The sequence below is a fragment of the Vibrio sp. V09_P4A23P171 genome (assembly GCF_963875615.1).
Taxonomy (GTDB): Bacteria; Pseudomonadota; Gammaproteobacteria; order Enterobacterales; family Vibrionaceae; genus Vibrio; species Vibrio anguillarum.
Genome location: NZ_CAWNMR010000011.1, coordinates 57,672 through 115,219, shown reverse-complemented (window position 1 = coordinate 115,219; position 57,548 = coordinate 57,672). Strand labels below are relative to the sequence as shown.

The following is a 57,548-nucleotide window of genomic DNA, read 5'->3' as shown; positions in this document are numbered from 1 at the left end:
AGCGCGCATTGTTGAAAAGTTAATTCAGAAACATAAGGTGTAACGTTAATGACTCCTTTTCCTGCCTCCCCCTTTGGTCGTGAGATTAGCGCTGATGACATTGTGGCGACCATGCAAAATTTTACTGGCTGGGAAGATCGCTATCGACAAGTGATCCAGTGGGGGAAGTTATTGCCCGCGATGCCTGATGCTTTGAAATCGCAGCAAGTCAGTGTTGCAGGCTGCGAGAGTCAAGTATGGTTAGTGGGGCAGGAGCACCAAGGAATATGGTTTTTCTGTGCCGATTCGGATGCGCGGATTGTGCGTGGTTTAATTGCTTTAGTCCTTGCTGCGTACAACGGCAAGACCTACGCACAAATTCAAGCGTTTGATGTGGATGCTTATTTTGAAAAAATAGGCTTGATTGCCCATTTAAGTCCTTCACGTGGTAATGGCCTTAAAGCAATTGTCGATAAGATAAAAAATATCGATCCAAGCTGAGCATCTCCCCCTTTTTATGAAAGGGGGAATTATTACAGCATATCAACCGCTTTAGTGATGGCGGCGATCAACTGTTCAACCTCTTGTTCGGTATTGTAAATACCAAACGAGATTCTCACGGTGCCAGTTAATCCGAGCGCATCCATTAATGGGTGAGCGCAGTGATGGCCAGAGCGAACCGCGATGCCTTGCTGATCGAGTAGGGTGGCTATGTCTTGATGATGAACGCCATCCATCACAAAACTGAGAATACTGGCATTCGGTTGATAGCCGATCACGCGAATATCATCGAGCTGTTGCAGGGCTTGATAAGTACGTGCTTGTAATCTATGCAGGTGAGTTTCTACGGCCGTCCGATTGCAGTTTTGTAACCATTCGATTGCTTTGGCAAGGGCTATCGCCCCTGCGACATTCGGTGTGCCTGCTTCAAATTTCCCCGGCAGTTCGGCAAATGTTGTGCCTTCAAACGAGACTTTTTCTACCATCTTGCCGCCGCCATGCCATGGAGGCATTGTTTCAAGCAGCGCTAATTTTCCGTACAGAACGCCAATGCCAGCGGGAGCGTAAAGCTTGTGCCCAGAAAAGAGATAAAAGTCGGCGTCGAGTTCGCGCACGTTGACAGTTTCATGCACAATTCCTTGCGCGCCATCAATCACGACCACAGCGCCGACTTGGTGCGCTAGTTTAATTACAGTTTCAATCGGTTGGCGCGTGCCCGTCACGTTGGTGGTATGGGCTAGGGCGACAATTTTGGTTTTATTCGATAGCCGTGCTTGAAAAGCCTCAAGATCAAAGTGGCACTCTGGCGTGATGGGGACTTTGACGACGCTTGCTCCGGTTTGAGCCGCGACGATTTGCCAAGGCACTATATTGGCGTGGTGTTCCATTTCACTGACTAGAATCTCATCACCGGCTTGCAATGTATTACGTGCGTAAGTCTGCGCGATCAGGTTGATCGCTTCGGTCGCTCCGCGAGTCCAAATAATCTCTTTACGAGATGATGCGCCAATAAATTGAGCCATAGTGTCACGCGCCGCTTCAAAATCGCTGGTCGCTTTGGCCGTTAAGCGATGGCTACCACGATGTACATTGGCATTTTGTGTACTGTAGTAATGACTAATGGCATCTATCACCACTTGTGGCTTTTGCGTGGTAGCGGCGCTGTCTAGATAAATCAGAGTTTCGCCATCCACGGCTTGATTGAGTGCGGGGAATTGATCGCGAATGGTCTGCACGTCAAACATTATTGCTCACCTAACTTGTGATAATTCAATGCTGCCAGTGTCACCATTGGCTGTGCAACTGACCATGCGTGTGCTTTACCTGAGAGTGATATGATGATCTCCATCGCGAACTCAAGTGCTGTTCCCGGCCCTTGGCTGGTGATTAATTGATGGTTTGTATCGATGGTTACGCGTTGATCTCGCCATAAATCAGTGGGGATATGATCGCGAAAAGCCGGGTGCCCTGTCATGATCGCTTGCGGGAAAAGCTGATGATGTTGCAAAACTAAGGCTGGCGTGGCACAAATAGCCGCCAACCATCGACCATGGTTATGCTGTTGCTTGAGCATTTCGATTAGCACTGGATTGTCACGAAAGATCTCAGCGCCTCCAACGCCACCGGGCAGCGCAATCACGTCAAACTCTTCATCGATCACATCCTGCAGTTTACAGTCTGCGGTTAATGTCACTCCGCGTGAGGCTTTCATCATCAATTGCCCGTCGAGATTAGCACTGGCAACCACGACTTGATAGCCAGCTCTGACCATCATATCAATCACGGTGATCGCTTCCATCTCTTCACAGCCCGTTGCTATCGGGACTAAAATTCGTTTACTCATTGGCTTTTCCAGCTGTGTTCTATCTGTTGAATGGCGTGATATAACTTACTATTTTCTGGTGTTGCGAGCTGATGTTGCTCTGCTTTCTTCAGTAAATAGCCCGTAATAAAGTCTATCTCAGTCTTACGTTGATAGAAAATATCTTGATGCATTGACGAATAATTCTCTGCTGTGGCTTGAATCACCTGCTTAACCTTAGCAAGCAGTGATGATTGAGTGATCGCAAAGCCTTCAGCGCTCATGACATCGGCGACTTCTGCAACAATATTTGCCAACGGCCGTTGGAAGCGTTCATCGGCTAAATCACCATTGCGGCATTGCTCTAACGCGGTGAGCGGGTTAATCGCGCAGTTAATTGCAAGCTTATGCCATAGTGCTTCTTCAATCGTGTTATTCCACATTACGTTTGGCAATGCATGCTGAAGTACATCCACTAGAAACTGACACTGCTTGCCTTGGGCGTTGTAAGCCCCTAATTGAGTTACGCCTTTGCCAGTATGCAATACTTGATTCATTGACGGCTTGAGTGCACCGTGCGTAGTGGTTGAAAGCACAATAGGAAAGTCATTCAGTTGATCCTGCATCGAATCAAGCGCGCCCATGCCGTTGTGCATAAATAGCAAAATGGTGTCACGATTGAGTGTCTTCAGCTGTGGAGTGAGCGCTTGCTCGACTTGCCAAGCCTTAACAGTAATCAGTAAGAGATCGGCATGGCAGAGCGCGCTGTGATCATTGTAGGGCAGGGTAATAGACGCCTGTTTATCTAAAGCAATGGAAAGTGAAGATTGAGGTTGTCTGCCCCATAATGAAACGCGGTGTCCAGCAGCATGCAGCTTTGTCGCCCAAAGCAACCCAACCGCGCCCGGCCCAAGCACGACGATATTCATAACACCTCTCCATTGTTGACTTTGCACCAAGGATAATGAGGTAGAAATGGAAAGCAATAAAAATGGCGCTCGAGAGCGCCATTTGCCAAAACTTAGGTTCGATTAGAACTTGTAAGTCACAGCTAGGTAGTGACCAAAGCCAGTTGACTTGAAGCCATCAGTATCTTTGATACCGTAGATATCTTTGTAACCTTTTAGACCGTAACCCACAGCAAAGCGGTCTGAGTGCCAGTAGATACCGTTAAACATAGCACCGCCATCGCTAGATGTTGCGTATCCTTTACCTGTTTCCATACCAAATTGGTAATCGATGTAACCTTGGTAAGAGATAAATGAGCCGTTTTCAAAGAAGTAGAAAGGCTTGAACCAGTTGGTTGAGATTTGGAAACCATTCCAATCTTTCTTATTTGAATCGTAAGTACCGTACAGGTTTAAACCTACTTTACCTAGCCAAGGCACATTCACATCAGAGCCAAGGCCCACTTTTTGAGTGTTAACGCCAGAGTTACCACCCCATTCCATTAGCGTAGAGACATACAACTCTTGCACTGGCCCGAAAGACAAATCTTTACCTGTAAGTGCATCTAGTGACATACGAGGTGCAAATTTCATAAAGATTTTTTCTTTACCTTCTTTGTCACTGCTTGGGTTGCTTAGCAGGTTAAAGATATCAACGTAACCGTACAGATCAAAAATCCCTGAGCGGCCGCCAAATTCCATCTCTAGGTAATCATGCGATGACTCACCTGGTAATTCATCGATTGCAGCCATTAGGTTAAATTGCATCCATTTGTAATCGTTTTTATGGATGTCGCCATCTGAATAGTCAGCGGCCATAACTGGAGCAGAAGTTGCAGCCATTAGGCCTAGAGCTAGAAGTGATTTACGCATAAGGGGGACTCTCTATGTTTTGTCATAATTCAGCACACGTATATTTCTGATGTGCGTTCAATTGGCCCGAATAATAACGATAAAAATCTCAATTAAAAGTGATTGCGAATGCAAAAGTGAACAAACTTAGTGACTACGGTCACGTTAATGAATATTTGCTCGGAACTAAATTAATATTTCGTTCGCTTGCATCTTTAATGTGATTTTAATCACTTAAACGTTTGCTTTAGTATTGTTTTATGCAAATCGATAAACCAACATTTTTAGTTAGTGATCGTTTTGTAATCTTCAACGTATTTATTGACGGGCATGATGAAGAGTGATGAATGATGAAGAAATTGATGCTGTTTCCTTTAGCTTCAATCGTTTTACCAGAAGGGAAAATGAAGCTACGGATCTTTGAATCAAGGTATAAGAGGATGGTCACTCAATCCAGCCAGTCTGACTCTACATTTGGGATTTGTTTGATTGATAATAAAAAAGGCAATAAAGCAAATCAGTTATCTAAATTTGGGATGTTGGTTAAGATTGTTGATTTTGAAGCGCTCGACAATGGGATGTTAGGATTAACCGTGATGGGAATGGAGCGCTTTAAAATAGAGTCAGTAGTGAGCGAATTTGATGGCCTGCGAGTTGCTCAGGTCACGTCATTGCCCAGTTGGCCAGTAAGAGATTTAGAACCTCACGAATGGTATTTAAGCCACCAGCTACAAGCGGTTTATCAGCAATTCCCTCAGCTTGGCGAGCTCTATTCGCACTGTTTTTTTGATGATGCCAGTTGGGTGGCGCAGCGATGGCTAGAGCTGCTCCCTATCTCGATTCAACAATTTGATGATTTAATGAGGCAGGATGACGCGCACAGTGCGGTTGACTTTTTATTGCAGGTAATCGAAGTCTCACACTAACTTTGAAAGCGTGCAGTAAACTTAAACGAGAAGTCGCTCTGTAGTAGTGGCTCTGCATAAAAAAGAATACGACGAGTGATCGATGTATGCATTACTCACGTATAAAGGTTTATGGCTACTGTATGCCAATAACAACGGTTACTCCTAAAGGAAGAGCGCAGCATGAGCAGTGATTCTCAGCATAGTGTGTCGCTAAGCCCAAGCTACACCAAGCAAGACTGGGCTGAATGCATGGAACGTGTCAAGCAACGTGATAAGCAGGCGTTTGCCTTAGTGTTTCGTTATTTCTCTCCTCGCTTACAACAGTTTGCGTTTAAGCATGTAGGCAGTGAGCAAGTGGCGTTAGAAATGGTGCAAGAAACCATGACCACGGTGTGGCAGAAATCTCACCTATTCGATAACCGAAAAAGTTCGCTTTCGACGTGGGTTTACACGATTGCACGCAATTTGTGTTTTGATCTCCTGCGTAAGCAGCGCGGACGAGAGTTACATGTTTATGCCGATGATATTTGGCCAGCTGACTACTGCCCACCTGATTTGGTTGAACATTATTGTCCTGAACATGACATGTTAAAAGAGCAAATATTAAAGTTTGTGGCGTTGTTGCCTGAAGCTCAGCAAGCCATCGTGAAGGCGGTGTATCTTGAAGAACTGCCCCAGCAGCAGGTTGCGGAGATGTTCAATATTCCTCTCGGTACTGTCAAATCGCGTTTACGACTAGCCGTTGAAAAACTTAGACATTCTATTCAAGCGGAGCAATTATGAGCCACCATCCAAGCAACGAAGTACTGCAGCAGTATGCCAATGGTTCAATTGATGCGGCGCATGGCATTATGATTGCCACTCACCTTGAACTCTGTACTCAGTGTCGTCAACAGGTTCAATACTTCGAAACTCGGGCCGCCGAAGCATTGCTGAGCCAATCGTTGCCGCAACAAAGAATGGCCGTTTCTAATGATGATCATTTAAACCAGATGTTTGAAACGATCACGGCGCTGGATACTCTACACCCATCGACCTTGCGTAAGCCTGAGCCGATAGAAATTAAAGTCAATGATCGCGTTGTGATGCTGCCTAGTACACTGAGCCAACTGATTCGTTTTAAAGGCGAGTGGCGCAGCTATGGTGGTAAAGTTTTTAGTGCCCATCTAGATATTGCTGAAGACTCTCGCATGAACCTGATGTACATCAATCACAACGTGCAGATCCCTCAGCATACACACAAAGGGGTTGAGTCGACCTTGGTGCTCCATGGTGGCTTCAGTGATGAAGATGGGCATTATAAAGTGGGTGATTTCATTCAAAGAGATGCGAGTATTAAACACAGCCCTTTTACCAAAGTGGATGAAGATTGTTTATGCTTAACGGTGCTAACTGAGCCGATGCTGTTTACGCAAGGTGTTGCGAGAGTGTTTAACTTATTTGGTAAAGGTCTCTATCCGTAGTCCATAGCAGGCACATCAAATTAAAAAAGGTCGTATTGTACGACCTTTTTTTCATCTAACGCTTATCAATGCCTTGCTTGGCAATATCATCGATGTCTCTCTGCCGAGCTTTTTGCAGTAAATCAGCAAAATAATGGCGCAGTGAGTAGAGCATGATAAGGCTTGGTACTACCATCAGTGCGGTAATAATAAAGAATAGTGACCAATTATTGAGATAGTCGACCAACTCCCCGCTAAAGGAAGCCAGCGTGGTGCGGCCAAAGTTTCCTAGAGAGGCCAATAGCGCATATTGCGTTGCTGAAAATGCCTGCCCTGTTAATACAGTAAGAAACGAAACAAAGGCCACGGTGGAAAACGCAGTGGTAAAGTTATCGACAATTATGGTCGCCAAGAACAGATGCTCATTAGGGCCAACTTGAGCGATCCACGAAAACATCAAATTACTGGCAGACATCGCGATGCCACCAATCATCAAGCCGCGAACAATACCAAATCGCACGTTAAACATACTGCCAATCAAAGTGAAGAATAGGGTTGCTCCCCAACCAATTAACTTCGAGTAGTGGCCAATTTGTTCGTTGCTAAAGCCAATTTCTTTGTAAAATGGAATCGACATTCGGCCAAGAAAAGCTTCGCCAATCTTGAATAAAAAGACAAACAACAGCAGGGTTAGTGCTACTTGCGCGCCATTGCGTTTGAAGAAATCGAGAAATGGTTCGATTACGGTAACGGTGAACCACGCGACGACTTTCGAACCAACTACTTGATTGTGTCGCAGCTCCGCTTGATGCTGTAGTGCTTCGCGATGTGTTTTTGGTTCGCCCACCAAGAGCGTGAAAAGCATTAACAGCCCGACACAGAGTGCCATGCCATAATAAACGGCATTCCAACCGATACTATCGGCGTTTACAAAAGCGAGATAGCCCGGCAGAGAATATCCAGTCCACCACCCCATGATGGCCATGGCGGAGGCTTGTGGCAGCTTATTGGCTTGTGATTTGGGGAAAGTATCGATACGAAAAGCATCAATCGCGATATCTTGAGTGGCAGAAGCGATCGCAATGCCCAAGGCAAGCATTGAGGTAAACATCAAATTTTGGGCTGGATTGACACCCGCAATCAGCAACGTACAGATCAAAATGATCGATTGGCACAAAAATACCCAACTGCGGCGTTGACCTAATAATGGCGTCAGAATGGGTAATTTGACGCGATCCACCAATGGGGCCCATAGAAAATTAATCGCGTAAACTGCGAAGACACTGCCAAAATAACCAATAGCAGCGGTGGTTAAGCCTGCATCTTTTAGCCATCCTGACATATTTGAACCAATCAAAACCCACGGAAAACCGCTCGAACACCCCATCATAAATACCCACAATAGGCGTTTATCAAGATAGCTACGGATAGTTTCCATCCAAGTGAGAGAGGAGGAGGTTGATGGCATACAGTGAATCCTTGTCAGTAAAGCAGCTTAGGTCGAAAGGCGACCCAATAAAATCAAACGCCGATAAATCGGCGTTGGTATGGTTATTGTTCTAGTGTGACATTCGTAATAACGATTGGTTCGATGGGAACGTCTTGCATTCGCCCTTTCGTGCTGGTCGGCTGTTGAGCCATTTTTTGCACAACATCAAACCCTTGCGTGACTTTACCAAAGACTGCATAACCCGGTGGGCGAGCGTTGTAGTTGAGAAAATCATTATCGACCAAGTTAATAAAGAATTGGCGAGTAGCCGAGTTAGGATCATTGGTACGGGCCATTGCGATCGTCGCGGTGTCATTAGTCAACCCATTGCTCGCTTCATTTTTGATGGGAGCGTAAGTGGTGAGTTGTTTTAAATCCGCATCAAATCCGCCGCCTTGTGCCATAAACCCTGGGATAACGCGGTGGAACTGGCTGCCAACATAACTGCCATCTTCAACATATTTTACGAAGTTTGCGACAGTCGTTGGCGCTTTCTCTGTATTAAGTTCAACAGTAAATGACCCTAAGTTCGTCTCAATTAGGACGTTGGGCGCCGAAAACGCAGTACAACTGACGAGCGCTAATGTCGTAACGAGAGAACGTAACATTAAAATCGCTCCTGTAAATAACCATTAAGTTCGCTGTCATTGGCAATTTCTTTAAGTACCAAGTTCATGACATCGTTGAGTACCATTTCAATCTCATCATTTGAAGCGCTGAGTGTACCGGAACGTTTTGCCGTTCCGTTGAACGTTTTCACCAATTTGCCTTTTGGTGTTTCCGCGGTGATTTCAAGCGTGACACTGCCATCCATTTCATTCGACATGACGCTGTGTTTTACCGTCACTAGTGCTTCTGCAATTTCAACGGTGACATTGTTTTCGCTGTTCACTGTTAAGCGATAGCCTTGAGAGCTAAATTGCTCTGCCAACGCATTCTCAACCGCAATGCGAACATTTTGTTTGGCATGAATTGGCTCAATATTAGAGCGGCCACTATCCACTAAAGCCACATATTGCGCCGATCGAACATCTTTGCTAACCAGAGTAAAGGCTTTATTGTTGACGACCGTATTTTTGCTGGTCGTTGCAGTAGGCATAAAGTTGATTTGCTGTTGCTGAGGTGCGGCACAAGCGGTGAGTAATGCGATTGAGGCTGCGAGAACCAGTTTTTTCATGGTCATTTCCTTTCTTATCCTTGCCTATTTAGTTGCTTGTAAGATAACAAATTTATGGTTGGTCGCGACAGTTTTTACCTGCCCTTGGCCAAATAATCTTGCTAGTTTTACATCGTAGCCGAGGTGGCGATTGCCGATCACTAATAATCGTCCCCCTTTTTTAAGAACATGCTTTGCATCACAGAACATCTGCCAAGCAATGTGATCCGTGATAGCTTGTTGTTGATGGAATGGTGGGTTACACAATACTAAACAGCTACTCTCTTGTTGAAAACCATCTAAGCAGTTATTCGCAATGCATTGAATATTGCGATCTTCTCCTAAATTCTCCAGCAAATTTAGCTTTGCAGACTCGACGGCCATCAAGCTTTCATCAACGCAGGTCATGCGTACTTGAGGATTGAGTTGGCCCATCTTGATTGATAACACCCCGTTGCCGCATCCAAGGTCGATGATGTGCTGTAACTTAGGATCTTGTGGAAGATGCTGTAGAAAAAAGCGTGCGCCGAGATCCAATCCCTCACCTGAGTAGACATTCGGCAGATTTTTTAGACGGATGGATTCGCTTTCTACGGCCCATTCAGTTATGGGTTCCACCGTTTCAATCGGTGATACGTTCGGTGCTGAAAAAACGAGGCGGTGTTTTTTCCATGCAAGAGAAGTGCTTGTTGAACCTAAATACTTTTCAAATAAGTTTAAGGTTGATGTGTGGATCTCTTTCGCTTTGTTGACCGCTATCACAGGGCAATCTTGGGCAAGGGACTGACGGAGTTGGCTTAATTGCCAAACCAAGTGGCGATTGCTCTTGGGCAATTGAAAAAGCACCAGATCGACCGATTCAGGGATGGCATCCATTGTTGAGAGCAATTGCACGTTGCGGCACTGATTGCGCTGAAGATTGTTTAACGTACCTTGTTGCGAAATAAAAGAGTCGCTCATCATGGTGACGTGATGCTTATCTGCAAACCAACACGATAGAGCGCCAAAGTGATCGTTTAAAATAAGGATGCGTTTGCCTATTGCTAAATTCAACGCTTCAATATGATTAATCATATATTCATCGCCCGCATCCCAAGCTTGTAATGTTTCGTTTGAACGATGTGGGAAACGGTGCAAGCTCAACGTTCGATCATGCAGTGCCAACTCTGTTTTCATAATTTTTTATAGGTCGTAGTGAGAATTACGGATGCATTGTCTCAAATGGCGTAGAAACAAGGAACCAAAACCTTTCGCTATTCTATAAGGCTAGTTAAACTTAAATCTCTTTACACTCGTATATGTTCTCATGCTCTTATTTGAGGAAGAAAGGCAACGGTATGATCCAACCCATAATCGAACAAAAATTGCATCAAGCATTTCACCCTGATTATTTGAAAGTCGAAAATGAAAGCTACATGCACAATGTGCCTTCAGGATCGGAAAGCCATTTTAAAGTCATTGTGGTGAGTGACAGTTTTGAAGGAATGCGTTTGATTGGCCGTCACCGACAGGTTAACCAAGTGTTGGCAGAAGAGTTAGCGAACCACATTCATGCACTCTCGATTCATACCTACACACCACAAGAGTGGCAGGCGCAAATTAGTGGTGTACCTGATAGTCCTATGTGTATGGGCGGTGGAAAATAACTCGTTCAGAACCGTCTGAACATGCCGTTCTCTTGTTCTGTTTTTGAGCGGAATGTTAACAGTATTTAAACAAATTGACGAGATGAACAAGTTGAGAGAAATTGTTTTAGGTAGTGAATAAAAATAAATACTCATAAGGGGTAAGGAATAGGTTATTTGTGCGATGCTTCAAAGTTATGACTATTCGCTAGCCTTTATGATTCAAATCCTTCCAAATAAAACGACTTATCAGAGGATTGGTCATGGCATCAGGTTCCGAAAAAATGCTAGACTATTGCACCTAATGGATCTCATACCATACTTGTGATGAGGTTATTAAAAGGATGTTGCGGTTCTGGCGTTTAAAACAAGCCAAAATCGGACACAGAAATGTCGTGTCTAAGGCTGGTTTAACTTTCATTTGGCCTCTTATCAAGAACGACCATGAAAGATAAACAAGCCTTGAACTTACGCAATTAAAAGAATCTTTTTCCCGATAAAATAGTGCAAGTGCGTATGATTACAATAAAAAGGGGTTTGGACCTTCCTATTGCAGGAACTCCTTCCCAGGTGATTAATGATGGTAAGACCATCACTAAAGTCGCCTTGCTTGGCGAAGAGTACGTTGGCATGCGTCCTACCATGCATGTTCGCGTAGGCGATGAAGTAAAGAAAGCTCAAATTCTTTTTGAAGATAAAAAGAATCCGGGCGTTAAATTTACTTCACCAGCAAGCGGTAAGGTTATCGAAGTCAATCGTGGCGCCAAACGTGTCCTACAATCCGTTGTGATTGAAGTGGCAGGTGATGAGCAAATCACGTTCGATAGCTTTGAAGCTAGCCAACTAGCAAGTATTGACCGTCAAACGGTTAAAACTCAGTTAGTTGAGTCTGGTCTTTGGACTGCGTTGCGTACTCGTCCGTTTAGCAAGGTTCCAGCAATTGAGTCTTCAACTCAGGCTATTTTTGTGACAGCAATGGATACCAATCCATTAGCGGCAAAACCTGAGACGATCATTAATGAGCAATCTGAAGCATTCGTCGCTGGTCTCGATATCCTTTCAACTCTGACTGAGGGCAAGGTTTACGTCTGTAAATCTGGTACTAGCTTGCCACGCTCTTCACAGCCAAACGTTGAAGAACATGTGTTTGATGGCCCACACCCTGCAGGTCTTGTAGGGACTCACATGCATTTCCTCTATCCAGTAAATGCAGTCAATGTGGCGTGGAGCATCAATTACCAAGACGTGATTGCGTTTGGTCAATTGTTCTTAACCGGTGAGCTATACACACAACGAGTGGTGTCGCTTGCAGGACCCGTAGTCAACAAACCTCGTCTTGTCCGTACTCAGATTGGTGCTAGCCTCGAAGAGTTAACGGATAACGAATTGATGCCGGGCGAAGTTCGTGTCATCTCTGGTTCTGTACTTTCTGGTGTGAAAGCGGCGGGGCCTGTAGCTTATCTTGGTCGTTACCACCTCCAAGTATCGGTTCTGCGTGAAGGTCGTGACAAAGATTTTCTTGGTTGGGCAATGCCTGGCAAGAACAAATTTTCAGTCACTCGCTCTTTCCTTGGTCATCTATTCACAGGTCAGTTGTTCAACATGACAACCACAACCAATGGTAGTGATCGTGCGATGGTACCTATTGGTAACTATGAAAAAGTGTTGCCACTAGATATGGAACCAACGCTCCTACTTCGTGACCTATGTGCAGGTGACATCGATAGCGCTCAACGTCTCGGTGCCCTTGAACTGGACGAAGAAGATCTCGCATTGTGTACCTTTGTATGTCCTGGTAAATACGAATATGGTCAGCTACTTCGTGAGTGCCTAGACAAGATTGAGAAGGAAGGGTAATTTTCATGGGCCTTAAAAAGTTTCTTGAAGACATCGAGCATCATTTTGAACCTGGCGGCAAACATGAAAAATGGTTTGCCTTGTATGAAGCAGCAGCAACGCTTTTTTATACGCCTGGTTTAGTTACAAAACGAAGCTCACACGTTCGTGATAGCGTTGACCTCAAACGCATCATGATCATGGTTTGGCTAGCGGTATTCCCAGCGATGTTCTGGGGTATGTATAACGTTGGTCACCAATCGATTACTGCACTTAACCATCTGTATTCTGGCGCTGAATTGGCGACAGTCATCAGTGGTAACTGGCACTATTGGCTAACTGAAATGCTTGGCGGTACATTAAGTACGCAAGCCGGTTGGGCAAGTATGATGCTGCTCGGTGCGACTTACTTCCTACCTATCTACGCCACGGTGTTCTTGGTCGGTGGTTTTTGGGAAGTGCTGTTTTGTATGGTGCGTAAGCATGAAGTTAACGAAGGTTTCTTTGTAACTTCAATTTTGTTTGCTCTGATTGTTCCACCCACACTGCCTTTATGGCAAGCCGCTTTAGGGATTACCTTTGGCGTGGTTGTTGCCAAAGAAATCTTTGGTGGTACCGGGCGTAACTTCCTAAACCCAGCATTAGCCGGTCGTGCTTTTCTATTCTTCGCCTACCCAGCACAGATCTCTGGTGACGTTGTTTGGACAGCTGCAGATGGTTTTTCTGGTGCAACGGCGCTAAGCCAATGGGCTCAAGGTGGTAACGGTGCTCTGATCAATAAGGTCACTGGCGAAGCCATTACTTGGATGGATGCGTTTGTTGGTAACATTCCTGGCTCTATCGGTGAAGTGTCGACGTTAGCACTGGCGATTGGCGCGGCATTTATTGTCTACATGGGCATTGCTTCATGGCGCATTATTGCGGGTGTTATGGTAGGTATGATTGCCATATCAACGCTGTTCAATGTTGTTGGTTCAGACACAAATGCAATGTTTAATATGCCTTGGCATTGGCACCTAGTACTTGGTGGCTTTGCGTTTGGTATGTTCTTCATGGCAACCGACCCAGTATCGGCTTCATTTACTAACAAAGGTAAATGGGCATACGGTATTTTGATTGGTGCAATGTGTGTGATGATTCGTGTGGTTAACCCAGCTTACCCAGAAGGTATGATGCTGGCGATCTTATTTGCGAACCTATTTGCACCTTTGTTTGACCATATTGTGATTGAGAAGAACATCAAGCGGAGACTAGCACGCTATGGCAAGTAATAACGATAGCATTAAAAAAACGCTGTTTGTTGTTATCGCATTGAGCTTAGTGTGCTCAATCATCGTATCGACAGCAGCGGTTGGCCTGCGTGACAAGCAAAAAGTTAACGCAGTACTTGATAAGCAAAGCAAGATTGTTGAAGTTGCAGGCATTAACGAGTCTGGTAGCGTGCCAGAGCTTTTTGCTAAATACATTGAACCTCGTTTGATTGATTTTAAAACCGGGAACTTTGTTGATGGCGATGCAACAGCCTATGATCAACGCAAAGCTTCTAAAGACCCAGCTCAATCTATCAAGCTAACAGCGGAACAAGATAAAGCGAAGATTATTCGTCGTGCCAATACTGGGGTTGTTTACCTAGTGAAAAGTGGCGACGAGATTTCTAAAGTGATTGTTCCCGTTCACGGTAATGGTTTGTGGTCAATGATGTACGCATTTGTGGCTGTAGAAACCGATGGTAATACCGTTTCCGGCATTACTTACTACGAACAAGGTGAAACTCCGGGATTGGGTGGTGAAGTTGAAAACCCATCATGGCGAGCTCAATTTGTTGGCAAGAAATTGTTTGATGACAACCACCAACCTGCAATTAAAGTTGTGAAAGGTGGCGCTCCTGCCGGATCTGAGCATGGCGTTGATGGACTTTCTGGCGCAACACTAACCAGTAACGGTGTTCAACACACTTTCGACTTCTGGTTAGGTGATATGGGCTTTGGTCCATTCCTAGCAAAAGTTCGTGACGGAGGTTTGAACTAATGTCTAGCGCAAAAGAGATTAAAAAGAGCATTCTAGCGCCAGTGTTGGATAACAACCCAATCGCACTTCAAGTGCTTGGTGTCTGTTCTGCCCTTGCGGTAACCACTAAGTTGGAAACGGCGTTTGTTATGACGCTAGCCGTTATGTTTGTAACGGCTTTCTCTAACTTATTCGTTTCGTTAATTCGTCACCACATACCTAACAGTGTGCGTATCATCGTTCAGATGGCGATCATTGCTTCATTGGTTATTGTTGTTGACCAGATCCTACGTGCTTACTTATACGATATCTCGAAACAGCTATCGGTGTTCGTAGGGTTGATCATTACTAACTGTATCGTAATGGGCCGTGCTGAAGCATTTGCAATGAAGTCGGCACCGATTCCTTCCTTTATCGATGGTATCGGTAATGGTCTGGGTTATGGTTTTGTATTGATCACTGTTGGTTTCTTCCGCGAACTTCTTGGTTCAGGCAAGCTATTTGGAATGGAAGTTCTACCTCTTGTGAAAGATGGTGGCTGGTATCAACCTAACGGTTTGATGTTGCTAGCACCTTCGGCATTCTTCCTAATTGGCTTCATGATTTGGGCGATTCGCACGTTCAAACCTGAACAACTAGAAGCGAAGGAGTAAGGGCGTTATGGAACATTATATCAGTTTGCTTGTTCGATCGATTTTTATCGAAAACATGGCACTCTCTTTCTTCTTGGGTATGTGTACATTTCTTGCTGTATCTAAGAAAGTAAAGACATCGTTTGGTTTAGGGATTGCGGTTACGGTTGTTCTGACCATTTCAGTACCAGTGAATAACTTGGTTTATAACTTGTTACTTAAACCAGGTGCATTGGGTGAAAATATTGATCTTACATTTCTAAATTTCATTACCTTTATCGGTGTTATTGCCGCATTGGTACAGATCTTAGAGATGATATTGGATCGTTTTTTCCCACCTTTGTATAACGCGCTGGGCATTTTCTTACCTTTAATCACAGTGAACTGCGCCATTTTTGGTGGTGTATCTTTCATGGTTCAGCGTGATTATAACTTTGCTGAATCCGTCGTTTACGGTTTCGGTTCGGGTGTGGGTTGGATGTTAGCGATTGTCGCTCTTGCCGGTATCCGTGAGAAAATGAAATATTCAGATGTACCTCCGGGTTTACGTGGTTTAGGGATTACCTTCATCACGGCGGGTCTAATGGCGTTAGGCTTTATGTCTTTCTCTGGTGTTCAACTGTAAGTCGGGTAAACCGCAACAATTAAGGAATAGTCAATGGACATTATTCTTGGTGTAGTGATGTTTACCCTGATTGTTCTAGCACTCGTTTTGGTAATTCTATTTGCTAAATCTAAGCTAGTTCCAACAGGCGACATTACAATTTCAATTAACGGTGATGCAGATAAGTCTATTGTGACTAATCCAGGTGGTAAGCTACTGAGCGTACTTGCAGGTTCTGGTGTCTTTGTATCATCGGCGTGTGGTGGTGGCGGCTCTTGTGGTCAATGCCGTGTAAAAGTGAAATCTGGTGGTGGTGATATTCTTCCTACTGAACTTGATCACATTACTAAAGGTGAAGCTCGTGAGGGTGAACGTTTAGCGTGTCAAGTGGCTGTGAAAACAGACATGGATATTGAACTTCCTGAAGAAATTTTTGGTGTTAAAAAGTGGGAATGTACCGTTATCTCTAACGACAACAAAGCCACCTTCATTAAAGAGCTTAAACTTCAGATCCCTGATGGCGAGTCAGTGCCTTTCCGTGCTGGTGGTTACATTCAGATCGAAGCGCCAGCACACCACATCAAATATTCAGATTTTGACGTGCCAGAAGAGTATCGTGGCGATTGGGATAAATTTAACCTGTTCCGCTACGAGTCAAAAGTTGATGAAGACATTATTCGTGCTTACTCAATGGCGAATTACCCTGAAGAGTTCGGTATTATTATGCTAAACGTGCGTATTGCTACGCCGCCGCCTAATAATCCCAATGTGCCACCGGGTCAGATGTCTTCTTACATTTGGTCACTGAAAGAAGGTGATAAATGTACTATTTCTGGTCCATTTGGTGAGTTCTTTGCCAAAGATACGGATGCAGAAATGGTCTTTATCGGTGGTGGTGCGGGCATGGCTCCAATGCGCTCACACATCTTCGATCAGCTTAAGCGTTTAAAATCTACCCGTAAGATGTCTTATTGGTATGGTGCGCGCTCTAAGCGTGAGATGTTCTACGTTGAAGATTTTGACGGCCTTGCAGCTGAAAACTCGAATTTCGTATGGCACTGTGCGCTTTCTGATCCAATGCCTGAAGATAACTGGGATGGATACACAGGTTTCATCCACAATGTATTGTATGAAAACTATCTGAAAGACCATGAAGCGCCTGAAGATTGTGAATACTACATGTGTGGTCCACCGATGATGAATGCGGCTGTGATTGGCATGCTGAAGAACCTTGGTGTAGAAGATGAGAACATCCTTCTTGATGACTTCGGTGGTTAATTCACTGAAGTAAGTAAAACCCATGGCTGGCTCTGATGAGTCAGCCATTGTTTTTTTCAAGTTTTAGTTTTGCCTTGTGGTTTTGAATTCCAACTCAGTTAACATAGAAAATAGGTGTAGGAATTTCTTTTCTATAACCACTTCTTTTCTATATTCACTTTCATTTTTAGGAGTAAACAAGTGAAAAAATGGCTTGTTGCGTTAGCTTCTCTATTCATCTTGGCGGGTTGTGAAAAATCGGTTGAGCAAGTTCATCTCAGTGGCCCTACTATGGGCACGACTTACAATATTAAGTACCTGAAAGCTGAAGGTATCCCTAGCTCGGAGGCTCTCCAAAAGGAAGTTGATCGGTTATTGGAAGAAGTGAACGATCAAATGTCGACCTATCGTAAAGATTCTGAGCTCAGCCGTTTTAATCAATATCAAGGAACGGAACCTTTTACGGTTTCTTCTCAAACCGCAACCGTGGTGAAAGAAGCGCTGCGTCTTAACGGTCTTACTTTAGGTGCATTGGATGTCACTGTTGGTCCTTTGGTTAACCTATGGGGTTTTGGCCCTGAAGCTCGTCCTGATGTGGTGCCAAGCGATGCAGAATTGGCTGAGCGTAAAACCAATATAGGCATTGAGCATCTTAGCGCAACCGACACTACGTTAAGTAAAGATCTTCCTAATCTCTATGTGGACCTTTCAACTATTGCGAAAGGATGGGGAGTCGACGTGGTTGCTGACTACATTCAATCACAAGGCATTGCCAATTACATGGTTGAAGTCGGTGGTGAGATGCGCTTAAAAGGCGTAAATCGAGAAGGCGTAGCTTGGCGAATCGCCATAGAAAAACCGACAGTTGATGAACGTACCGCTCAAGAGATCATTGAACCTGGTGATCTGGCAATTGCCACTTCAGGTGATTACCGCAATTATTTTGAGCAAGATGGTGTGCGTTATTCTCACATTATCAATCCAATCACTGGCAAACCCATCCATAATAAAGTGGTATCAGTTACCGTTTTGGACGCATCTTCAATGACGGCAGATGGCCTAGCGACTGGATTAATGGTACTAGGAGAGACGAAAGGTATTGAGGTTGCAGAGCAATACAATATTCCTGTGTTCATGATTGTGAAAACAGAACAAGGTTTTGAAGAGATTGCCTCCAGCGCATTTAAGCCATTTCTAAATAAAAAGTGAGTTAAGTTATGAATACTTTTTTCATTACATTCAGTGTATTTCTGTGTGTCATTGCCGCGATGGCGGTTGGCTATGTCTTTCAAAAGAAAGTAGTCAAAGGCAGTTGTGGTGGATTAGGTGCTGTTGGCATTGAAAAAGTGTGCAATTGCCCAGAGCCTTGTGATGCACGTAAAAAACGCGAAGCTAAGGCCGCAGCAAGAGCTGAAAAGTTAGCGCATTGGGAAAAAGATCGTATCGCCTGAGCTACGATTAAAGAGCCTGTTTTGTGCAGGCTCTTTAATTTTTAAAAGCAATTCATTTCAATCCATAGAAACCAAGAATATACTGTTTATGTATACAGTCTTTTGATGGTTTTGAATTGGAAAATAAAATCAAAAAAATTATCCATATTGATATGGATTGTTTCTACGCTGCGGTAGAAATGCGTGATAACCCCGAATATAGGCATCGCCCTCTAGCCGTTGGTGGTCATGAAAAGCAGCGTGGTGTGTTAAGTACTTGCAATTATGAAGCGAGGAAATTTGGCGTTCGTTCCGCAATGCCGACTGCTCAAGCCTTAAAATTATGTCCCAATCTGCTGGTCGTTCCGGGGCGGATGTCGGTATACAAAGCTATCTCCATTCAAATCCGACAGATATTCGAACGTTATACTTCCATTATTGAGCCGTTATCATTAGATGAAGCATTTCTTGATGTGAGTGATTCACCGTTATGTCAAGGAAGCGCAACATTGATAGCTCAAGCTATTCGCCATGATATTCACAACGAACTCCAACTGACCGCCTCTGCAGGTGTAGCACCTGTAAAATTTTTGGCTAAAGTGGCCTCTGATATGAATAAGCCTAACGGTCAATTTGTAATACCACCCGATAAAGTACAGCAGGTGGTCGATTCATTGCCGCTAGAGAAAATACCCGGTGTCGGTAAGGTTAGTCTGGAAAAGTTGCACCAAGCGGGTTTTTATAAGTGTGAAGATATCAAGCTAACGGACTATCGAGAGCTACTTCGTAACTTTGGCAGATTAGGCGCTTCACTATGGAAGAAAAGTCATGGAATTGATAATCGCGAAGTCGTGACAGAGAGGGAGCGCAAATCATTAGGTGTCGAAAGAACATTTAGTCAAAATATCTCAAGTTATGAAGAGTGCTGGCAGGTGATTGAACATCATCTCTATCCAGAGATAAAAGCGAGGTTAGACAGAGCGAGTGTTGATGGTTCGATTGTCAAACAAGGGATCAAAGTCAAGTTTGCCGATTTTCAACTTACGACGATTGAGCATCTTCATCCACAGTTAGAGCTCAATGATTTTCGAACCCTTTTGGAGAATATTTTGTTGCGGCAAAACGGGCGAGAAATTCGCTTACTTGGTTTACAGGTGATGTTAAAGCCAGAAATGCTCAATAAGCAGCTCAGTTTTTTTTTAATTAGTGAAACAAACTAACATTTATGTCATTAAATTGACGGTTTTTAGGTTGAAATCATTTATATTGCTAGCGAGAAATACTAACTCATCAAATATCCACACCTGATATGGTTAGTCATAAAACGATCGATGAGAGAAAACAATGAAAAAAGTAGTGTTAGTCACTTTAATGTTGTTGAGCTCCCCTTTGTGGGCAGCGCAGTGCCGAGTTGATGTGAACCATGAAGTTCACCTTGATGGTGATAAGGTTGAAATTCTTAAAACGAGCACCGACACTGTTTTGATAGATAAACAGAATAATCTCTATATCCGTGGTGAAAAGATGGAACTCGACAGTGAGCAGAAAACGGCCCTTGAGCAGTATAGAGAAAGCATGAATGCTTCATTGCCTAAAGTAAAACAGATGGCGAGTGATGGCTTAGCGTTGGCGAATGATATTTTGGATGATGTTGCGAAAAGTATTGAATCTCCCAACGCCTTCGATAGCGCCAAGCAATCCATAGCCACTTTTTTTGCCAATATTGAATCTCGTTATTACAAAGATGGTGAGCTGGTTCTCCCTGCGCAGACTTTTGAATCAATGACGCAAACTTGGGCCGATGATTTTGAAAAAGCGAAAGCTTTATTTAACAAAGAGTTTATATCCGGCGCCTTCGGTGCCCTTTCACTGAAAATGAGAGAAGAGGGTGGCTTAAACATCACAAAATTGACCGATACAATGGCGGACTTAAAAGTTAAGTTAGCCGAGCGAATTCAAGAAAACGCCGCCACAATTCAAAAAGAGAGTCGTGATTTTTGTGAGTCTCTTGATGATATGGTTGAGCAGGAACAACAACTGCACCAAAAAATACCAGTATTAAAAGATTATCAAGTCTTTACCATCTAAACTTAAAGAGCACATTCGGTGCTCTTTATTTGTGTCTATGATGTTAGGTTAATTTACTGGTATGGATGTTGTTTAATAATTTTAGTTTGAGATGGTTAACAGCATTAGTTTCAATAGCCTTCGTTGTGCTGTTTATTTTGTGTTATCTGCTATTTAAGTTTATGTGGTCTTATGATCGCGCCGTTGAAGATGCTCTTTCCTTGCAACGAGGTGAGGTTAACCGAGTTCGAACTGTTCTTAATATGCAAAAAGCGGACATGGGGGCATCATTGGCTGATTATGCAGCATGGAATGAAATGGCCGATTTTATTGCTAAGCCTAATGATGATTTTATTCGCGACAGTATTGGTACTCACACCTTTGAATCCAAGTCATTAGACGGTATTTTTATTTTTAATCCAGATGTGCAATTAGTTTGGGGCCAGCGCTACGACTATGAGACTGGCCATGAAGCCAGTTATGATGCGATTCGATATAATTTTGGTGATATTTTAGCGGACGCGATGAAAGCACCAAAAGATTTCATCAAACCGAATCTCAGTTTTATCGTGATAGACGACAAACCTTTTATCGTTGCAACCTCTCGGGTTTGTAATAGTGACGCAAAGGAATGCGACAAAGGTTATTTACTTTTTTTAAAAAGGATCAGTGGACAGTTTATCAATGAGCTTGTGATTGCAACTGGGGTGAATGTGGAAGTGATGCTGATCAAAAGTCTTAATGATCAAACCGTTGCCGCGCCACATGAAGATAATATCTCTTACCTTGAAATGCTTGATTATCGCAATCGTCTTACTGTGTTGATTAAAGTAAGTCATACCGTTAAAGTCCCACCGTTTATTCAATGGCAGGAACTGTCTGGGCTTGCTTCATTCTCTATCCTAATGTTTTTCTTGAACTTAGTTGTAGCGAATAAAGTAGTCAAGCCAATCAATGATGCCAATCAAGTGCTGGATCAATTTAAAGCATCGGGTGGAAAGATGCCTAGTGAGCGCTCCTTCATATCGAAGGAAATGAAAGAGTTTTCTCGTACGATGAACCAAATAGTATGGGAGCTGGAAACCAGTCGGCGTGAACTAAAATGGCAATCAGAGCACGATCCACTCACACGTATTGCGAACCGCCGTCGTTTAGAAAAGGTCTTTAAAAGCTATATTGTTGATTATCAATTTAGATATATCGTATTGTTTTTAATCGATATTGACTATTTTAAATTGTTCAATGATCACTACGGCCACTTAGAGGGTGATGAAGCATTGAAATCTGTTGCGACTAGCTTAAAAAAATTGGATTTTGGCGGTGAAAAACTGGTTGCTCGCTTTGGTGGAGAAGAGTTTTGTGTAGTTTTGGCGAGCGACATCGAAATTGATGGTCAAGCTTATGCTAAACGACTGATCGAATCGGTTGAATCGCTGCGCATCACCCACCAATTTTCCCCGGCGAAGAAGACGCTTTCAATCAGCGTTGGAGGGGTTGAAATTGATACCCCACAGTTGAATCACTATCTAGATTTCTTTCATGTGGCTGATAGAGCACTTTATGCAGTCAAAGCACAAGGAAGAGGTCGTTATCTCGTGCAAAAATTCACCTCTAATCTCCCGTTAACATTGCCTGTTCAATAATCTTTACGCAGTAAATTCTGTTTATTTTTGCAATGCTTGTTTAATTAATAAGCAGTGTAATTGCTCTATTTGATTGCCTGTATTACTGTACTAGCTAACTAGTCTATTGATATTTGTGTGAGTGGTATGACACAGTCTGATTCTCGTGAACATTTTGGTTCACGTCTTGGTTTTATTCTTGCGGCGGCGGGTGCGGCAGTTGGCCTAGGTAATATCTGGGGCTTTCCAACCCAAGCGGCAAGCAACGGCGGCGGCGCATTCTTATTGGTTTATTTGGTGATGATCATGGTCGTTGCCTTCCCTATGTTAGTGGTTGAAATGGCGATAGGCCGTTTTGGGCAAGCAAACCCTGTTGATAGCATGCGCTCATTAACGCCTCATCCACTAGGTAAAATGGTCGGTGGCTTTGTCGGTTGGATTGGTTTGAGTGTTCCGAGTGCGGTACTGGCGTTTTACAGCATCGTCGGGGGCTGGCTAATCTGCTTTTTATTCGGTGCGATGACAGAGTTATTGGGTTTTGTGGAAATCACAGCTTGGTTGAAAGGGTTTAGTGTTGAGCGTAACTTATTCGGAACCTTAGTGTTTTATATTTTGACGATTCTAATCGTGCAAGGTGGTGTTAAAGACGGGATTGAAAAATGGTCAACGCGTTTAATGCCTGCATTGTTTGTACTGTTTGGTGTGCTGTTTGTTTACATCATGATGCAAACAGGAGCTATGGAAGGTTTACAACACTATTTAGTCCCTGATTTTTCAAAGGTGTTTGACAGACATCTCTTACTGGCGGCAATGGGGCAAGGTTTCTTCTCATTAACCATTGGTGGCTGCTCGATGCTGATTTACGGCTCTTATCTGAGCAAGCAAGAAAACCTGCCGAAGATGGCACTAAATGTGACTTTAGTGGATACCGCCGTGGCTTTCATTGCTGGCCTTGTTGTGTTGCCTGCGATGTTTGTTGCGATGCATAAAGGTGTGGAAATCTATGCCGCTGACGGTTCTTTACTAAATTCAGATACGCTCGTTTTTACCGTGTTGCCATTGATGTTTGATAGCCTTGGTTGGATGGGGCAGGTGTTTGCTATCGTATTTTTCACTTTACTGACGATCGCCGCGTTAACCTCTTCTATCTCTATGCTGGAATGCCCTGTAGCCTTAGTCAGCGAGCGTTTTAATACGAAACGCGCACCAACAAGCTGGGTATTAGGCGCGTTAATTGCGCTAGTCAGTGTCGTTATTGTTTATAATTTTGGTGCGCTATTTGGCTTAGTGGCAACGGTTGCGACGCAATATTTGCAGCCGACAGCAGCGCTGATGTTCTGCCTATTTGGCGGTTGGGTATGGCGTCGTCACGCGAAGGTCAAAGAGTTAGAACAAGGTTTCCCTGAGTTCCAATTGGGTTGGTTTGGTAAAATCTGGCCTTGGTACGTGAAATTTGTCTGCCCTGTATTAGTGGCTACGGTGATTTGGGCTTCGTTCGGTTAATGAATTACTTTCTTCCTCCCACCCACACTTAAACAGCATAAAGCCCTTTGAATAAGGGCTTTATTATTGAACTTATGTGTCTCTATTGTTTAGAGTTATCGACTATTTAGACCATCGACGGTGGCATCAAGTGTCCCGTGGTCAGAGGTTCTAAATCGCTGTCTGCGACCTCTTCAATAAAATCGCCCACGACTTGCTCAACCATCTCATCGCTTTGCGAGAAGTAGGCGAGATGGAATACGGCATCTCCTTCATTAACAAGAGGCAGAGTTTGTTGGCCAATCACAATACCACCCTTATTGGCTCTTAATTCGACTTCGACATGACCAAGCGGTGAGTTGATATAGGCAAGCACTTGTCCTTTTTCGACCTTGTCACCAAGCGTCACTACAGTGCGCAAGATGCCATCGCTTTCGGCTCTGAGCCAACTGGTTGATTTTGCGATGATCGATGTCGGTACGGCCTTGCGACTTTTGCGCATCATACCAATGGCTTGCATGGTGCGTTTCACACCGACAATACCCGCATTGATGGCAATAGGTTCAAATTTTAGCGCTTCACCTGCTTCATAAGTTAATACTGTGATGCCTGATTTCTCCGCTTCACTTCTGAGCGAGCCATTACGCAGTGGAGAGTCGATGATCACTGGGGTTGCAAATGCTTGGGCAATACGCAAGGTTTCAGGATTAGTGAGATCGGCGCGGATTTGTGGCAAATTCGTGCGATGAATAGCACCAGTATGCAGGTCAATGATGTAATCACAACGTAAAGCTACTTGGGAAAAGAAAGTATGTGCAATGCGAGAGGCGAGGGAGCCAGTTTCACTTCCAGGGAAGCAGCGATTGAGATCGCGTCGATCAGGAAGGTAGCGAGATTTATGAATAAAGCCAAAGGCATTGACGATGGGGACAACAATCAGTGTCCCTTTTAGTTTTTGCGGGTCAATGGAGTTGATCAGTTGACGGACTATTTCAACGCCGTTCAGTTCATCACCATGGATGGCGGCATTGACCATTAAGGTTGGGCCAGTGGATATTCCATTAATGATTTCGATAGGGATAGAGAGTGGCGAGTGTGTATAAAGCTTAGCCGCTTCTAGCTCCATTGCCTTGCGCGTTCCTGGGGGAACTGAATCCCCCAGGAAATGAAATGCTGTGTTTTTCCTAACCTTTGCCACGTGTTTTTGTCCCTTTCGTTGCCGCATTTTTTTCAATAAATTCGACAATCAACCCGGCGATATCTTTACCAGTAGCGGCTTCAATACCTTCAAGACCTGGCGATGAATTGACTTCCATCACTAATGGGCCACGTTCCGATCGCAAAAGATCCACACCCGCAACATTGAGACCCATAATCTTCGCCGCATCGATAGCCGTCTTACGTTCTAGAGGGGTGATTTTTACCAAAGAGGCCGTTCCGCCGCGGTGTAGGTTAGAGCGAAACTCACCATCGGCACCTTGCCGTTTCATGGCTGCGATAACTTTGTCGCCAATAACGAAACAGCGAATATCGGCGCCACCAGCCTCTTTGATGTACTCTTGCACCATGATATTGGCTTTCAAGCCCATGAACGCTTCGATCACACTTTCTGCTGCTTTGCGTGTTTCCGCTAACACTACACCGATGCCTTGAGTTCCTTCAAGTAATTTAATTACTACCGGTGCTCCTCCGACCATGTCGAGTAAGTCTTTGACATCATCGGGTTTGCTGGCGAAACCAGTAATTGGCATACCAATGCCGCGACGAGACAATAGCTGCATTGAGCGAAGTTTATCTCTGGAACGGCTAATAGCCACAGATTCATTGACAGGATAAACCCCCATCATTTCAAATTGGCGTAATACCGCAGTACCGTAAAACGTAACGGATGCACCAATACGAGGAATGACTGCATCAAAACCCGCTAACTCTTCACCTTTAAAGTGAATTTCGGGTTTTTCAGAATTGATATTCATATAGCAACGCAGCCCATCAATCACTTTGACTTGGTGGCCACGGCTTTTACACGCTTCAATCAGACGCTTGGTTGAATACAACGAAGCATTACGTGACAGAATACCAATTTTCATTATTTGCTCTCCTCGAAAGCGATTAAAAACGATTTAGTTGGATTAACTAAAATTCGACGGTGCATTGCGGTGCGACCTAATAGCATACGAAAACCCATATTTTCGCGATTGGTTAACGTTATTTCAATGGGCCAAGTTTGGCCGCCCAAACTGACGTCTGATTGAATAACGTAACGTGACTCTTCATGGCCACCGGAATCACGGACGATTCGTTCATCAATGACTTTAGCTTCGCACACTGTGACCTTGTCATTATTGCGCTGCACAGGGTGGATCCAAAAGCGAACCCAAAGAGTCTCTTCCTTGGTGAAGCTCTCTACCTTAAATGCGTGTAAGCACGACGTGCGGGCTCCGGTATCGACTTTGGCATTAATTTGCTCAATACCTAACCCTGGAAGGCTAAGAGTTTCTCGCCATCCGACAATCATTTTTTCTTTCATCGCAGTTTCAATATTTTTGGAGAATGTAAGACGCCGCTAAGGAGTAGCCGCATCCCCGATACAACTTTTAAATGGTGTTATCGCTTGAAGAGAGTGTGGTGAATAACTCTAGGAACTTCAAGGGGGCGAACTCTAGCAGTCACAAAAAATGTGCGCTAATGAAATTAATTTGCCTTATCGATAAAATTAATTGATAGAAAAAGAGGTAAGGATTGATGCCGAATTCCGCTGCCAAAGCAAGATATTCATCAACTTGCTATTACACGCTGGTTGAAGAATTCGACATCAGAGTGGGTTAAGCTTTCGCTGGAATATGCTCTAGTAGGGCAACCATTTGCTCCCAGAAAAGGTCGACTGTGTCGATCTTCACTTTCTCATCCGGTGAGTGAGGGAATTTAATGGTTGGGCCAAACGAAACCATATCCATTTCTGGGTAAGGTTTTTTGAAAAGACCACATTCTAGACCAGCATGGATCACCATGATATTCGGTTTATGACCGTAAATACCTTGGTACATGTCTCTGAAAATAGCCATGATCTCTGAATCGGCATCTGGTTTCCAGCCCGGATAAGCACCAGTAAAGGCAATTTCCGCATTCGCTAGCTCAGCAACGGATTTGAGCATGCTTTCAACCTGTTGGCGACCTGAATCAATTAGAGAACGAATAAGGCATAACACAGTCACAGAGTTTTCTTGTGTGGTAATCACACCGACATTCAATGAGGTTTCAACCACGCCTTCAATTTCATCGCTCATCCGGATCACACCGTTTGGACACGCGTTTAATGCGGCAATAAAACGTTGTTGATCAACAAGAGCGAAGACATTTTCTGCATTTTCTTGCAGGTTATTGAAAGTGACGATTCCCGTTTCGACGCGTCCAAGCTCTTCTTTCACTAGCTGGGTATAGGAGCTAAATAGCTCATCCAGTTTTACCCCATTTTCGGCAGGAATGGCCACGGTGACAAACGCTTCTCGAGGAATGGCGTTACGTAGGCTACCACCGCGAAACTCGATCAAACGTAAATCAAGTTCTTGTGCGTGACTAGCAAGAAAGCGAGCCAGTAGCTTGTTAGCATTCCCACGGCCAGTATGGACGTCACACCCAGAGTGACCTCCTTTTAACCCTTTCAAAATCAATTGATGTGTTACGTAACCAGCAGGCATGGCTTGTCGTTGGATATTAAAAGTCATTGCGCCATCAATACCACCAGCACAGCCCATATATACTTCGCCCTCTTGTTCTGAATCAGTATTGAGCAGGATCTCTCCTTCTAACCAACCCGCTTCAAGGCCGAAAGCACCAGTCATACCCGCTTCTTCATCAATCGTCAGTAACACCTCAATAGGACCGTGCTTGAGCTCTTTTGACGCAAGAACAGCCAAACATGCTGCCATACCCATGCCGTTATCGGCACCTAAAGTGGTTCCTTTGGCCGTTACCCATTCGCCATCGATATACGGTTGGATAGGGTCCTTAGCAAAGTCGTGCTGCGTGTCTTCGTTTTTTTGCGGCACCATATCAATATGAGCTTGTAGAACCACACCTTTCTTATGTTCCATGCCAGCTGTCGCTGGTTTTTTTATGAAAACGTTGCCGGTTGGATCTCGGCGTACCGCTAAACCCTGCTCTGTCGCCCACTGGATGATGTGTTGGGCTAAGGCTTCTTCATGCTTAGATGGGTGAGGAATGGAACAGATTTTATCGAAAAATTGCCATACGGGTGCCGATGACAATTTACTGATTTCAGAATAGAACTCAGACACGGAATACTCCTTTTATTCGAGCTTGCCAGATCATGAACAGGCGAAATGTTTCTTTGGTAGCGATATCGACTAGATCTGAGCATGACTTGTAGTGGTGGACAGCATACCACTCTCGACAATCAGCGAGTAGCCTCACCGCTTGAGAATTGTTTTATTGGTGTCACATTAAATCGACTGTAGCGTATAGAAGAGATGACACAATCGGCGATGAGATTCTTCCTCTTACCGCCTAATAATCATTTTTTGCTGATATTTGTGTAATTTAATTACCTAAATCTGTTGATGTAGATCATTAAAATAAAATTATGTGATTTTTATCACGCTAAATATTGTAATTTAATTTCTTGGTGGTATATTTGTAACCAACTTCGAAAGCGAAGAAAAAATGCTCAAAGGATGAGTCCGTTTATCGCCTCCATGGAACCGAGAAATCAAATTTATGTTCAATTGATTTTATAAGGTGATAGTTATGAAAGGTTTACCATCTGCAATGTTCTGGACAAACAAGTCTGTTTACACTGGCAACTTTGCTTACCCAACAAGCTTTGGTTATTAAGACTTTAAGCATGTTATTTGAACTGTATGTTCACCCCCTAGATATTGGAATTTTTTTGTAGTCAGTTTGGCTAAAATGATTCGCCGCCACCTCAGATGAGGTGGCGTTTTTTTATCTCAATGTTCAGCACTTCCTTTACGGCTCAATGGCAATACGATATGGAAATCCGCTTTTTCTTTTTGAAGAAATGAAGCGCGACTAGGTTCATAAGCCATTAATAAAAGCATATTACAGTCTTAATTCTATCTGGAATTTGTGATCTGATCTCTCTATAATCCACAGCCAATCGATTACGCAACCGTTTACTTTTTACCCTTATAGGACTCGATCATGCTCGAAAGGCTATTTAAACTTAGTGAATATGGCACAAACGTGCGCACTGAGGTTATCGCAGGAATAACGACATTTCTCACGATGGCATACATTATCTTTGTTAACCCTGCGATCTTAGCGGATGCCGGCATGGACCGTGGTGCAGTATTTGTTGCTACGTGTCTTGCGGCGGCTATTGGCTGTTTCATCATGGGCTTTGTTGCCAACTACCCAATCGCACAGGCTCCGGGTATGGGGTTAAACGCATTTTTTACTTACGCCGTTGTGCTCGGCATGGGATATACATGGCAAGTTGCGCTGGCGGCGGTATTCGTTTCTGGTGTGCTGTTCATTTTTCTTAGTATCTTTAAAATCCGTGAGTGGATCATCGGTTCGATTCCGATGTCATTACGAACGGGGATCTCGGCCGGTATTGGACTTTTTCTTGCCTTTATTGCCCTGAAAAATGCAGGCATTGTGGTTGATAACCCTGCAACTTTGGTTTCTGTCGGCGCAATTACTTCTCTTCCTGCTGTACTCGGTGCGATAGGTTTCTTCCTGACGATTGCTTTGGTTCATCGTGGTTTAAAGGGTGCTGTAATGATCGCGATTCTTGCGGTTACTGGCCTTGGTTTAGTGTTTGGTGACGTTCAGTGGCATGGCATTATGTCGGCACCACCAAGTATTGCGCCAACTTTTTTGCAGCTTGATTTCTCCGCCGTTTTTGAAGTGGGTATGATCTCAGTGGTGTTTGCGTTTCTGTTTGTCGATCTATTTGACACGGCTGGCACCTTAGTTGGTGTGGCGCAAAAGGCAGATTTGATTGGCAAAGATGGTAAAATCCCACGTCTAAATAAAGCATTGCTTGCCGATTCTACTGCTACGTCAGTCGGTGCCCTGCTAGGTACATCAAACACAACCTCTTATATTGAAAGTGTGGCGGGTGTTGCTGCTGGCGGGCGCACAGGGCTGACTGCAGTCGTTGTTGGCATTTTGTTCTTACTTGCATTATTCTTCTCGCCATTAGCTGGAATGATCCCTGCGTACGCTACGTCTGGTGCATTATTTTACGTGGCAATTTTGATGCTTTCTGGTTTGGTCAGTATTGATTGGCGCGATTTAACAGAAGCGGCTCCTGTCGTCGTTACCTGTTTATTAATGCCGCTGACATTCTCTATCGCAGAAGGTATTTCTCTTGGTTTCATTGCTTATGCGGCTATCAAACTATTTAGTGGCAAAGGGCGCAGTGTATCGATGAGTGTGTGGGTGATGTCAGCCATCTTCATCTTTAAGTATATCGCCTCTGCAATGTAATGAACGACACAGATTATTTAAATAATTAGGTTTACAACAATGAGCAATAAATTCGTTATCACTTGGGACAACATGCAGACTTACTGTCGTCAATTGGCAGAAAAACAGATGCCTGCAGAGCAATGGAAAGGTATTTGGGCGGTGAGCCGTGGTGGTCTGGTTCCTGGTGCCATATTGGCGCGTGAATTAGGTATTCGCCATGTCGATACGATTTGCATTTCAAGTTACGATCATGATCATCAGCGTGACATGACAGTGATCAAAGCACCTGAAGGTGACGGCGAAGGTTTCTTAATTGTTGAAGATTTGGTCGATAGTGGTGATACCGCACGTAAGCTACGTGAAATGTATCCTAAAGCGAAATTGATTGCGGTGTGTGCGAAGCCTTCTGGCGTAAGCTTGTTAGATGATTACGTTGTGGATATTGCTCAAGATACGTGGATTGAGCAGCCATGGGATATGACGATTCAATACGCAGAACCGATTAACCGTAAACAAAAGTAATGTTTTTCTTTGCGTTTATTTGAAAATGGCCCTTTATCGGGCCATTTTTTTTATTACTATTAGAGCACCGCTCTCAATTGAATCGACTTATGTCTGAATCTAACAGCCAAAACCTTTCTGAAACCTTGTTCCAGAAATACAAGCAAGCCCAAGAAACCTCGGCATTGACCCGTTATATGCCAAGCAGCCAAGAAATTTTGGACCTAAAAAAACAGCAAGAAGGGTACGTTTGGTATCGAAATCTCAGGCGTTTACAGTGGATATGGCAAGGTGTTGATCCAGTAGAGCAAGAAGAAGTTCTCGCCCGCATTGCCTCTTCGAAACATTCGCGAACCGAAGCGGATTGGTTAGATACGGTTATGGGCTATCACAGTGGTAACTGGGCATACGAGTGGACTAAGCTGGGTATGCGTCACCAAAAGCGCGCTAATGACAAGCAAGACGAAGAGGCGGCCAATGAACTTTTTTCCGCGTCGCTCTGCTTTAGCATTGCTGGTTATCCGCATCTAAAAAATGATAATTTATCCTTACAGGCACAGATACTGTCAAACAGCGCTTATAACGAAGCGGCCAAATTGACTCGTTATGTGATTAAGCAGATTGAAGTACCTTATAAGAACAAAAAAATAGTCGCTAATTTGCATTTGCCCAATACCGATAGGCCTCATCCGGTCGTTTTGGTTAGCGCCGGTTTAGACAGTTTGCAGACGGATATGTGGCGTTTGTTTAGAGATTATCTCGCGCCTAGAGATATTGCGATGTTAACCATTGATATGCCCTCTATCGGTCATAGCTCCCATTGGCCTTTAACTGAAGATTCTTCATGTCTGCATCAAGCCGTACTCAATGAACTGGAAAGCTTGCCTTGGGTTGATCATCGAAAAGTGGGGCTTGTTGGATTTCGATTTGGTGGTAACTCCATGATCAGGCTCTCTTTTCTAGAGCAAGATAAAATCAAGGCTTGTGTTTCATTAGGCGCACCTATCCACGATATTTTAGCTTCGCCAGAAAAATTGAAAAAAATGCCCAAAATGTATATTGATGTGCTGGCGTCTCGTTTAGGTAAAGACGTGGTGGATATTAATAGCCTTGCTGGGTTGATGCGAGCGTGGTCACTGAAAGTGCAAGGTTTTTTAACCAGTAGGCGAACTAAAGTTCCGATTTTGGCTTTAGGATTAGAAGGTGATCCCATTTCACCCTATTCAGATAATCAATTAGTTGCAATTTTTAGTGAATATGGCAAAGCGAAACAGATAAAAAGCAAAACAATTACACAAGGATATGAGCAATCCCTCGATTTAGCGATAAAGTGGTTAGAAGATGAGCTATTTAGGTGACTTTTCTACTAAATTAGTTAAGCATGATATTGGTATGCGGTAACAAGCATATGATTAATAAAAATAATGATCGTTCTTAACATTGAAATGGAGAGTCAATATGTCAGAAATGACCCACACCCCGACTCATTATCGCTTATTGTCTGCTTTAAAAGCTATTGGACCTTATTTACGAGAAGGCCAATGTCGTGAGGATCACTACTTATTTGATTGCCTTGCGTCTTGCGTTAATGACAAAAAATCCCCAGAGAAACGAGAGTTTTGGGGCTGGTGGCTGGAACTTACTAAGAAAGAATCAGGGTTTGAGGCTAAGTATCATACAGGACGTTACAACTTAGCTGGCGCGTGGGATGCCGACGCGATTCCTAAATCCGTATTTTCTGAAGTCAAACGTACCCAAGAAGAGTTTCATGCCAAACTGGTAGCGAGTCTCTATGAGCGCTTTGAATTGAGTGTTGAGATTGCACAAGATTCCGCTGAATTCGTCTGATTTTCGTTATCCCCTTACCCTCGTGATGAAAAAGGTGCTTTTTAGCACCTTTTCTACTTGTGAATTATTGCTTTGATTGCTAAAACATCAGCTCTTATGTGTTTTCCATTTCAGAAGAAATCATGACAACGAATCAACAAAGCGGAAAAGCGGTGCAACTTCAAACAATCGTTGTGAAGCTAGGAACCAGTGTATTAACCGGTGGTACTTTGGCGTTAGATAGAGCTCATATGGTTGAGCTTGTCCGTCAATGTGCTGAACTGAAAAAGCAAGGCCACTCAGTGGTGATTGTATCGTCGGGCGCAATTGCCGCTGGTCGAGAACACTTAGGTTACCCCGCACTCCCCAACGCAATGGCTAGCAAACAGTTGCTTGCTGCGGTTGGGCAGAGTCAACTGATTCAAGCATGGGAATCTCTTTTTGCCATCTATGGGATTAAAATAGGTCAAATGCTACTGACTCGTGCCGATCTAGAAGATCGTGAGCGTTTTTTGAATGCGCGAGATACCATTAATGCTTTGGTCGAGCACGATATTATTCCTGTGGTCAACGAAAATGATGCAGTGGCAACCAGTGAAATCAAAGTGGGCGACAACGACAATTTATCAGCCTTGGTTGGTATCTTATGTGGTGCCGATAAACTATTGCTGCTGACTGACCAAAAAGGGCTCTTCACCGCGGACCCGCGTAAAGATCCTAACGCTGAACTGATTAAAGAAGTCAAAACCATTGATGATACCTTGCGTAAAATCGCTGGGGGTAGTGGTACCACGCTTGGCACCGGAGGTATGGCAACTAAGCTTCAGGCCGCTGATATTGCTCGTCGTGCAGGGATTGAAGTCATTATCGCCGCAGGGCGTGCCAGCAACGTTATTTTTGACTCTTTAAGTGATGCGCCACAAGGCACCCGTTTCTTGCCATGTACCGAAGCGTTAGAAAACCGCAAACGCTGGATTTTAGCGGGTCCTGCCGCTTCTGGTGACATTGTCATTGATGGCGGAGCCGTCAACGCTGTAGTCGCGAATGGCAGTAGCTTATTAGCGAAAGGGGTAGTGAATGTCAGTGGTACTTTTGCACGTGGTGAAGTGGCGCGAGTAACCGATAAACAAGGCGTATTAATTGCCCGTGGCATCGCCGCTTATTCCAGTCAAGATTTAGCCAAAATCGCGGGCAAACACAGCAAAGATATCGGAGGCATTTTAGGTTACGATTATGGCTCAGAAGTAATTCATCGCGATGATCTTGTTGTGATCCAAGAATAGTAAGGAAAAGAAAGTGGATTTAACCATAATGGGTAAAGCCGCCAAACAGGCCGCTTTCCAGCTCGCTACCGTTTCAACGACACAAAAAAACAATGCATTAGCGATCATTGCCGATGAACTGGAGGCGCAGAGCGCCGTGATTTTAAAAGCGAATGCTCAAGATATCGAACTGGCCCGAGAAGCCGGGTTGAACGATGCCATGCTTGATCGCTTATTGCTCAATGAATCGCGCCTGCAAGCCATTGCTAATGACGTGCGTAATGTGATTAATCTCAATGACCCTGTCGGTAGTGAAATCGATAGCCGAGTGCTTGAAAACGGATTGTCATTGTCTCGCCGCCGAGTACCGTTAGGTGTGGTGGGCGTTATTTATGAAGCGCGTCCGAATGTGACCATTGATATTGCGGCATTGTGTTTAAAAACGGGTAACGCCAGTATTTTACGGGGAGGGAAAGAGACCTTTTTCTCCAATATGGCGCTAGTCAACGTTATTCAATCGGCGCTAGAAAAAGCACAACTACCAGCGGCTGCGGTGCAGTATATCGAAAAACCGGATCGCGAACTGGTTTCACAGATGCTCAAGCTGGATGAATATGTTGATATGATCATTCCGCGCGGCGGCGCTAGCCTACATAAAATGTGCAAAGAAAACAGCACGATTCCGGTGATTATTGGTGGTTTTGGCATTAGCCATATTTTTGTTGACCAATCCGCGGATCTGGATAAATCAGTCGAGGTAATTGAAAACGCCAAAATTCAGCGCCCTTCTGCGTGCAACGCACTGGATACTTTGCTGGTTCATCAAGCGATTGCGAGTGAATTTTTGGCAAAACTGGTGCTACGACTTAATGATCAAGTGACCTTCGTTGTCGAGCCAAAAGCCCAAGCCTGCATGAGTCATGCAAAACAGTTGAGAGAGGCCGTTGAGGGCGATTTTGACACCGAATGGCTAAGTTACACTTTGGGCGTCAAAGTGGTCGATGACGTGCAGCAAGCGATTGAACATATGCGTGAACACAATGCAAGCCATTCGGATGCGATCATGACAAATGACCTATTTAATGCAGAGCTGTTTATTAATTCAGCGGGCTCTGCTGCAGTGTATGTCAATGCTTCGACGCGTTTTACTGATGGAGCTCAATTTGGTTTAGGCGCTGAAGTGGCCGTTTCGACCCAAAAATTGCACGCTCGCGGGCCGATGGGCTTAGAAGAGTTGACCAGTTACAAGTGGGTTGGCAAAGCCAATTACTTATCACGTCGTTGAGTTCTTTTCGTTATGGATAACGCAAAGTGTGGTTGTTAACAAAATAGAGATTGAAAAGGGGCTGATGCCCCTTTTGCGTTCAACTTGCGTACTAATTCCGGTACACTGATGCTCATTGCTATGGAGGTGATATGCATTGTCCTTTTTGTTCAGAGAACGATACCAAAGTGATTGATTCTCGTCTTGTCGCTGATGGCCATCAAGTGCGCCGTCGCCGTCAATGTTTGGCATGTAATGAACGTTTTACCACGTTTGAATCGGCCGAGCTCTTGATGCCAAGAGTCATCAAATCAAATGGAAATCGTGAACCGTTTAACGAAGATAAAATGGTCGGTGGTATACAGCGAGCATTAGAAAAACGCCCCGTCAGCGCCGATGCGATTGAGCTTGCAATCAGTATGATTAAATCTCAGTTGCGAGCTACTGGTGAGCGAGAAGTCCCAAGTAAAATGATTGGTAACTTGGTGATGGAGCAGCTCAAAGTACTCGATAAAGTCGCTTACATCCGCTTTGCCTCCGTGTATCGCAGTTTTGAAGATATTCGTGAGTTTGGTGAAGAAATCGCGAAGCTGGAAGATTAATCGCTTATGTTTACTCCTTTTGATTATCAAATGATGTCGCGAGCCATTGAGCTTGCCAAAGGTGGCGTTTTTACCACTCAACCTAACCCCAATGTCGGCTGCGTGATCACTCAAGGAGAGCAGATTGTTGGTGAAGGTTTTCATGTTCGTGCTGGTGAGCCGCATGCCGAAGTGCACGCCTTACGCATGGCAAACGAGCAAGCGCAAGGTGCTACTGCTTATGTCACTTTAGAGCCTTGCTCGCATCATGGCCGTACACCGCCTTGCGCTGAAGGCTTGATTAACGCCAAAGTGGCGAAAGTGATTTGCGCAATGCAAGATCCGAATCCTCAAGTCGCTGGGCGTGGTATTCAAATGCTGCGTGACGCTGGGATTGAAGTCGAAGTCGGTTTGTTAGAAGCGGATGCCATCGCGCTCAATCCGGGTTTTATTAAACGCATGACAAGTGGGATGCCCTTTGTCCAATTGAAAATGGCCGCAAGTCTTGATGGACAAACAGCACTCAATAATGGTCAGAGTCAATGGATCACTTCAGCGGCCGCGCGGCGAGATGTGCAAAAATTTCGCGCCAAAGCGGGTGGGATTTTATCGACCAGCAAAACAGTGATTGAAGATGATGCTTCATTGACTGTGCGTTGGGATGAACTGCCTCCATCAGTGCAAGTGAACTACCCACAACATCAGTTACGCCAACCAGTGCGAGTCATTCTTGACAGGCAAAACCAACTCCATGATGGTCTAAAGCTGTATCAACATTCCGGTGAAGTATTGGTGCTTGGCACTGAACATACGTCATTGCTCAATAGCAACCAGACACAATTTGAGTTAGCGGATACCTTAGCTTATTTAGCTGAGCAGTCACAAATGAATCATCTCTGGGTAGAAGCTGGTGCCACACTGGCTCGTTCACTGATCCAAGCCCAATTGGTCGATGAGATCATTTTGTACTTAGCGCCTAAAATCATGGGTAGTGATGGTCGGGGGCTATTTGGTGCTTTGGGGCTATCTTCCATGGCGGATACGCTAGAGTTAATCATCAAAGATGTACGACAAGTTGGGCCGGATATTCGGATCATTGCCGTACCTAAAATAAAAGATAAATAGCATGTTTACAGGAATTATCGAGGCGGTAGGTACACTTGCCGCGATTACACCCAAAGGTGAAGACATCAGTGTGACCGTGAAAGTCGGTCATCTTGATATGAGCGATGTCAAACTTGGTGACAGTATTGCCACAAATGGTGTCTGTTTGACCGTGGTAGATTATAACAGCACTCAATATACAGCGGATCTCTCACTAGAAACGCTCAACAAAACCGGGTTTGCTCACTATCAAGTTGGTGACAAGGTCAACCTAGAAAAAGCCATGTTGCCCACCACTCGTTTTGGTGGACACATTGTTTCTGGGCACGTTGACGGTGTTGGTGAAATCATTGAACGTAATCCCGTTGGTCGTTCGATAGAGTTTTGGGTAGCGATCCCACCGGCATTGAATAAATACGTGGCTGAAAAAGGCTCAATTACAGTAGATGGTATCAGCCTCACTGTGAATGATTTAAGAAAGAATGCCTTTAAGCTGACCATAGTGCCTCACACTTCTGCCGAAACGACCATTGATGCATTTCATGTTGGGCGTAAAGTGAATTTGGAAGTGGATGTGCTCGCGCGTTATATGGAGCGTTTGCTGCAAAACCAGCAAGATGAAGAGACACCAGAGTCGAAAATTAGCTTAGCATTTTTACAACAAAATGGTTTTGCGTAAACCGCGTATTGTCCCATGCCTCCACGGTCGTGGATAAATCTAAGTCAGGGACTGTGCGGAAAATAGTTCAGCGATAGGAAAATAGAGTATGCCAATAAGTACCCCGCAAGAGATCATTGAAGATATTCGCCTTGGGAAAATGGTCATCTTAATGGATGACGAAGATCGTGAGAACGAAGGTGACTTGATCATGGCCGCCGAGCACGTTACTCCTGAAGCGATTAATTTTATGGCTAAATTTGGTCGTGGCCTGATCTGCTTAACCATGACTAAAGCTCGTTGTCAGCGTTTAGGCTTGGCTCCTATGGTGCAGGATAATAATGCTCAATACACCACCAATTTTACCGTCTCGATTGAAGCGGCCGAAGGCGTAACCACCGGCATTTCAGCGGCCGATCGCGCCGTGACGGTACAAGCTGCGGTGGCGAAAGAGGCGAAAGCTTCAGACTTAGTGCAACCTGGGCACATTTTCCCACTGGCTGCGCAAGAGGGGGGCGTTTTAACTCGCGCTGGACACACGGAAGCCGGTTGTGATTTAGCGCGCCTTGCGGGATTAGAGCCCGCCTCTGTGATCGTCGAAATTTTAAATGATGATGGCACCATGGCGCGTCGCCCTGATCTTGAAGTGTTTGCCGAGCAACATGGTTTAAAACTCGGTACGATTGCTGATCTGATTGAATACCGTAACAATACTGAGACGACCATTGAGCGTGTTGCACAGTGCAAGTTGCCGACAGAATACGGTGAATTTGAACTGATCACTTACCGCGACGTGATTGATAATCAGATCCACTACGCATTGCAAAAAGGCACATTGGATGGTCAAGCGCCATTGGTGCGAGTTCATCTGCACGATACCTTTACCGATTTGCTGCGCAGTGATCGCAATGCTGAACGCAGTTGGACTTTAGATAAAGCGATGCAGCGTATCGGCCAAGATGGCGGCGTATTGGTCATTTTAGGTAATGAAGAGTCGAGCGACTTATTGATCCACCGCGTTAAAATGTTTGAGCAACAAGACAAAGGCCAAGCGCCTACTTTAGCGAAAAAACAAGGCACTTCACGCCGTGTGGGGATTGGTTCACAAATTCTGGCGGATTTAGGTGTTCGTGATATGCGTTTACTCTCTTCAGCCAATAAAAAGTATCACGCTTTAGGCGGTTTCGGCTTGAATGTGACTGAGTATGTTTGCCAATAATGTCATCTCGTTTTAGCGCTTAGAACCTAAGGTCACATTTAAAAATACACCGTAATAAAACCAATAAAGGAAGCCCAACGCTTCCTTTATTATTTCGCTGATTAGCCGCTTGGTTTGCCGTCTAAGCCGAATTTCCATTAGATATTGCTCACAAAATTGTGCTAGAATCCGGCGATTCTCACTTGTGTATATAGTTAAAGGAAGGCTTATGAAAGTGATCGAGGGTGGTTTCCCCGCACCAAATGCAAAAATTGCTATCGTTATTTCTCGTTTCAACAGTTTTATTAACGAAAGCCTGCTTTCTGGTGCAATCGATACTTTAAAGCGTCACGGACAAGTTAGCGATGACAATATTACTGTTGTTCGCTGCCCTGGTGCTGTCGAATTACCTCTTACTGCTCAACGCGTAGCAAAAACGGGTAAATACGACGCTATCGTGTCTCTTGGCACTGTGATTCGTGGTGGTACGCCACACTTTGATTATGTGTGCAGTGAATGCAATAAAGGTTTGGCGCAAGTGTCTCTGGAATACAGCCTTCCAGTAGCATTTGGTGTTCTAACTGTTGATACCATCGATCAAGCCATTGAACGCGCGGGAACCAAGGCTGGTAACAAAGGTGCAGAAGCTGCACTAAGCGCGCTTGAGATGATTAACGTTCTTTCAGAAATCGATTCCTAATGGGGGCCAGTGTGAAACCAGCCGCACGTCGTAATGCACGTCAATTTGCGCTACAAGCAATTTATTCTTGGCAAATTACAAAAGAAAATGTTGCCACTATCGAAGAGCAATTCCTCTCGGGTGGTAAGTATGATGAAGAAGAGCATCATGCTGCTGAGCCAGCGTTAGCGGCTCCAGAAACCGACGTTGCATATTTCCGTGATCTACTCACGGGTGTAGTGCTAAGCCACACAGAGCTAGATAGCAAATTGCGTCCTTTCGTGTCTCGTCCAATGCAAGACTTAGACATGATGGAATTGGCGTTACTTCGTTTAGCCATGTACGAAATGACTCGTCGCGATGATGTGCCATATAAAGTGGTCATCAATGAGGCGATTGAGTTAGCAAAAGTATTTGCTGCTGAAGATAGCCATAAGTTTGTGAATGGCGTGCTTGATAAAGCCGCCCCACATGTACGCAAAAAATAATAAGTCGTTTTAAAATAAAAGGTCAGCATTCGCTGACCTTTTTTATGACGGATCTTTCTCCGCGAAAGCCCTAAGCGATGAGAAATGATGTACATAATAAAAACTCAGGGCAGGGAATTTTTTATGTTCGGTGAATTCAATTTAATCGATACCTATTTCTCTAACCGTCAGTCACAACGTAAAGATGTCTCTCTTGCTCTAGGAGATGATTGTGCATTAGTCAAAGCACCAGAAAATGTTCGGATCGCCATTAGTACCGACACCTTAGTCGCAGGCACTCATTTTTTAACCGATGCGAATCCGGCTTGGGTGGCTCATAAAGCATTGTCATCTAACATCAGTGATTTGGCTGCGATGGGGGCAACGCCTGCTTGGGTATCGCTCGCACTCACTCTACCCAGTGTCGATGAAGCATGGCTAAAACCCTTTTGTGATGCTTTTTTCGAACTTGCGAATTACTACAATATTCAGCTAATTGGTGGAGATACAACCAAAGGACCACTGAGCATTACCTTGACAGTACAAGGTTTTGTGCCACAAGAATTGGCGCTGCTGCGCAGTGGAGCCAAAGTGGGAGATTGGGTTTACGTCACTGGCGAGCTTGGTGATAGCCAAGCAGGGCTCGATGTGATTCTTGACCCAAGCTTACGCCATAAACCTTTTGCCCAAGAGCTTGAAAAGCGTCACTATCTCTCAACGCCAAGAATTCTTGCTGGCCAAGCATTGCTTCATTTGGCTTCTTCTGCAATTGATATTTCCGATGGTTTGGTGTCTGATCTCAAGCATATTTTGCATCGTTCAAATGTTGGGGTGAGTTTAGATGTCGGTGCGTTGCCTATTTCGCAAGAGCTGTTGCAGTTTGTGGGCGAGAGACAAATAGCACAGCAATATGCACTAACCAGCGGTGAAGAGTATGAGTTGTGTTTCACTGTTCCAGAGCATAACCGAGGTTCCATCGAAAGTGCGCTTGCTCATTGCGGTTGTAAGGTGAGTTGCATTGGCCAAATTCGCCCGCAGGGTATTTTTGAGCTTCAGCATCAAGGAAAAAAACTCAATTGGCAGTTAAGCGGCTATGATCATTTTAAGGTGAACGGATGACAAACCCTATCGCATTAATCTCATTAAAGAACCCTTGGCATCTTTTGGCCACGGGTTTTGGCAGTGGCCTATCGCCTATCGTGCCCGGCACAATGGGAACGCTTGCCTCAGTGCCTTTTTATTTACTGTTAGTACAGCTCCCTCTCACTGTATATTGTGCTGTGGTTGTGCTGGCTTGCTTGGTGGGCGTGAAAATTTGCCAAGTGACTTCTGACGACATGAAAGTGCATGACCACGGTTCGATTGTGTGGGATGAATTTGCCGGTTTTTGGATAACAATGCTAGTCGTGCCACTGTTTGAATTGCCCAGTTTAGATTGGAAATGGCTGGTGGCTGGATTCGTGCTGTTTCGCTTTTTCGATATGCTCAAACCGTGGCCGATTAGTTGGTTAGATAAACGAGTGCATGGTGGTCTGGGGATTATGCTCGATGATATCGTGGCAGGTGTTGTATCCGCGATTGCGCTGTATTGGGTCGGCTTTTGGGCGGGTTGGTTATAACATGGTCAGCGTTCAATATTGATTGACGGCTTAGACTTAGCAACAAAAAGGTTCCTTTGGGAACCTTTTTTGTCAGTGAAGAGTTATCTGAAACAGGGTTATTCGATGCTCTGGGTATCTAAAGTTACTTTACCGTCTTGAGACTATTTTAGCTTCTCTAAGTCAGCTTCAATTTCAGCGATTTTGCTCGTGACCACTTTTTCCAAATGGCGCAAGTCAGTCAATATTTTTTGCTTCAGATCGAGATCACTCATAGGAACCGGCTTAGTGATTTTATTTAGTTCATCAATCACCAAGGTTAAATTACGGTTGATCTCCGTCACCTCTTTGTATTGATGGCTGCCGCTATCGACCAATACATTTTTTACTTGTCGAGGGTATTTAAATTTCACGCTTTTAGCGAACAGCTCGCCTTTCTGCTTATGAAAGTAAATCTTCAACACATCTTTATGGGCTTCTTGACGAAGTGAATAGCGCTCAATCTGTTTAGGATCTTGAATGCCTAAACCGGTGAGGTAGGGATACATAGGCAACCTCTATTGTATTTTGTGACACATCAATGAACCATTTCAATGTAGCAGTCCATGCTCGCCCGAGATAGTTCATCGTGATATCAATGGTTCAAGTTGTGGACCAGATCGCTTTCCTTTTCCGTTTAATTTGGCGCGAGTTCAGAAACATTTTTAATCAGCATTTCACGTAACGTGCACTCTTCTTCTTCACTCAATTTTCCGCCTTGTGAACCGGTGAGAATAAACAAGTCTTCTGCTCGTTCGCCAATGGTGGTGATTTTTGCGCCATGCAGGTTAATGTTTAAGTCAGCAAATGTGGCTCCGACCGTTGCTAGCAGTCCCGGAGTATCAAGTGCGACTAATTCCATTAAGGTTCGTTTATTGCTTTTGGTGGGTAAAAAATCGACTTTAGTTTTGACTTTAAAATGTTGCAAGTTACGTGGCGTGCGGCGCAATTTCAGTTTGTTCTGCCAACCCGTTTCTAGCCCACTGAGTAGGTGTTTGATCAACGATGGGTGACACTCTTCGTCAATTGCATGGCCGTTTTGATCCAGTACCATGAAGGTATCAAGGACGTAGCCATCTTTACTCGACATGATCTGCGCATCATGAACATTGAGATTTCGACGGTCCAGTTCAGCAACCACAGTCGCAAAGAGGGCGGGTTGATCTTTAGTGTAAACAAACAATTCAGTGCCGCCACGAGTGGCTTTTTTGCTCATTAGGATCAGCGGTTGGCTTGGGTCGCTATGTTTGAGTAGGTGCTCACAATGCCAAGCGATCTGCTTGTGAGTGTGACGCAAAAAGTAATCCGCTTTAAAGCGTTGCCAAAGCACTTCAATTTCGCGTGCGCTGTAGCCTTCTTTACGAAGCAATGCGGATGCCATTTGTTGGTTGTGGCGAATGCGATCGCGCACATCTACCGGGTTTTCAAGCCCACGCCTAAGTGCCCGCTGTGTTGAGTGATATAGCTCTGCCAGCAAGGTGCGTTTCCAACTGTTCCAAAGCTCAGGGTTAGTAGCGCAGATGTCGGCGACAGTCAGGCAAACAAGATGTTCGAGATACTCTTCATCGCGCACTTTTTTGGCAAATTCGGTAATGACATCTGGGTCGTAAATGTCGCGTCTTTGCGCCGTTACCGACATCAAGAGGTGGTTTTGTACCAGCCAAGAGACTAATTTTGCTTCAGGCTTTGATAAACCGTGTTCAATACAAAAATCATAGGCTTCTACCGCACCGATTTCAGAGTGATCGCCGCCACGCCCTTTGGCAATGTCGTGAAAAATAGCGGCCAGAATCAGCATCTCCTTTTTCTGGAGGCGTGGGTAAACTTCGCAACAGATGGGGTGTTTATCGTGATTTTGTGCGTAGCTAAAGGTATTGATGTGTTTGAGAAGACGAATGCTGTGTTCATCAACCGTATAAACATGGAATAGGTCGAACTGCATTTGTCCAACAATTTGGCTCCATTGGGGAAGATAAGCGGCGAGCACGCCTAATTTATGCATCAGGCTGAACGCACGATGTAGTGCGTTAGGGTGACGTACCAATGCCATGAATTTTTCACGCGCTTCGGGAATGGTGTGCAGGAATTTATTGAGCCGCCTTCTGGCTGTACGCAACTGGCGCATGGTTGTGGGTGCGACGCTTTCGATGCTGGAATCATTGGCGATATGAATAAACATATCTAAGATCGTTTCAGGGCGAGCTTGGAAAAGCGCGGGTTTACGAGCTTCTATTAAGTTGCCACGACGTTGAAAATCATCATCTAAAATTTCTGCCACGGCTTCTTCGCCGTTATTGAGTATGGCTTGATCAAACAGACGCAGGAGCATTTTGTTGAGTTCCGCAACACGACGTAGCGTACGGTAGAACTCTTTCATCATCATCTCGACTGCGCGATTCCCTTCACCAGTAAAGCCCAGATGTTCTGCCACTTGAGCTTGATGAGCAAAAATAAGCCGATTGTCATAGCGTTTTAATTCAATGTGCAGCGCAAAGCGCACGCGCCATAAAAAGTCTTGGCACTCTACTAGCTCACGATATTCAGCATCAGTTAAAAAACCAAAACGGCTCATTTCAAGCAGTGATGTTGCACCAAAGTGGCGTCTAGCCACCCAGCTTAAAGTATGAATGTCCCTTAAGCCTCCAGGAGTCGATTTGATATCGGGTTCAAGGTTATAAGTGGTGTCATGGTAACGAGCGTGTCGGTCGCGTTGCTCTTGAATTTTGGCGCGGTAAAAGGTTTCGCTTGGCCAAAACGATTCGGAATGAATCAACATCTTGAGTTTATAAAATGTCTCTTCGCTACCACATAATAGCCGAGCTTCTTGTAAGTTTGTTGCGACGGTTAAATCTTCACGGCCAATTTCAGCACACTGCTGCACGGTACGCACGGCATGGCCCACTTCTAAACGCAAATCCCACAACAGGGTAATGAATTCGCTAATTTTACTGCCGAGTTCAGCGGGTAAAGTATGATTGGAGACGACCAGAATATCGATGTCCGAAAGAGGATGAAGTTCACCGCGGCCATAGCCTCCGACGGCCACTAAACTGATGTCTGGAACCTGCGAAAATGAATAATGTTCCCATAACCTGTAGAGCAGTTGGTCCATATATTCAGAGCGGCCTAATACCAGGTCGTTGACCGGATGGTGGTGCAAAAATTGATGTTTCTGATACTGAGTGAACTGTTCAAGTTGTTGTTTAAGCTCGCCGATAGTGAGTTGTGTGTCAGTAAAGGTGAGGGGAGACTGAAAAGGCATAACGGCAATCCATGCTAGTGATATGTCACAACGTAGACTGACTGTATCAAATCACTGCAGATAAAAAAATATCCCTGCAAGAGGGATATTAATTGATAAGGTTTTGGTTCGATGTAATTAGGCGTTATGCATCAGACGTGGAATGGTTTCTTCTTCACGCAGCGTCAGCACTTCACAGCCAGTGGCGGTAACCAAAATGGTGTGTTCCCACTGCGCTGAGTTTTTGCCATCGGCGGTGTAAACCGTCCAATTGTCTTCATCATCAAGGCGGCACCCAAATTTACCTGCATTAATCATTGGCTCGATAGTGAAAATCATCCCTTCACGCAGTACGGTTCTGTCGCCGTTTTTATAGTGAACCACTTGCGGTTCTTCATGAAATTGAGCGCCAATACCGTGGCCGCAATAATCTTTCACAATCGAAAATTTAAGGCGTGGGTTATTTTTATTATTGGTTTTAATGTGTTTTTCGATCGCAGTACCAATCTCACCCAATTGAACTCCGGGTTTGACCTTCTTCATGCCGATATAAAGACACTCTTGCGCAACAAGACATAGGCGCTTATCTGCTGGCGACACTTCACCGACAAAGAACATCTTTGATGTATCGCCGTGGTAGCCATCTTTAATGACTGTGATATCAATGTTCAGAATATCACCCTCTTTCAGTACCGCTGGACGCTGTAATTGCCCATACTGCGTATCTTGAGTTGCCGGTATACCGTGACAAACAATGTGATTAATAGAGGTACAGATCGATTTAGGAAAACCGTGGTAATTCAATGGTGCTGGAATAGCTTGCTGTACTTCAGTGATGTACTTGTGGCAGATCTGGTCAAGTTCTTCAGTGGTGATGCCCACTTTTACATGCGGTTCAATCATCTCAAGGACATCGGCAGCCAGTTTACCCGCGACGCGCATTTTGGCTATTTCTTCAGCAGTTTTGATTTTTACAGACATCGGCTTTCTCTATGCATTAATTCTTAAGCACTTAACTGTGCGAATGGGCGTTATTCTAGCAGTGCATGGATGAATCGCAAGGGATCCCTGTCGGTAAGTAAGAATTGTTTGCATAACTACAGCTTACCTAGGCCATGATGTGTCGTATTTTTTTCTAGCCAGAGAAGGGCTAAATATGGTATAAAGCGCGCCGGAATCGAAGTGCGTTTTCTTCTGAAATGACGAAGCCCACCTTCCTTTCTAAACACATTATCTTTAAATCACACACATTCCGACACGTGTTCCGGGGTGCTCCAACAATAAAACTATCGGCAACAACCGAATAGATGTTAGGGGTCGGATACATGGGGAATGTGGAGGCCTAACCCCATAGAGGATTTTTAAATGGCAACTGTATCAATGCGCGACATGCTAAAAGCTGGTGTTCACTTCGGTCACCAGACTCGTTACTGGAACCCAAAAATGAAGCCATTCATTTTTGGTGCTCGTAGCCGTGTTCACATCATCAACTTAGAAAAAACTGTTCCTATGTTCAACGAAGCTCTAGCTGAGCTACAAAAAGTTGGCGAGAAAAAAGGTAAAGTTCTTTTCGTTGGTACTAAACGCGCAGCATCTGAAGCTGTTAAAGAAGCGGCTATCGCAAGCAACCAATTCTACGTTAACAACCGCTGGTTGGGCGGCATGCTAACTAACTGGAAAACTGTTCGTCAGTCAATCAAGCGTCTAAAAGAGCTTGAAATTCAAGCAACAGATGGCACTTTTGATAAGCTAACTAAGAAAGAAGCTCTAATGCGTACTCGTGAAATGGAGAAGCTAGAGAAATCTCTTGGTGGTATCAAAGATATGGGCGGTCTACCTGACGCACTATTCGTTATCGATGCAGATCACGAGCACATTGCAGTTAAAGAAGCAAACAACCTAGGTATCCCAGTTTACGCTGTTGTTGATACTAACTCTAACCCAGATGGCGTTGACTACATTATCCCTGGTAACGACGACGCAATCCGTGCAATCCAGCTTTACCTAAATGCTGTTGCAGAAACGGTTAACGAAGGTCGTAACAAAGATGCAGCTGCACTTGCTGCTGCAAAAGACGGTTTCGTAGAAGCAGAATAATAGCGGCTCTGAGTCACACTTGATTATATGTGTCACACGATTGATGCATTGAACAAGTTATAGTTAGCATCAGGGGCCAAACAATCGGCCCCTGATTTTTACCACCAGAATCAACTGAGGAATAGAGAATGGCAACTGTAACTGCTGCTCTAGTAAAAGAACTGCGCGAGCGTACTGGCGCAGGTATGATGGAATGTAAAAAAGCGCTTGTAGAAGCAAACGCTGACATCGAACTAGCAATTGAAAACATGCGCAAAAGCGGCGCAGCTAAAGCAGCGAAAAAAGCAGGTAACATCGCAGCTGAAGGTACTATCCTAATTAAAGAAGCTGATGGTTTTGCAGCACTTCTAGAAGTGAACTGCCAAACTGATTTCGTAGCAAAAGATTCAAGCTTCCTAGCGTTTGCTAACGAAGTTCTAGCGGTTGCACTTGCTGAGCGTCTAGATATCGCAGCACTTCAAGCTAAATTTGAAGAAGCACGTATTGCTCTTGTTGCTAAAATTGGTGAAAACATCACTATCCGTCGCGTTCATTACATCGAAGGCGCTAAAGTAGGTTCATACCGCCATGGCGACCGTATCGGTGTTGTGGTTGCTGGTGAAGCGGATGAAGAGACCATCAAACACGTAGCAATGCACGTTGCTGCTGCAAAACCTGAGTACGTGAACCCTGAAGATGTACCAGCAGAAGTTGTGGCTAAAGAGCGTGAAATCCAAATCGAAATCGCAATGCAATCTGGCAAGCCAGCAGCAATTGCTGAGAAAATGGTTGAAGGCCGCATGACTAAGTTCACAGGTGAAGTATCACTTACTGGTCAAGCGTTCATCATGGATCCTTCTCAAACTGTTGGTGCAATGCTGAAAGCTAAAGGCGCAACCGTTACTAACTTCGTACGTCTAGAAGTTGGTGAAGGTATTGAGAAAGCTCAAGAACTTAGCTTCGCTGAAGAAGTTGCAATGGTTCAAAAAGGTTAATCCTAGCGATTTTGCCTAAAAAGAGACCGTAGCCAAGGCTGCGGTCTTTTTACGAATGGCATATTGAGACTAATTGTGATGATTTAGAATTCAGTATTCAGTTTTAAATCATGACTGTTAATTAACAACTCTCTATTTGGAAGGTAAGCTCCATGACTACGAACCCTAAACCAGCCTATCAACGTATCCTGTTAAAACTTAGCGGTGAAGCGCTACAAGGCGAAGAAGGTTTTGGTATTGATCCTGCGGTGTTAGATCGCATGGCACAGGAAGTAAAAGAACTGGTTGAACTGGGTGTTCAAGTGGGTGTTGTCATCGGCGGCGGTAACTTATTCCGTGGCGCAGGTCTTGCTGAAGCGGGCATGAACCGTGTTGTGGGCGACCACATGGGAATGCTGGCAACCGTAATGAATGGTTTGGCAATGCGTGATGCTTTGCACCGTGCTTATGTGAATGCGCGCGTGATGTCTGCCATTCCTCTTAAAGGTGTGTGTGACGATTACAATTGGGCCGATGCTATCAGCCAACTACGTCAAGGCCGTGTTGTGATCTTCTCAGCGGGTACTGGTAACCCATTCTTCACAACCGATTCTGCTGCCTGTTTGCGCGGTATTGAAATTGAAGCGGATGTGGTTCTAAAAGCGACAAAAGTAGATGGCGTATTTAGTGCAGACCCAGTGGCAAACCCAGACGCAGAACTGTATGATAAGCTGTCTTATACAACCGTGCTTGAAAAAGAGCTAAAAGTGATGGACTTGGCCGCGTTTACGCTAGCGCGTGACCATAAAATGCCAATCCGCGTATTTAATATGAACAAACCGGGCGCACTACGTCGCGTGGTAATGGGTGAAGCGGAAGGTACACTAATTAGCACCGCTGACTAATCACTCCAAAACAAAAAAACAAGTAGGTGATATTTGTGATTAACGAAATCAAGAAAGACGCTCAAGAGCGTATGGATAAGAGCGTAGATGCCCTGAAAAACAACCTTTCTAAGGTACGTACTGGTCGCGCTCACCCAAGTTTACTCTCCGGCATTTCTGTCGATTACTATGGTGCTTCGACACCGCTGAATCAAATCGCTAACGTTGTAGCTGAAGATGCACGTACTCTCGCGATCACTGTTTTTGATAAAGAGTTGACGCCAAAAGTTGAAAAAGCGATTTTGATGTCTGATTTGGGTCTAAACCCAATGTCTGCAGGTACGGTTATTCGTGTACCACTGCCACCACTGACCGAAGAACGTCGTCGTAATTTGGTGAAAATTGTTCGTGGTGAAGCCGAAGGTGGTCGCGTTGCGGTTCGCAACATTCGTCGTGATGCCAATGGCGACTTAAAAGCTCTACTGAAAGATAAAGAAATCTCTGAAGACGAAGATCATAAAGCGCAAGAAGAGATTCAAAAACTTACCGATGTAGCGATTAAGAGAATTGATGAAGTTCTTGCTGCAAAAGAAAAAGAGTTAATGGAAGTTTAATTCGCTCTTTTTAGCCTTTCTAAAACGCTGTGCTCACAGTGCAGCGTTTTTTTATGCTATTTTGCCCTATCAGTTTGGTAATCAATTAATTTCTTATGCAAAACTCATCCCTCTCATCTGATGTATTACCCCAACACATCGCAATCATTATGGACGGAAATGGCCGTTGGGCTAAAGCACAAGGTAAACCTCGTGTATTTGGTCATAAGAATGGTGTAGCAGCGGTCCGAAGAACGATTTCTACTGCAGCGAAATTGGGTATTAAAGCCGTTACTTTGTTTGCCTTTAGCAGTGAAAATTGGCGGCGTCCGGAAGCTGAAGTAGGCGTGTTGATGGAGTTATTTATTACTGTGCTATCCACAGAAGTAAAAAAGCTGCATAAGAACAATCTGCGTCTTAGAGTCATTGGTGATAAAACACGTTTTAGCTCACGCTTACAAACAAAAATAGCTCAGGCAGAAGAGTTAACCTCATCAAACAGTGGCATGGTCGTTAATATCGCCGCAAACTATGGCGGAAAATGGGATATCACAGAAGCAATGCGCTCTATCGCGGTCAAAGTGGCGAGCGGTGAGCTTTCTCCTGATCAGATTGACGAGACGCTGATTACACAGTCGCTAACGATGTCTGATATTCCTGAAGTGGATTTGCTCATTCGTACCAGCGGTGAATGTCGTATTAGTAATTTTATGTTGTGGCAATTGGCCTATGCAGAGATGTACTTTACGCCGATTTACTGGCCTGAGTTTGGTGAAGAAAGTTTAATTGAAGCAGTGACTTGGTTTGTTAACCGTGAACGCCGTTTTGGCTGCACAGGGGAACAGGTTAAGGCATTGATGGAACAGAAATAAAGGATCCATTAGTTTGAAGCAACGAATTATCACGGCGCTCATATTAGCTCCACTGGTGATGCTGGGCATTTTTGAACTGCCACTCCCTCTATTTATGGCCGTTTTGGCCCTTGTGGCGCTCGTCGGTGTATGGGAATGGACGCAGTTTATCGATTCGACATCTAGGTATCTGGCGCTGTTACCTGCCATTATCATTGGTGGAGCAAGTTACCTACTGATTTCCCCTGATGCCGTTAGCCTAGCCAGCATGAACTCGAATCACTATGTGATATTAAGTATTGGGGTGGCTTGGTGGCTTTTTTCTAGCTTTTTAGCCATTACCTATCCTAAATCCCGCCCATGGTGGGAAAAATCCAATTTACTTAGGCACCTCTTTGGTGTGCTTACGCTACTTCCTTTTTTCTGGAGCGTACTTTTTTTACGCGCAGAAGCCTTTTTGAGTGAGCCATACCACGGTGCTAAGTTGGTGCTATTTGTCTGCTTAATTGTTTGGGCTGCAGACAGTGGCGCTTATTTTGCGGGCAAAAGTTTTGGTAAGCACAAAATGGCACCAGCAGTCAGTCCAAATAAAACCATTGAAGGGTTGATTGGTGGCATTATTACGGCATTGATTGTGGCGTGGTTTACTGCTGATTGGTTTGATATTCGGTTTACAAACACGCTGTCGATGGTCGGTATTACATTAGCGACTGTGATTATCTCTGTGCTCGGTGATCTGGTCGAAAGTATGTTTAAGCGCGTTTCAGGAATTAAAGACAGCAGTAATATTATTCCTGGGCATGGCGGCGTTTTGGATCGTATCGATAGCCTGACGGCTGCATTTCCTGTTTTTGCTCTACTGTATTTCATTTTCTAATGCTTGGGTTAAGCTGTCTTACCTCAATCTTAATTCACGGTTGTTGCTATGCGTAAGTTAACGATTCTCGGGGCCACAGGTTCAATTGGGGCAAGCACATTAAAAGTCGTGGCTCAAAATCCCGAACACTTTTCCGTTGTGGCTTTAGCCGCGGGAAATAATGTCAATAAAATGCGTGAGCTATGCCAGCGTTGGCAGCCAGTTTATGCGGTAATGGCAAACCCAAAGGCGGCGGATGAGCTTTTAGCTCAATTGCAGTCACTGAACTTAAAAACAACCGTATTATTTGGTGAAGACGCCATGTGCCACGTCGCCGCATTAGATGAGGTGGATACGGTGATGGCGGCGATTGTTGGTGCAGCAGGTTTGTTACCAACCATGGCCGCGGTAAAGGCGGGCAAGCGTGTTTTGTTGGCAAACAAAGAAGCCTTGGTGATGTCTGGCCAATTGTTTATTGATGCGGTCGAAAAACACGGTGCGGAATTGCTCCCTGTCGATAGCGAACATAACGCGATTTTTCAATGCTTACCCCCTGAAATTCAAGGCTCTTTGGGTCGCTGTGATTTACAAGAACATGGTGTGCAACATATTCTGCTCACGGGTTCTGGCGGCCCTTTTCGCTACAGTGATTTATCCACGTTAGCAGATGTTTCACCACAGCAAGCTATTGCTCATCCTAACTGGTCGATGGGGCCGAAAATTTCGGTTGATTCCGCCACTATGATGAACAAAGGTTTGGAATATATTGAAGCTAAGTGGCTGTTTAATGCATCGAAACAGCAATTGAAAGTGTTAATCCACCCACAATCGGTGATCCACTCTATGGTGCAGTACCGCGATGGTTCGGTGCTTGCGCAAATGGGGGAACCCGATATGTCCACGCCAATTGCTTTAACTCTCTCTTATCCAGAACGCATTACTGCGGGTGTTCCGGCACTGGATTTTACCAAATTAAGTAATTTGAGTTTTATGGATGTGGACTACGAGCGTTATCCTTGTTTGGGATTGGCGATTGATGCTTGCTATCAAGGGCAACATGCCACCACCTCTTTAAATGCAGCCAACGAAATAGCCGTTGAAGCTTTTTTAAATAAGCAAATTCGTTTTACCGATATCGCACAAGTTAATGAACGTGTATTGTCAAAAGTGTGTGCAGCACATACTCGGTTACATTGCTATGACTTGGAAAGCTTGTTAGAGCTCGATAGAATGGCGCGCACTATTGCCCAGCAAATCATACAAGAGCATTTATTATGAGTGGTATTTTGTGGAATTTCGTCTCTTTCATCATTGCGTTAGGTATATTGGTTGCTGTGCATGAATTTGGTCATTTTTGGGTAGCACGTCGCTGCGGAATTAAAGTCGAAAAATTTTCCATTGGCTTTGGTAAATCACTTTGGAGCCGAGTAGCCAAAGATGGCACCGAGTACAACCTCTCAATTATTCCTCTCGGCGGCTACGTTAAAATGCTCGATAGCCGTGTTGATGATGTTCCAGCTGAATTAAAACCCTTAGCTTTTGACCAAAAACCATTGTGGAAACGTGTCGCTGTCGTGAGTGCTGGGCCTGCTTTTAACTTTTTCTTCGCCATTTTTGCCTATTGGCTCGTGTTCTTAATTGGCGTCCCAGCGGTAAAACCTGTGATTGGCGAAATTGCCCCGCAATCGATCGCCGCTCAAGCGGGTTTAGAGTCAGGAATGCAGATCAAAGCAGTCTCAGGAGTGAATACCTTAGATTGGGAATCGGTCAATATGGGGCTGATTAGCCATATTGGTGATGAACAATTAACGCTCACCGTCGGAACCAATAATGAAATTGGTGTGGATGAAATCAAAACATTAGATATCCGTTCTTGGAACTTTAACCCAGAAACAGAGTCTGCTATGGGAGCTTTGGGTTTTAAACCATTTGTCCCTGAAATATCGCTGACGCTAACCAATGTTTCTCAAGGCAGCGCCGGAGAGAAGGCTGGGTTAGAAGTTGGCGACACCTTGATCGAAGCCAACGGTGCGAAGATAAACTATTGGCAGCAAGTTGTGGAGTTGATACAAAGCCATCCCAATCAGCCAGTTTCATTGGTTGTTGTGCGTGATGAACAACGCTTGACTATCGAGCTTACGCCTGACGTTCGTGAGTTACCGCAAGGCAAAACGATAGGTTTTGCCGGAATCGCTCCTAAAGTCGCAGAATGGCCGGAAAGTTATCGATTTGAGCTGCAATATGGTGTATTTGAATCAGTCGGAAAAGCGGTTGAAAAAACACAGCAAGTGATCAACTTAACCGTCAGCATGTTGAAAAAACTGGTGGTCGGTGATGTGGGGTTGAATAATCTGAGTGGGCCGATTTCGATTGCCAAAGGAGCTGGAACCACCGCTGACTATGGTTTGGTCTATTTCTTGGGTTTTCTGGCTCTGATTAGTGTCAACTTAGGCATTATCAATCTAGTACCACTGCCAATGTTAGATGGCGGACACTTACTGTTTTTTGCAATTGAAGCCGTTATTCGTCGTCCTGTCCCAGAGAAGATTCAAGAAATGGGATACCGAATTGGTGGGGCGATCATCTTTTCTTTGATGGCTGTGGCAATATTTAATGATTTTAGTCGCCTGTGATTTGTAACCATTAGGCAGAAGTTGTAGCAAGGAATAACAAGAATAAATATGGCAATGAAACAGATCCTTTTCGCGACACTATTGGCAACCAGCCTCTCAGCACATAGTGCCGAGAATTTCGTAGTGCAGGATATTCAAATTGAAGGGCTTCAACGCGTTGCGCTCGGCGCTGCATTGCTTAAAATGCCCGTTCGAATTGGCGATACCGTTGATGCACAAGATGTCGCGGATATTATCAAAGCACTTTACACTTCGGGCAACTTTGAAGACATCAAAGTATTACGAGACAACAACGTTCTGATCGTTCAGGTTAAAGAACGTCCAACCATTGCAAGTGTTTCCTTCTCTGGAAATAAAGCGATCAAAGAAGAGCAGTTGCAGCAGAATCTTGATGCATCCAATATCCGCATCGGTGAGGCGCTTGATCGTACGACCTTGAGCAACATTGAAAAGGGGTTGGAAGATTTTTACTACAGCGTGGGTAAGTACAACGCGACCGTAAAAGCGGTGGTGACACCTTTACCTCGCAACCGTGCTGACCTTAAATTTGTGTTCAGTGAAGGGGTTTCTGCGAAAATCCAGCAAATCAACTTTATTGGCAATGAAGTGTTTAGTGACCAAGATTTACTGTCACGCTTCAATTTGAATGTCGATGTGGCGTGGTGGAATTTCCTCTCTGATGATAAATACCAAAAGCAGGTCTTAGCCGCTGATATTGAAGCTTTGCGCTCTTTCTACCTCGACCGTGGCTACTTAAAGTTTCAAGTCGATTCCACACAAGTTGCTATTTCTCCTGATAAAAAAGGCGTTTATATCACTTTAGGCATTAGCGAAGGTCAGCCTTATAAAATCAAAGACGTTAAATTCCGCGGAGAGCTGATTGGCAAAGAGGCTGAATTTACCGCTTTGATCCCGTTTGAAGCCGAGGAAACCTATAACGGCTCACTGGTGACCAAGCTTGAAGAAGATGTAAAACGAGTATTGGGTGAAGCTGGCTATGCTTATCCTCAAGTTCGAACCATCCCAGAATTTAATGATGAAACGCAAGAAGTTTCCTTGGTTGTTCATGTGGAAGCGGGTAAGCGTATCTATGTCCGTGATATTCGCTTTGTCGGTAATAACTCAACCAAAGATGAAGTTTTGCGCCGCGAAATGCGTCAAATGGAAGGCAGTTGGCTGAGCTCTAAAGCGATTGATACGGGTAAGAGCCGTTTGAACCGTCTTGGCTTCTTTGAAACAGTGGATGTGCAAACCGTACGTGTACCTGGTAGTGAAGACCAAGTCGATCTGGTGTACAACGTGAAAGAGGCCAACTCAGGTAGTGTTAACTTTGGTGTCGGTTATGGTACAGAATCAGGCGTGAGTTTTCAGGTTGGTTTACAACAAGACAACTTCATTGGTTCAGGTAATCGAGTTGGCATCAATGCCATGATGAACGACTATCAAAAGAACATCAGTTTAGATTACCGTGATCCCTACTGGAACCTTGATGGTGTCAGTTTGGGTGGTAAGATTTTCTATAACCAGTTTGAGGCTTCTGAAGCTGGTATTGTTGATTATACCAATGAAAGCTACGGCACAAGTTTAACGTGGGGTTTCCCATTTGACGAATTAAACCGTTTTGACCTCGGTATCGGTTACACGCACAACAAGATCGGTAATATCGATGAGTATGTGCAAGTTAGTCAGTTCTTACAGTCTCAAGCGAGTAATCGTAGCGATGATGGCAGTTTGATCACCAATGACTTTGACGTCAACATCTCATGGACGCGCAATAATTTAAACCGAACCATTTTCCCAACGGCGGGGAATCACCAACGCGCTTTCTACAAGATGACCGTGCCGGGCTCAGACGTAAAGTATTTCAAAGCGCAGTACGATGTCCGCCAGTATTTCCCATTAACCAAAAAACATGAGTTTTCACTCTTGCTAAGAGGACGCTTAGGGTATGGTAATGGTTACGGGAAAACGGATGGTAACGATAACTTGTTCCCATTCTATGAAAACTATTATGCAGGTGGTTTTACCACTTTGCGTGGTTTTGGATCTAACTCGGCTGGACCGAAAGCGATTTATAACGATGCGACAGGCTGTAATGGCAATAATGGTGGCAACAACCGCTGCTATAGCGCAACAGATGACTCTGTCGGTGGTAACGCGGTCGCGCTGGCCAGCGTAGAGCTGATTGTACCGACGCCATTTGCCTCTGATGAAACTCGTAGCCAAATTCGCACCAGCATCTTCTTCGATATGGCCAGCGTTTGGGATACCGAGTTCGATTACAAAGATGGGAAACTCGGTTATGGTGATCAGTATTATTACGATTACTCAGATCCAATGAATTACCGTTCCTCTTATGGTGCGGCACTACAGTGGATGTCACCTATGGGGCCATTGGTATTTTCAATTGCCAAACCTATTAAAATTTATGAAGGTGATAATGAAGAGTTCTTCACTTTCACGATCGGCAGAACATTCTAATTAGAGGAAAGTATTTTGAAAAAAGCGATTCAAGCGGCAGGATTGGGCCTAGTTGTACTGAGTTCATCATTTTTTGCGCAAGCCGCTGAGGCGGCGCAGAAAGTAGGTTACATTAATACCGCGCAAGTATTCCAAGCATTACCTCAACGAGAAGTTGTGCTGCAAAAATTACAAGAAGAGTTTAAAGATAAAGGGGCAGAGCTACAGTCAATTCAAGCTGAAGCAAAAACCAAAATTGAAAAACTTAAACGTGATGGCGAACTGCTAGGTCAAGATGAGATCGAGAAGCTGCGTATTGAAATTGGTCAATTAGACAGCAAGTACAAAATCAAAGCGCAAGCGTTAGAGCAAGCCTCAGCGCGTCGTGAGAGTGAAGAGAAGCAAAAACTCTTCATGGTGATTCAAGACGCTGTGAAGAAAGTTGCGGAAAAAGAAGGTTATGACATCGTTGTTGACGTGCAAGCTATGCAATATGGTAAGCCGGACTACAACCTATCAGAGAAAGTAATTAAACAACTAAAATAATATTATTATGGCAAAACTGACTTTAGCCGAATTGGCAACCATCACCGGGGGAGAGCTGTTTGGTGATGGCTCTGCGACAGTTTCCGCTGTCGCACCTATGGATAAGGCGCAGGAAGGTTACGTAACTTTCCTCTCTAATCCCAAATATAACAAACACCTTGGTCAATGCCGCGCAACGGTGATTATGGTCAAGGCTAGTGAACGTGAATTGTGTACAACCAATGTATTGGTCGTCGCTGATCCATACGTTGCTTTTGCAAAGGTGGCGCAAGCGCTGGACACGACACCGCGACCTGCGAGTGATATCAGCTCTTCTGCGGTTGTTGCACCGGATGCCCAGCTAGGGCAGAACGTTTCTATTGGTGCAAACGCGGTCATTGAGACGGGCGTGCAACTGGGCGATAACGTCTCCATTGGTGCTGGCTGTTTCATCGGTAAAAACGCTAAAATTGGCGCTAACACCCAGTTGTGGGCAAATGTCAGCGTTTACCACGAAGTGGAAATTGGCTCGGCGTGCCTTATTCAGTCAGGTGCCGTGATTGGTTCTGATGGTTTTGGCTATGCCAATGAGAAAGGTGAGTGGATTAAAATTCCGCAAATTGGCACAGTCCGGATCGGTAATCGAGTTGAAATCGGTGCCTGCACGACAATTGATCGTGGCGCATTAGATGACACGATTATTGAAGATAACGTCATTCTCGATAACCAATTACAGATTGCACATAACGTCTGTATTGGCTATGGCACTGCAATTGCTGGCGGTACCATCATTGCTGGCAGCACCCACATAGGCAAATATTGCATTATTGGTGGCGGTGCGGTGATCAATGGCCATATCGAGATTGTCGATGGGGTCACTATTACTGGCATGGGGATGGTGATGCGCAGCATCACCGAGAAAGGCATGTTCTCTTCTGGTATTCCGTTGCAACCGAACAAAGAATGGCGTAAAACTGCCGCTCGCGTTCACCGTATCGAAGATATGCACAAGCGACTTAAAGCACTTGAAAAGTACTTAGAGCAGGAAGCGGAATCCTAATTCTACTTTTTCCCGATTAGGCTCGCCAATTGCGAGTCTTTTTCGTCTATAATGCCAAATAATTTTTGAAAGTTTTACTGTATAGGAATATGACTTTGACGACTGAAACGAAAACGAT

The 57,548-nt window shown here is 44.5% G+C and carries 59 protein-coding genes (2 of these 59 cut by a window edge); 44 read left to right on the top strand and 15 right to left on the bottom strand.

What is annotated here, in order from left to right:
* Window positions 1–43, top strand: partial view of a tRNA cyclic N6-threonylcarbamoyladenosine(37) synthase TcdA gene (gene tcdA, locus AACT23_RS04845; protein ID WP_017047341.1) — the 3' portion only. It extends 767 nt beyond the left edge of the window; 43 of the gene's 810 nt are visible here — the last part of the coding sequence; its start codon lies beyond the left edge, outside the window; its stop codon occupies window positions 41–43.
* A 5-nt stretch (window positions 44–48) separates the two neighbouring features.
* Window positions 49–480, top strand: coding sequence for a cysteine desulfurase sulfur acceptor subunit CsdE (gene csdE, locus AACT23_RS04840; protein ID WP_094129784.1), 432 nt, complete (start codon window positions 49–51; stop codon window positions 478–480).
* Window positions 481–512: 32 nt separating this feature from the next.
* Here csdE and csdA read toward each other — a convergent pair whose 3' ends face one another.
* From csdA to AACT23_RS04820, 4 genes are all read right to left on the bottom strand, one after another.
* The gene (csdA, locus tag AACT23_RS04835; protein WP_094129781.1) at window positions 513–1,724 is read right to left on the bottom strand and encodes a cysteine desulfurase CsdA; all 1,212 of its coding nucleotides are present in this window, start codon (window positions 1,722–1,724) and stop codon (window positions 513–515) included.
* The gene (locus tag AACT23_RS04830) at window positions 1,724–2,323 is read right to left on the bottom strand and encodes a DJ-1 family glyoxalase III (protein WP_019282328.1); all 600 of its coding nucleotides are present in this window, start codon (window positions 2,321–2,323) and stop codon (window positions 1,724–1,726) included. The genes csdA and AACT23_RS04830 overlap by 1 nt, the downstream gene beginning before the upstream one ends.
* Window positions 2,320–3,210 (bottom strand): 2-dehydropantoate 2-reductase, encoded by an 891-nt coding sequence (gene panE / locus AACT23_RS04825; protein WP_094129777.1) that lies wholly within the window; start codon window positions 3,208–3,210, stop codon window positions 2,320–2,322. Before panE ends, AACT23_RS04830 begins: the two co-directional genes overlap by 4 nt.
* A 102-nt stretch (window positions 3,211–3,312) precedes the next feature.
* Complete coding sequence (locus AACT23_RS04820; protein WP_017046576.1) at window positions 3,313–4,101, bottom strand: nucleoside-specific channel-forming Tsx family protein; 789 nt, start codon at window positions 4,099–4,101, stop codon at window positions 3,313–3,315.
* A 329-nt stretch (window positions 4,102–4,430) separates the two neighbouring features.
* Here AACT23_RS04820 and AACT23_RS04815 point away from each other — a divergent pair, with 329 nt between their 5' ends.
* The 3 genes from AACT23_RS04815 (at window position 4,431) to AACT23_RS04805 (ending at window position 6,451) form a co-directional block, all read left to right on the top strand.
* Complete coding sequence (locus tag AACT23_RS04815; protein ID WP_026029151.1) at window positions 4,431–5,006, top strand: LON peptidase substrate-binding domain-containing protein; 576 nt, start codon at window positions 4,431–4,433, stop codon at window positions 5,004–5,006.
* 162 nt (window positions 5,007–5,168) lie between these two features.
* Window positions 5,169–5,771 carry an RNA polymerase sigma factor gene (locus AACT23_RS04810; protein ID WP_047689363.1) on the top strand — a complete coding sequence of 201 codons (603 nt, stop codon included), beginning with the start codon at window positions 5,169–5,171 and terminating at the stop codon, window positions 5,769–5,771.
* Window positions 5,768–6,451, top strand: coding sequence for a ChrR family anti-sigma-E factor (locus tag AACT23_RS04805; protein WP_094129774.1), 684 nt, complete (start codon window positions 5,768–5,770; stop codon window positions 6,449–6,451). The genes AACT23_RS04810 and AACT23_RS04805 overlap by 4 nt, the downstream gene beginning before the upstream one ends.
* 55 nt (window positions 6,452–6,506) lie before the next feature.
* Here the strand turns inward: AACT23_RS04805 and AACT23_RS04800 are convergent, their stop codons facing one another.
* From AACT23_RS04800 to AACT23_RS04785, 4 genes are all read right to left on the bottom strand, one after another.
* The gene (locus tag AACT23_RS04800; protein ID WP_026029152.1) at window positions 6,507–7,898 is read right to left on the bottom strand and encodes an AmpG family muropeptide MFS transporter; all 1,392 of its coding nucleotides are present in this window, start codon (window positions 7,896–7,898) and stop codon (window positions 6,507–6,509) included.
* Between the two features lie 83 nt (window positions 7,899–7,981).
* Entirely contained in the window at window positions 7,982–8,527 is a 546-nt protein-coding gene (locus AACT23_RS04795) for a peptidylprolyl isomerase (protein ID WP_013856167.1), read from the bottom strand.
* On the bottom strand, window positions 8,527–9,096 hold the full coding sequence (locus AACT23_RS04790) for a YajG family lipoprotein (protein ID WP_026027920.1): 570 nt from the start codon (window positions 9,094–9,096) through the stop codon (window positions 8,527–8,529). Before AACT23_RS04790 ends, AACT23_RS04795 begins: the two co-directional genes overlap by 1 nt.
* Before the next feature lie 24 nt (window positions 9,097–9,120).
* Window positions 9,121–10,251 carry a methyltransferase gene (locus tag AACT23_RS04785; RefSeq protein ID WP_019282324.1) on the bottom strand — a complete coding sequence of 377 codons (1,131 nt, stop codon included), beginning with the start codon at window positions 10,249–10,251 and terminating at the stop codon, window positions 9,121–9,123.
* A 161-nt stretch (window positions 10,252–10,412) separates the two neighbouring features.
* On the opposite strand from AACT23_RS04785, the gene AACT23_RS04780 reads away from it, so the two are divergent.
* From AACT23_RS04780 to AACT23_RS04720, 13 genes are all read left to right on the top strand, one after another.
* Entirely contained in the window at window positions 10,413–10,721 is a 309-nt protein-coding gene (locus AACT23_RS04780) for a BolA family protein (protein WP_026027643.1), read from the top strand.
* Between the two features lie 495 nt (window positions 10,722–11,216).
* Window positions 11,217–12,557: a Na(+)-translocating NADH-quinone reductase subunit A gene (locus AACT23_RS04775; RefSeq protein WP_026027642.1), complete on the top strand. Its 1,341-nt coding sequence runs from the start codon at window positions 11,217–11,219 to the stop codon at window positions 12,555–12,557.
* A 5-nt stretch (window positions 12,558–12,562) separates the two neighbouring features.
* Window positions 12,563–13,807: an NADH:ubiquinone reductase (Na(+)-transporting) subunit B gene (locus AACT23_RS04770; protein ID WP_094129772.1), complete on the top strand. Its 1,245-nt coding sequence runs from the start codon at window positions 12,563–12,565 to the stop codon at window positions 13,805–13,807.
* The gene (locus tag AACT23_RS04765) at window positions 13,797–14,564 is read left to right on the top strand and encodes a Na(+)-translocating NADH-quinone reductase subunit C (protein WP_013856173.1); all 768 of its coding nucleotides are present in this window, start codon (window positions 13,797–13,799) and stop codon (window positions 14,562–14,564) included. The genes AACT23_RS04770 and AACT23_RS04765 overlap by 11 nt, the downstream gene beginning before the upstream one ends.
* Entirely contained in the window at window positions 14,564–15,196 is a 633-nt protein-coding gene (locus tag AACT23_RS04760; protein ID WP_013856174.1) for an NADH:ubiquinone reductase (Na(+)-transporting) subunit D, read from the top strand. Before AACT23_RS04765 ends, AACT23_RS04760 begins: the two co-directional genes overlap by 1 nt.
* Before the next feature lie 7 nt (window positions 15,197–15,203).
* Window positions 15,204–15,800: an NADH:ubiquinone reductase (Na(+)-transporting) subunit E gene (gene nqrE, locus AACT23_RS04755; RefSeq protein WP_013856175.1), complete on the top strand. Its 597-nt coding sequence runs from the start codon at window positions 15,204–15,206 to the stop codon at window positions 15,798–15,800.
* A gap of 33 nt (window positions 15,801–15,833) precedes the next feature.
* Window positions 15,834–17,057: an NADH:ubiquinone reductase (Na(+)-transporting) subunit F gene (gene nqrF, locus AACT23_RS04750; protein ID WP_013856176.1), complete on the top strand. Its 1,224-nt coding sequence runs from the start codon at window positions 15,834–15,836 to the stop codon at window positions 17,055–17,057.
* Between the two features lie 180 nt (window positions 17,058–17,237).
* Entirely contained in the window at window positions 17,238–18,245 is a 1,008-nt protein-coding gene (locus AACT23_RS04745) for an FAD:protein FMN transferase (protein WP_017049723.1), read from the top strand.
* Between the two features lie 8 nt (window positions 18,246–18,253).
* Window positions 18,254–18,487 carry a (Na+)-NQR maturation NqrM gene (gene nqrM, locus AACT23_RS04740; RefSeq protein ID WP_013856179.1) on the top strand — a complete coding sequence of 78 codons (234 nt, stop codon included), beginning with the start codon at window positions 18,254–18,256 and terminating at the stop codon, window positions 18,485–18,487.
* Window positions 18,488–18,603: 116 nt separating this feature from the next.
* Window positions 18,604–19,686, top strand: coding sequence for a DNA polymerase IV (dinB, locus tag AACT23_RS04735; protein ID WP_094129769.1), 1,083 nt, complete (start codon window positions 18,604–18,606; stop codon window positions 19,684–19,686).
* A 124-nt stretch (window positions 19,687–19,810) separates the two neighbouring features.
* The gene (locus AACT23_RS04730; RefSeq protein ID WP_094129766.1) at window positions 19,811–20,554 is read left to right on the top strand and encodes a YggN family protein; all 744 of its coding nucleotides are present in this window, start codon (window positions 19,811–19,813) and stop codon (window positions 20,552–20,554) included.
* A gap of 65 nt (window positions 20,555–20,619) precedes the next feature.
* Window positions 20,620–22,176: a diguanylate cyclase gene (locus AACT23_RS04725; RefSeq protein ID WP_176428690.1), complete on the top strand. Its 1,557-nt coding sequence runs from the start codon at window positions 20,620–20,622 to the stop codon at window positions 22,174–22,176.
* 126 nt (window positions 22,177–22,302) lie between these two features.
* Entirely contained in the window at window positions 22,303–23,658 is a 1,356-nt protein-coding gene (locus AACT23_RS04720) for a sodium-dependent transporter (protein ID WP_029189877.1), read from the top strand.
* Window positions 23,659–23,764: 106 nt separating this feature from the next.
* On the opposite strand, the gene AACT23_RS04715 is transcribed toward AACT23_RS04720, so the two are convergent.
* The 4 genes from AACT23_RS04715 to AACT23_RS04700 form a co-directional block, all read right to left on the bottom strand.
* Window positions 23,765–24,862, bottom strand: coding sequence for a succinylglutamate desuccinylase/aspartoacylase family protein (locus tag AACT23_RS04715; protein WP_088718002.1), 1,098 nt, complete (start codon window positions 24,860–24,862; stop codon window positions 23,765–23,767).
* A complete protein-coding gene (gene rimK, locus AACT23_RS04710; RefSeq protein ID WP_010320145.1) occupies window positions 24,822–25,727 on the bottom strand; it encodes a 30S ribosomal protein S6--L-glutamate ligase in 906 nt (301 codons plus the stop codon). Before rimK ends, AACT23_RS04715 begins: the two co-directional genes overlap by 41 nt.
* Window positions 25,727–26,167, bottom strand: coding sequence for an ATP-dependent zinc protease family protein (locus AACT23_RS04705; protein WP_017049719.1), 441 nt, complete (start codon window positions 26,165–26,167; stop codon window positions 25,727–25,729). The genes rimK and AACT23_RS04705 overlap by 1 nt, the downstream gene beginning before the upstream one ends.
* Before the next feature lie 295 nt (window positions 26,168–26,462).
* The gene (locus AACT23_RS04700) at window positions 26,463–27,935 is read right to left on the bottom strand and encodes an aminoacyl-histidine dipeptidase (protein WP_094129763.1); all 1,473 of its coding nucleotides are present in this window, start codon (window positions 27,933–27,935) and stop codon (window positions 26,463–26,465) included.
* 886 nt (window positions 27,936–28,821) lie between these two features.
* Between AACT23_RS04700 and AACT23_RS04695 the strand changes: the two genes are divergently transcribed.
* From AACT23_RS04695 to pgpA, 14 genes are all read left to right on the top strand, one after another.
* Window positions 28,822–30,117, top strand: a complete 1,296-nt coding sequence (locus AACT23_RS04695) for an NCS2 family permease (RefSeq protein ID WP_013856188.1) — start codon at window positions 28,822–28,824, stop codon at window positions 30,115–30,117.
* Between the two features lie 39 nt (window positions 30,118–30,156).
* On the top strand, window positions 30,157–30,621 hold the full coding sequence (tet(34), locus tag AACT23_RS04690; protein ID WP_010320141.1) for an oxytetracycline resistance phosphoribosyltransferase domain-containing protein Tet(34): 465 nt from the start codon (window positions 30,157–30,159) through the stop codon (window positions 30,619–30,621).
* A gap of 89 nt (window positions 30,622–30,710) precedes the next feature.
* A complete protein-coding gene (frsA, locus tag AACT23_RS04685) occupies window positions 30,711–31,958 on the top strand; it encodes an esterase FrsA (RefSeq protein ID WP_017047326.1) in 1,248 nt (415 codons plus the stop codon).
* A 100-nt stretch (window positions 31,959–32,058) separates the two neighbouring features.
* Entirely contained in the window at window positions 32,059–32,448 is a 390-nt protein-coding gene (gene crl / locus AACT23_RS04680; RefSeq protein ID WP_026027640.1) for a sigma factor-binding protein Crl, read from the top strand.
* A gap of 122 nt (window positions 32,449–32,570) precedes the next feature.
* Window positions 32,571–33,710 carry a glutamate 5-kinase gene (gene proB / locus AACT23_RS04675; protein ID WP_038148735.1) on the top strand — a complete coding sequence of 380 codons (1,140 nt, stop codon included), beginning with the start codon at window positions 32,571–32,573 and terminating at the stop codon, window positions 33,708–33,710.
* A 13-nt stretch (window positions 33,711–33,723) separates the two neighbouring features.
* Window positions 33,724–34,974: a glutamate-5-semialdehyde dehydrogenase gene (locus AACT23_RS04670; protein ID WP_094129760.1), complete on the top strand. Its 1,251-nt coding sequence runs from the start codon at window positions 33,724–33,726 to the stop codon at window positions 34,972–34,974.
* Between the two features lie 131 nt (window positions 34,975–35,105).
* Window positions 35,106–35,555, top strand: coding sequence for a transcriptional regulator NrdR (gene nrdR, locus AACT23_RS04665; protein ID WP_010320136.1), 450 nt, complete (start codon window positions 35,106–35,108; stop codon window positions 35,553–35,555).
* 6 nt (window positions 35,556–35,561) lie between these two features.
* The gene (gene ribD / locus AACT23_RS04660; RefSeq protein WP_017047324.1) at window positions 35,562–36,659 is read left to right on the top strand and encodes a bifunctional diaminohydroxyphosphoribosylaminopyrimidine deaminase/5-amino-6-(5-phosphoribosylamino)uracil reductase RibD; all 1,098 of its coding nucleotides are present in this window, start codon (window positions 35,562–35,564) and stop codon (window positions 36,657–36,659) included.
* Window position 36,660: 1 nt separating this feature from the next.
* Complete coding sequence (locus AACT23_RS04655; RefSeq protein WP_010320134.1) at window positions 36,661–37,317, top strand: riboflavin synthase; 657 nt, start codon at window positions 36,661–36,663, stop codon at window positions 37,315–37,317.
* Window positions 37,318–37,405: 88 nt separating this feature from the next.
* Entirely contained in the window at window positions 37,406–38,515 is a 1,110-nt protein-coding gene (gene ribBA, locus AACT23_RS04650) for a bifunctional 3,4-dihydroxy-2-butanone-4-phosphate synthase/GTP cyclohydrolase II (RefSeq protein ID WP_094129757.1), read from the top strand.
* Window positions 38,516–38,723: 208 nt separating this feature from the next.
* Window positions 38,724–39,194 (top strand): 6,7-dimethyl-8-ribityllumazine synthase, encoded by a 471-nt coding sequence (ribH, locus tag AACT23_RS04645; protein ID WP_026027639.1) that lies wholly within the window; start codon window positions 38,724–38,726, stop codon window positions 39,192–39,194.
* Window positions 39,194–39,661, top strand: coding sequence for a transcription antitermination factor NusB (nusB, locus tag AACT23_RS04640; protein WP_013856197.1), 468 nt, complete (start codon window positions 39,194–39,196; stop codon window positions 39,659–39,661). The genes ribH and nusB overlap by 1 nt, the downstream gene beginning before the upstream one ends.
* 123 nt (window positions 39,662–39,784) lie before the next feature.
* On the top strand, window positions 39,785–40,759 hold the full coding sequence (thiL, locus tag AACT23_RS04635) for a thiamine-phosphate kinase (protein WP_026027917.1): 975 nt from the start codon (window positions 39,785–39,787) through the stop codon (window positions 40,757–40,759).
* Window positions 40,756–41,259, top strand: coding sequence for a phosphatidylglycerophosphatase A (gene pgpA / locus AACT23_RS04630; protein WP_013856199.1), 504 nt, complete (start codon window positions 40,756–40,758; stop codon window positions 41,257–41,259). The genes thiL and pgpA overlap by 4 nt, the downstream gene beginning before the upstream one ends.
* 143 nt (window positions 41,260–41,402) lie before the next feature.
* On the opposite strand, the gene AACT23_RS04625 is transcribed toward pgpA, so the two are convergent.
* The 3 genes from AACT23_RS04625 to map form a co-directional block, all read right to left on the bottom strand.
* Entirely contained in the window at window positions 41,403–41,786 is a 384-nt protein-coding gene (locus tag AACT23_RS04625) for a DUF3461 family protein (protein ID WP_026027637.1), read from the bottom strand.
* A gap of 128 nt (window positions 41,787–41,914) precedes the next feature.
* Window positions 41,915–44,539 (bottom strand): bifunctional uridylyltransferase/uridylyl-removing protein GlnD, encoded by a 2,625-nt coding sequence (glnD, locus tag AACT23_RS04620; protein ID WP_017046598.1) that lies wholly within the window; start codon window positions 44,537–44,539, stop codon window positions 41,915–41,917.
* A gap of 117 nt (window positions 44,540–44,656) precedes the next feature.
* On the bottom strand, window positions 44,657–45,499 hold the full coding sequence (map, locus tag AACT23_RS04615) for a type I methionyl aminopeptidase (protein ID WP_017044011.1): 843 nt from the start codon (window positions 45,497–45,499) through the stop codon (window positions 44,657–44,659).
* A 384-nt stretch (window positions 45,500–45,883) separates the two neighbouring features.
* Between map and rpsB the strand changes: the two genes are divergently transcribed.
* The 12 genes from rpsB to fabZ form a co-directional block, all read left to right on the top strand.
* On the top strand, window positions 45,884–46,615 hold the full coding sequence (rpsB, locus tag AACT23_RS04610; protein ID WP_013856204.1) for a 30S ribosomal protein S2: 732 nt from the start codon (window positions 45,884–45,886) through the stop codon (window positions 46,613–46,615).
* Between the two features lie 128 nt (window positions 46,616–46,743).
* Window positions 46,744–47,589, top strand: coding sequence for a translation elongation factor Ts (gene tsf, locus AACT23_RS04605; protein WP_013856205.1), 846 nt, complete (start codon window positions 46,744–46,746; stop codon window positions 47,587–47,589).
* Between the two features lie 152 nt (window positions 47,590–47,741).
* The gene (gene pyrH / locus AACT23_RS04600) at window positions 47,742–48,473 is read left to right on the top strand and encodes a UMP kinase (RefSeq protein WP_010320123.1); all 732 of its coding nucleotides are present in this window, start codon (window positions 47,742–47,744) and stop codon (window positions 48,471–48,473) included.
* Window positions 48,474–48,508: 35 nt separating this feature from the next.
* On the top strand, window positions 48,509–49,066 hold the full coding sequence (gene frr, locus AACT23_RS04595; protein WP_010320122.1) for a ribosome recycling factor: 558 nt from the start codon (window positions 48,509–48,511) through the stop codon (window positions 49,064–49,066).
* A 95-nt stretch (window positions 49,067–49,161) separates the two neighbouring features.
* Window positions 49,162–49,917, top strand: coding sequence for an isoprenyl transferase (locus AACT23_RS04590; protein ID WP_013856207.1), 756 nt, complete (start codon window positions 49,162–49,164; stop codon window positions 49,915–49,917).
* 13 nt (window positions 49,918–49,930) lie between these two features.
* Window positions 49,931–50,773, top strand: a complete 843-nt coding sequence (locus tag AACT23_RS04585; RefSeq protein WP_013856208.1) for a phosphatidate cytidylyltransferase — start codon at window positions 49,931–49,933, stop codon at window positions 50,771–50,773.
* A gap of 48 nt (window positions 50,774–50,821) precedes the next feature.
* Window positions 50,822–52,030, top strand: coding sequence for a 1-deoxy-D-xylulose-5-phosphate reductoisomerase (ispC, locus tag AACT23_RS04580; RefSeq protein WP_094129754.1), 1,209 nt, complete (start codon window positions 50,822–50,824; stop codon window positions 52,028–52,030).
* Complete coding sequence (gene rseP / locus AACT23_RS04575) at window positions 52,027–53,385, top strand: sigma E protease regulator RseP (RefSeq protein ID WP_094129751.1); 1,359 nt, start codon at window positions 52,027–52,029, stop codon at window positions 53,383–53,385. Before ispC ends, rseP begins: the two co-directional genes overlap by 4 nt.
* Before the next feature lie 48 nt (window positions 53,386–53,433).
* Window positions 53,434–55,866: an outer membrane protein assembly factor BamA gene (gene bamA, locus AACT23_RS04570; RefSeq protein ID WP_017046601.1), complete on the top strand. Its 2,433-nt coding sequence runs from the start codon at window positions 53,434–53,436 to the stop codon at window positions 55,864–55,866.
* Between the two features lie 15 nt (window positions 55,867–55,881).
* Window positions 55,882–56,391, top strand: a complete 510-nt coding sequence (locus AACT23_RS04565) for an OmpH family outer membrane protein (RefSeq protein WP_013856212.1) — start codon at window positions 55,882–55,884, stop codon at window positions 56,389–56,391.
* A 7-nt stretch (window positions 56,392–56,398) separates the two neighbouring features.
* Entirely contained in the window at window positions 56,399–57,430 is a 1,032-nt protein-coding gene (gene lpxD, locus AACT23_RS04560; RefSeq protein WP_017046602.1) for a UDP-3-O-(3-hydroxymyristoyl)glucosamine N-acyltransferase, read from the top strand.
* 116 nt (window positions 57,431–57,546) lie between these two features.
* A protein-coding gene (gene fabZ, locus AACT23_RS04555; protein ID WP_026027636.1) for a 3-hydroxyacyl-ACP dehydratase FabZ crosses the window boundary here: on the top strand, window positions 57,547–57,548 show a 2-nt sliver of it. The gene runs 430 nt beyond the window's last position; a 2-nt sliver of its 432-nt coding sequence is all that appears in the window; its start codon straddles the right edge of the window (only 2 of its three bases are visible, at window positions 57,547–57,548); its stop codon lies off the right edge, out of view.

Excerpts from the sequence above, each read along its gene's own strand:
- csdE (WP_094129784.1), top strand. The coding sequence starts at position 49 with ATGACTCCTTTTCCTGCCTCCCCCTTTGGTCGTGAGATTAGCGCTGAT.
- csdA (WP_094129781.1), bottom strand. The coding sequence starts at position 1,724 with ATGTTTGACGTGCAGACCATTCGCGATCAATTCCCCGCACTCAATCAA.
- AACT23_RS04830 (WP_019282328.1), bottom strand. The coding sequence starts at position 2,323 with ATGAGTAAACGAATTTTAGTCCCGATAGCAACGGGCTGTGAAGAGATG.
- panE (WP_094129777.1), bottom strand. The coding sequence starts at position 3,210 with ATGAATATCGTCGTGCTTGGGCCGGGCGCGGTTGGGTTGCTTTGGGCG.
- AACT23_RS04820 (WP_017046576.1), bottom strand. The coding sequence starts at position 4,101 with ATGCGTAAATCACTTCTAGCTCTAGGCCTAATGGCTGCAACTTCTGCT.
- AACT23_RS04815 (WP_026029151.1), top strand. The coding sequence starts at position 4,431 with ATGAAGAAATTGATGCTGTTTCCTTTAGCTTCAATCGTTTTACCAGAA.
- AACT23_RS04810 (WP_047689363.1), top strand. The coding sequence starts at position 5,169 with ATGAGCAGTGATTCTCAGCATAGTGTGTCGCTAAGCCCAAGCTACACC.
- AACT23_RS04805 (WP_094129774.1), top strand. The coding sequence starts at position 5,768 with ATGAGCCACCATCCAAGCAACGAAGTACTGCAGCAGTATGCCAATGGT.
- AACT23_RS04800 (WP_026029152.1), bottom strand. The coding sequence starts at position 7,898 with ATGCCATCAACCTCCTCCTCTCTCACTTGGATGGAAACTATCCGTAGC.
- AACT23_RS04795 (WP_013856167.1), bottom strand. The coding sequence starts at position 8,527 with ATGTTACGTTCTCTCGTTACGACATTAGCGCTCGTCAGTTGTACTGCG.
- AACT23_RS04790 (WP_026027920.1), bottom strand. The coding sequence starts at position 9,096 with ATGAAAAAACTGGTTCTCGCAGCCTCAATCGCATTACTCACCGCTTGT.
- AACT23_RS04785 (WP_019282324.1), bottom strand. The coding sequence starts at position 10,251 with ATGAAAACAGAGTTGGCACTGCATGATCGAACGTTGAGCTTGCACCGT.
- AACT23_RS04780 (WP_026027643.1), top strand. The coding sequence starts at position 10,413 with ATGATCCAACCCATAATCGAACAAAAATTGCATCAAGCATTTCACCCT.
- AACT23_RS04775 (WP_026027642.1), top strand. The coding sequence starts at position 11,217 with ATGATTACAATAAAAAGGGGTTTGGACCTTCCTATTGCAGGAACTCCT.
- AACT23_RS04770 (WP_094129772.1), top strand. The coding sequence starts at position 12,563 with ATGGGCCTTAAAAAGTTTCTTGAAGACATCGAGCATCATTTTGAACCT.
- AACT23_RS04765 (WP_013856173.1), top strand. The coding sequence starts at position 13,797 with ATGGCAAGTAATAACGATAGCATTAAAAAAACGCTGTTTGTTGTTATC.
- AACT23_RS04760 (WP_013856174.1), top strand. The coding sequence starts at position 14,564 with ATGTCTAGCGCAAAAGAGATTAAAAAGAGCATTCTAGCGCCAGTGTTG.
- nqrE (WP_013856175.1), top strand. The coding sequence starts at position 15,204 with ATGGAACATTATATCAGTTTGCTTGTTCGATCGATTTTTATCGAAAAC.
- nqrF (WP_013856176.1), top strand. The coding sequence starts at position 15,834 with ATGGACATTATTCTTGGTGTAGTGATGTTTACCCTGATTGTTCTAGCA.
- nqrM (WP_013856179.1), top strand. The coding sequence starts at position 18,254 with ATGAATACTTTTTTCATTACATTCAGTGTATTTCTGTGTGTCATTGCC.
- AACT23_RS04730 (WP_094129766.1), top strand. The coding sequence starts at position 19,811 with ATGAAAAAAGTAGTGTTAGTCACTTTAATGTTGTTGAGCTCCCCTTTG.
- AACT23_RS04725 (WP_176428690.1), top strand. The coding sequence starts at position 20,620 with ATGTTGTTTAATAATTTTAGTTTGAGATGGTTAACAGCATTAGTTTCA.
- AACT23_RS04720 (WP_029189877.1), top strand. The coding sequence starts at position 22,303 with ATGACACAGTCTGATTCTCGTGAACATTTTGGTTCACGTCTTGGTTTT.
- AACT23_RS04715 (WP_088718002.1), bottom strand. The coding sequence starts at position 24,862 with ATGCGGCAACGAAAGGGACAAAAACACGTGGCAAAGGTTAGGAAAAAC.
- rimK (WP_010320145.1), bottom strand. The coding sequence starts at position 25,727 with ATGAAAATTGGTATTCTGTCACGTAATGCTTCGTTGTATTCAACCAAG.
- AACT23_RS04705 (WP_017049719.1), bottom strand. The coding sequence starts at position 26,167 with ATGAAAGAAAAAATGATTGTCGGATGGCGAGAAACTCTTAGCCTTCCA.
- AACT23_RS04695 (WP_013856188.1), top strand. The coding sequence starts at position 28,822 with ATGCTCGAAAGGCTATTTAAACTTAGTGAATATGGCACAAACGTGCGC.
- frsA (WP_017047326.1), top strand. The coding sequence starts at position 30,711 with ATGTCTGAATCTAACAGCCAAAACCTTTCTGAAACCTTGTTCCAGAAA.
- crl (WP_026027640.1), top strand. The coding sequence starts at position 32,059 with ATGTCAGAAATGACCCACACCCCGACTCATTATCGCTTATTGTCTGCT.
- proB (WP_038148735.1), top strand. The coding sequence starts at position 32,571 with ATGACAACGAATCAACAAAGCGGAAAAGCGGTGCAACTTCAAACAATC.
- nrdR (WP_010320136.1), top strand. The coding sequence starts at position 35,106 with ATGCATTGTCCTTTTTGTTCAGAGAACGATACCAAAGTGATTGATTCT.
- ribD (WP_017047324.1), top strand. The coding sequence starts at position 35,562 with ATGTTTACTCCTTTTGATTATCAAATGATGTCGCGAGCCATTGAGCTT.
- AACT23_RS04655 (WP_010320134.1), top strand. The coding sequence starts at position 36,661 with ATGTTTACAGGAATTATCGAGGCGGTAGGTACACTTGCCGCGATTACA.
- ribBA (WP_094129757.1), top strand. The coding sequence starts at position 37,406 with ATGCCAATAAGTACCCCGCAAGAGATCATTGAAGATATTCGCCTTGGG.
- ribH (WP_026027639.1), top strand. The coding sequence starts at position 38,724 with ATGAAAGTGATCGAGGGTGGTTTCCCCGCACCAAATGCAAAAATTGCT.
- nusB (WP_013856197.1), top strand. The coding sequence starts at position 39,194 with ATGGGGGCCAGTGTGAAACCAGCCGCACGTCGTAATGCACGTCAATTT.
- thiL (WP_026027917.1), top strand. The coding sequence starts at position 39,785 with ATGTTCGGTGAATTCAATTTAATCGATACCTATTTCTCTAACCGTCAG.
- pgpA (WP_013856199.1), top strand. The coding sequence starts at position 40,756 with ATGACAAACCCTATCGCATTAATCTCATTAAAGAACCCTTGGCATCTT.
- AACT23_RS04625 (WP_026027637.1), bottom strand. The coding sequence starts at position 41,786 with ATGTATCCCTACCTCACCGGTTTAGGCATTCAAGATCCTAAACAGATT.
- glnD (WP_017046598.1), bottom strand. The coding sequence starts at position 44,539 with ATGCCTTTTCAGTCTCCCCTCACCTTTACTGACACACAACTCACTATC.
- map (WP_017044011.1), bottom strand. The coding sequence starts at position 45,499 with ATGTCTGTAAAAATCAAAACTGCTGAAGAAATAGCCAAAATGCGCGTC.
- rpsB (WP_013856204.1), top strand. The coding sequence starts at position 45,884 with ATGGCAACTGTATCAATGCGCGACATGCTAAAAGCTGGTGTTCACTTC.
- tsf (WP_013856205.1), top strand. The coding sequence starts at position 46,744 with ATGGCAACTGTAACTGCTGCTCTAGTAAAAGAACTGCGCGAGCGTACT.
- pyrH (WP_010320123.1), top strand. The coding sequence starts at position 47,742 with ATGACTACGAACCCTAAACCAGCCTATCAACGTATCCTGTTAAAACTT.
- AACT23_RS04590 (WP_013856207.1), top strand. The coding sequence starts at position 49,162 with ATGCAAAACTCATCCCTCTCATCTGATGTATTACCCCAACACATCGCA.
- ispC (WP_094129754.1), top strand. The coding sequence starts at position 50,822 with ATGCGTAAGTTAACGATTCTCGGGGCCACAGGTTCAATTGGGGCAAGC.
- rseP (WP_094129751.1), top strand. The coding sequence starts at position 52,027 with ATGAGTGGTATTTTGTGGAATTTCGTCTCTTTCATCATTGCGTTAGGT.
- bamA (WP_017046601.1), top strand. The coding sequence starts at position 53,434 with ATGGCAATGAAACAGATCCTTTTCGCGACACTATTGGCAACCAGCCTC.
- lpxD (WP_017046602.1), top strand. The coding sequence starts at position 56,399 with ATGGCAAAACTGACTTTAGCCGAATTGGCAACCATCACCGGGGGAGAG.